The 47,391-nt window shown below is 40.4% G+C and carries 45 protein-coding genes (1 of these 45 cut by a window edge); 36 read left to right on the forward strand and 9 right to left on the reverse strand.

The window, feature by feature from the left end; translation table 11 throughout:
* Both GJS40_RS13155 and secA2 read right to left on the reverse strand, forming a co-directional pair.
* Nucleotides 1-298, reverse strand: the beginning of a protein-coding gene (locus GJS40_RS13155; RefSeq protein ID WP_270898311.1) for an accessory Sec system S-layer assembly protein. It extends 611 nt beyond the left edge of the window; only the first 298 of its 909 coding nucleotides appear in the window; it begins with the start codon at nucleotides 296-298; the stop codon falls past the left edge of the window.
* A complete protein-coding gene (secA2, locus tag GJS40_RS13160; protein ID WP_270898312.1) occupies nucleotides 298-2,670 on the reverse strand; it encodes an accessory Sec system translocase SecA2 in 2,373 nt (790 codons plus the stop codon). The genes GJS40_RS13155 and secA2 overlap by 1 nt, the downstream gene beginning before the upstream one ends.
* Before the next feature lie 149 nt (nucleotides 2,671-2,819).
* Here secA2 and GJS40_RS13165 point away from each other — a divergent pair, with 149 nt between their 5' ends.
* Nucleotides 2,820-4,238 (forward strand): S-layer homology domain-containing protein, encoded by a 1,419-nt coding sequence (locus GJS40_RS13165; RefSeq protein ID WP_270898313.1) that lies wholly within the window; start codon nucleotides 2,820-2,822, stop codon nucleotides 4,236-4,238.
* A 901-nt stretch (nucleotides 4,239-5,139) separates the two neighbouring features.
* Here GJS40_RS13165 and GJS40_RS13170 read toward each other — a convergent pair.
* Nucleotides 5,140-5,967 carry a tetratricopeptide repeat protein gene (locus GJS40_RS13170; RefSeq protein ID WP_270898314.1) on the reverse strand — a complete coding sequence of 276 codons (828 nt, stop codon included), beginning with the start codon at nucleotides 5,965-5,967 and terminating at the stop codon, nucleotides 5,140-5,142.
* 379 nt (nucleotides 5,968-6,346) lie between these two features.
* On the opposite strand from GJS40_RS13170, the gene GJS40_RS13175 reads away from it, so the two are divergent.
* From GJS40_RS13175 to GJS40_RS13220, 10 genes are all read left to right on the forward strand, one after another.
* Complete coding sequence (locus GJS40_RS13175) at nucleotides 6,347-8,011, forward strand: N-acetylmuramoyl-L-alanine amidase (RefSeq protein ID WP_270898315.1); 1,665 nt, start codon at nucleotides 6,347-6,349, stop codon at nucleotides 8,009-8,011.
* Between the two features lie 171 nt (nucleotides 8,012-8,182).
* The gene (locus GJS40_RS13180) at nucleotides 8,183-9,676 is read left to right on the forward strand and encodes an S-layer homology domain-containing protein (RefSeq protein WP_270898316.1); all 1,494 of its coding nucleotides are present in this window, start codon (nucleotides 8,183-8,185) and stop codon (nucleotides 9,674-9,676) included.
* 189 nt (nucleotides 9,677-9,865) lie between these two features.
* Nucleotides 9,866-11,017 carry a polysaccharide pyruvyl transferase family protein gene (locus GJS40_RS13185; RefSeq protein WP_270898317.1) on the forward strand — a complete coding sequence of 384 codons (1,152 nt, stop codon included), beginning with the start codon at nucleotides 9,866-9,868 and terminating at the stop codon, nucleotides 11,015-11,017.
* Between the two features lie 20 nt (nucleotides 11,018-11,037).
* Nucleotides 11,038-12,378 carry an O-antigen ligase family protein gene (locus GJS40_RS13190; protein ID WP_270898318.1) on the forward strand — a complete coding sequence of 447 codons (1,341 nt, stop codon included), beginning with the start codon at nucleotides 11,038-11,040 and terminating at the stop codon, nucleotides 12,376-12,378.
* 3 nt (nucleotides 12,379-12,381) lie between these two features.
* Nucleotides 12,382-13,485: a glycosyltransferase gene (locus tag GJS40_RS13195; RefSeq protein WP_270898319.1), complete on the forward strand. Its 1,104-nt coding sequence runs from the start codon at nucleotides 12,382-12,384 to the stop codon at nucleotides 13,483-13,485.
* On the forward strand, nucleotides 13,478-13,960 hold the full coding sequence (gene pssD, locus GJS40_RS13200; protein WP_270898320.1) for a PssD/Cps14F family polysaccharide biosynthesis glycosyltransferase: 483 nt from the start codon (nucleotides 13,478-13,480) through the stop codon (nucleotides 13,958-13,960). The genes GJS40_RS13195 and pssD overlap by 8 nt, the downstream gene beginning before the upstream one ends.
* On the forward strand, nucleotides 13,957-14,436 hold the full coding sequence (pssE, locus tag GJS40_RS13205; protein WP_270898321.1) for a PssE/Cps14G family polysaccharide biosynthesis glycosyltransferase: 480 nt from the start codon (nucleotides 13,957-13,959) through the stop codon (nucleotides 14,434-14,436). Before pssD ends, pssE begins: the two co-directional genes overlap by 4 nt.
* 18 nt (nucleotides 14,437-14,454) lie before the next feature.
* Entirely contained in the window at nucleotides 14,455-15,990 is a 1,536-nt protein-coding gene (murJ, locus tag GJS40_RS13210) for a murein biosynthesis integral membrane protein MurJ (protein WP_270898322.1), read from the forward strand.
* Nucleotides 15,987-17,285, forward strand: coding sequence for a UDP-glucose dehydrogenase family protein (locus GJS40_RS13215; RefSeq protein WP_270898323.1), 1,299 nt, complete (start codon nucleotides 15,987-15,989; stop codon nucleotides 17,283-17,285). The genes murJ and GJS40_RS13215 overlap by 4 nt, the downstream gene beginning before the upstream one ends.
* A 16-nt stretch (nucleotides 17,286-17,301) precedes the next feature.
* Nucleotides 17,302-18,054 carry an S-layer homology domain-containing protein gene (locus GJS40_RS13220; protein WP_270898324.1) on the forward strand — a complete coding sequence of 251 codons (753 nt, stop codon included), beginning with the start codon at nucleotides 17,302-17,304 and terminating at the stop codon, nucleotides 18,052-18,054.
* Nucleotides 18,055-18,429: 375 nt separating this feature from the next.
* On the opposite strand, the gene GJS40_RS13225 is transcribed toward GJS40_RS13220, so the two are convergent.
* Together GJS40_RS13225 and GJS40_RS13230 are read right to left on the reverse strand one after the other, a co-directional pair.
* Nucleotides 18,430-19,800 (reverse strand): SpoIID/LytB domain-containing protein, encoded by a 1,371-nt coding sequence (locus GJS40_RS13225; RefSeq protein ID WP_270898325.1) that lies wholly within the window; start codon nucleotides 19,798-19,800, stop codon nucleotides 18,430-18,432.
* A gap of 29 nt (nucleotides 19,801-19,829) precedes the next feature.
* The gene (locus tag GJS40_RS13230; RefSeq protein ID WP_270898326.1) at nucleotides 19,830-20,042 is read right to left on the reverse strand and encodes a hypothetical protein; all 213 of its coding nucleotides are present in this window, start codon (nucleotides 20,040-20,042) and stop codon (nucleotides 19,830-19,832) included.
* 275 nt (nucleotides 20,043-20,317) lie between these two features.
* On the opposite strand from GJS40_RS13230, the gene GJS40_RS13235 reads away from it, so the two are divergent.
* A complete protein-coding gene (locus GJS40_RS13235) occupies nucleotides 20,318-21,376 on the forward strand; it encodes a glycosyltransferase family 4 protein (protein ID WP_270898327.1) in 1,059 nt (352 codons plus the stop codon).
* Between the two features lie 661 nt (nucleotides 21,377-22,037).
* On the opposite strand, the gene GJS40_RS13240 is transcribed toward GJS40_RS13235, so the two are convergent.
* Together GJS40_RS13240 and GJS40_RS13245 are read right to left on the reverse strand one after the other, a co-directional pair.
* Complete coding sequence (locus GJS40_RS13240) at nucleotides 22,038-23,084, reverse strand: LCP family protein (protein WP_270898328.1); 1,047 nt, start codon at nucleotides 23,082-23,084, stop codon at nucleotides 22,038-22,040.
* Nucleotides 23,085-23,401: 317 nt separating this feature from the next.
* Complete coding sequence (locus GJS40_RS13245; protein WP_270898329.1) at nucleotides 23,402-24,037, reverse strand: YigZ family protein; 636 nt, start codon at nucleotides 24,035-24,037, stop codon at nucleotides 23,402-23,404.
* Between the two features lie 227 nt (nucleotides 24,038-24,264).
* Here GJS40_RS13245 and GJS40_RS13250 point away from each other — a divergent pair, with 227 nt between their 5' ends.
* The 14 genes from GJS40_RS13250 (at nucleotide 24,265) to GJS40_RS13315 (ending at nucleotide 35,487) form a co-directional block, all read left to right on the forward strand.
* Nucleotides 24,265-25,434, forward strand: a complete 1,170-nt coding sequence (locus GJS40_RS13250) for a sensor histidine kinase (RefSeq protein ID WP_270898330.1) — start codon at nucleotides 24,265-24,267, stop codon at nucleotides 25,432-25,434.
* A 27-nt stretch (nucleotides 25,435-25,461) separates the two neighbouring features.
* Nucleotides 25,462-26,157, forward strand: coding sequence for a response regulator (locus GJS40_RS13255; protein ID WP_270898355.1), 696 nt, complete (start codon nucleotides 25,462-25,464; stop codon nucleotides 26,155-26,157).
* 64 nt (nucleotides 26,158-26,221) lie between these two features.
* Entirely contained in the window at nucleotides 26,222-27,070 is an 849-nt protein-coding gene (locus tag GJS40_RS13260) for a DegV family protein (RefSeq protein WP_270898331.1), read from the forward strand.
* A 30-nt stretch (nucleotides 27,071-27,100) separates the two neighbouring features.
* Nucleotides 27,101-28,636, forward strand: a complete 1,536-nt coding sequence (locus GJS40_RS13265; protein WP_270898332.1) for a DEAD/DEAH box helicase — start codon at nucleotides 27,101-27,103, stop codon at nucleotides 28,634-28,636.
* Between the two features lie 7 nt (nucleotides 28,637-28,643).
* On the forward strand, nucleotides 28,644-29,456 hold the full coding sequence (locus GJS40_RS13270; protein WP_270898333.1) for a ComF family protein: 813 nt from the start codon (nucleotides 28,644-28,646) through the stop codon (nucleotides 29,454-29,456).
* A 27-nt stretch (nucleotides 29,457-29,483) separates the two neighbouring features.
* Nucleotides 29,484-29,912, forward strand: coding sequence for a TIGR03826 family flagellar region protein (locus GJS40_RS13275; RefSeq protein WP_270898334.1), 429 nt, complete (start codon nucleotides 29,484-29,486; stop codon nucleotides 29,910-29,912).
* Nucleotides 29,913-29,922: 10 nt separating this feature from the next.
* Nucleotides 29,923-30,195, forward strand: coding sequence for a flagellar biosynthesis anti-sigma factor FlgM (gene flgM, locus GJS40_RS13280; RefSeq protein WP_270898335.1), 273 nt, complete (start codon nucleotides 29,923-29,925; stop codon nucleotides 30,193-30,195).
* A gap of 23 nt (nucleotides 30,196-30,218) precedes the next feature.
* Nucleotides 30,219-30,707 (forward strand): flagellar protein FlgN, encoded by a 489-nt coding sequence (locus GJS40_RS13285; RefSeq protein WP_270898336.1) that lies wholly within the window; start codon nucleotides 30,219-30,221, stop codon nucleotides 30,705-30,707.
* Between the two features lie 23 nt (nucleotides 30,708-30,730).
* A complete protein-coding gene (gene flgK, locus GJS40_RS13290; protein ID WP_270898337.1) occupies nucleotides 30,731-32,347 on the forward strand; it encodes a flagellar hook-associated protein FlgK in 1,617 nt (538 codons plus the stop codon).
* Nucleotides 32,348-32,368: 21 nt separating this feature from the next.
* Nucleotides 32,369-33,253, forward strand: coding sequence for a flagellar hook-associated protein FlgL (gene flgL, locus GJS40_RS13295; RefSeq protein WP_270898338.1), 885 nt, complete (start codon nucleotides 32,369-32,371; stop codon nucleotides 33,251-33,253).
* 25 nt (nucleotides 33,254-33,278) lie between these two features.
* On the forward strand, nucleotides 33,279-33,869 hold the full coding sequence (locus GJS40_RS13300) for a DUF6470 family protein (protein WP_270898339.1): 591 nt from the start codon (nucleotides 33,279-33,281) through the stop codon (nucleotides 33,867-33,869).
* Between the two features lie 19 nt (nucleotides 33,870-33,888).
* The gene (gene fliW, locus GJS40_RS13305; protein WP_270898340.1) at nucleotides 33,889-34,350 is read left to right on the forward strand and encodes a flagellar assembly protein FliW; all 462 of its coding nucleotides are present in this window, start codon (nucleotides 33,889-33,891) and stop codon (nucleotides 34,348-34,350) included.
* The gene (gene csrA, locus GJS40_RS13310; RefSeq protein ID WP_270898341.1) at nucleotides 34,351-34,590 is read left to right on the forward strand and encodes a carbon storage regulator CsrA; all 240 of its coding nucleotides are present in this window, start codon (nucleotides 34,351-34,353) and stop codon (nucleotides 34,588-34,590) included.
* A 174-nt stretch (nucleotides 34,591-34,764) separates the two neighbouring features.
* Complete coding sequence (locus GJS40_RS13315) at nucleotides 34,765-35,487, forward strand: response regulator transcription factor (RefSeq protein ID WP_270898342.1); 723 nt, start codon at nucleotides 34,765-34,767, stop codon at nucleotides 35,485-35,487.
* A gap of 289 nt (nucleotides 35,488-35,776) precedes the next feature.
* On the opposite strand, the gene GJS40_RS13320 is transcribed toward GJS40_RS13315, so the two are convergent.
* Nucleotides 35,777-36,274 (reverse strand): competence protein ComK, encoded by a 498-nt coding sequence (locus GJS40_RS13320; RefSeq protein WP_270898343.1) that lies wholly within the window; start codon nucleotides 36,272-36,274, stop codon nucleotides 35,777-35,779.
* Between the two features lie 198 nt (nucleotides 36,275-36,472).
* Between GJS40_RS13320 and flaG the strand changes: the two genes are divergently transcribed.
* The 4 genes from flaG to GJS40_RS13340 all read left to right on the forward strand — a co-directional run bounded on the left by flaG (nucleotide 36,473) and on the right by GJS40_RS13340 (nucleotide 39,976).
* A complete protein-coding gene (flaG, locus tag GJS40_RS13325) occupies nucleotides 36,473-36,817 on the forward strand; it encodes a flagellar protein FlaG (RefSeq protein WP_270898344.1) in 345 nt (114 codons plus the stop codon).
* Nucleotides 36,818-36,993: 176 nt separating this feature from the next.
* Nucleotides 36,994-39,021 (forward strand): flagellar filament capping protein FliD, encoded by a 2,028-nt coding sequence (gene fliD / locus GJS40_RS13330; protein ID WP_270898345.1) that lies wholly within the window; start codon nucleotides 36,994-36,996, stop codon nucleotides 39,019-39,021.
* Between the two features lie 33 nt (nucleotides 39,022-39,054).
* Entirely contained in the window at nucleotides 39,055-39,612 is a 558-nt protein-coding gene (fliS, locus tag GJS40_RS13335; RefSeq protein WP_333723943.1) for a flagellar export chaperone FliS, read from the forward strand.
* Nucleotide 39,613: 1 nt separating this feature from the next.
* Complete coding sequence (locus GJS40_RS13340) at nucleotides 39,614-39,976, forward strand: flagellar protein (protein WP_270898346.1); 363 nt, start codon at nucleotides 39,614-39,616, stop codon at nucleotides 39,974-39,976.
* Between the two features lie 64 nt (nucleotides 39,977-40,040).
* On the opposite strand, the gene GJS40_RS13345 is transcribed toward GJS40_RS13340, so the two are convergent.
* Nucleotides 40,041-41,054, reverse strand: a complete 1,014-nt coding sequence (locus GJS40_RS13345; RefSeq protein ID WP_333723944.1) for a DUF6612 family protein — start codon at nucleotides 41,052-41,054, stop codon at nucleotides 40,041-40,043.
* A 184-nt stretch (nucleotides 41,055-41,238) separates the two neighbouring features.
* On the opposite strand from GJS40_RS13345, the gene GJS40_RS13350 reads away from it, so the two are divergent.
* From GJS40_RS13350 to GJS40_RS13375, 6 genes are all read left to right on the forward strand, one after another.
* Nucleotides 41,239-41,502 carry a hypothetical protein gene (locus GJS40_RS13350; protein ID WP_270898348.1) on the forward strand — a complete coding sequence of 88 codons (264 nt, stop codon included), beginning with the start codon at nucleotides 41,239-41,241 and terminating at the stop codon, nucleotides 41,500-41,502.
* 81 nt (nucleotides 41,503-41,583) lie between these two features.
* Complete coding sequence (gene hpf / locus GJS40_RS13355) at nucleotides 41,584-42,168, forward strand: ribosome hibernation-promoting factor, HPF/YfiA family (protein WP_270898349.1); 585 nt, start codon at nucleotides 41,584-41,586, stop codon at nucleotides 42,166-42,168.
* A gap of 358 nt (nucleotides 42,169-42,526) precedes the next feature.
* Nucleotides 42,527-45,049, forward strand: coding sequence for a preprotein translocase subunit SecA (gene secA, locus GJS40_RS13360; RefSeq protein ID WP_270898356.1), 2,523 nt, complete (start codon nucleotides 42,527-42,529; stop codon nucleotides 45,047-45,049).
* A gap of 17 nt (nucleotides 45,050-45,066) precedes the next feature.
* Nucleotides 45,067-46,168, forward strand: a protein-coding gene (gene prfB / locus GJS40_RS13365) for a peptide chain release factor 2 (RefSeq protein WP_270898350.1) whose coding sequence is annotated in 2 segments (ribosomal slippage) — nucleotides 45,067-45,138 and nucleotides 45,140-46,168 — 1,101 coding nt in all. Because the reading frame shifts where the segments join, the coding sequence is not laid out codon by codon here.
* A gap of 260 nt (nucleotides 46,169-46,428) precedes the next feature.
* On the forward strand, nucleotides 46,429-46,773 hold the full coding sequence (locus GJS40_RS13370; protein WP_270898351.1) for a c-type cytochrome: 345 nt from the start codon (nucleotides 46,429-46,431) through the stop codon (nucleotides 46,771-46,773).
* Nucleotides 46,774-46,970: 197 nt separating this feature from the next.
* Nucleotides 46,971-47,159, forward strand: coding sequence for a hypothetical protein (locus tag GJS40_RS13375; protein ID WP_270898352.1), 189 nt, complete (start codon nucleotides 46,971-46,973; stop codon nucleotides 47,157-47,159).
* Nucleotides 47,160-47,391: the final 232 nt, after the last annotated feature.

Genomic DNA, 47,391 nt, shown 5'->3' on the forward strand with positions numbered 1-47,391 from the left:
AGCTACTGCGAATGAAAGCAGTGATCTGGGCATTGTTTTTTTCGTCCATTTGTAAGCTGATGCCAGAGAGAGATATTTGATTTGGTTTTAGTGGGGCACACTCCATATTTAAAAATTGAAAGGAATATTGGTCTTCTTTTGATACATTCCATTCTGGATGGAAAGAGAGGGAAGTCATGACTTCTTCGTCTCCCTCTTCTTCATTTTGTTCATCAAGCAATTCATTGGAAGAAACAGTATCTTCTTGTCCTTCCATTTTTAATTGGTCTTTCTCTCTTTTGCGGAAAAACGGAAGCATTATTTTGTCACCTCTTCTTTTTTCTTTAGTAATGGTTGGATCAGTTTTGACAAGTGAACGGATGCATCGTGTTCAATCATTTCGTACATGCGCGTAAATAATTCAAAACTTTCCCGTGTAAACACCCGCATCGGATCTTCTTGACCATAACTACGTAAACCGATTCCTTCTTTCAGTCGAGTCATTTCTTCTAAATGTTTAAGCCAGTATCGGTCAATGGTCGCAAGCAATGTTCTCCGGGCGTATTGTTGTACGGTTGCATTGTCTTTGAACTGGTCAATTTTGTTAAGAAATTCTTCTCTTTTTTCTTCCATGATATCTAAGATTTCTTTCTTCGTTTCTAGCTCTTTTGGCAATGTCACATTCGTTTCTACAAAAATCAAGTTTAACCGTGTTTGTAATTCTCTTAAGTTCCACTCTTCTGGAAGGTACTCATCTCCGCAATAGTTGTCAATGAGTTTTGTCGTGCTTGATTTCATCATGTCGATCCACGTATCGAGAGGACTGTCTTCTTCTAACACTTTATCTCGCAATTTATAAATGACGTTTCGTTGTTCGTTCGCAATATCGTCCAGTTTTAATGTGTATTCACGGAGAGAAGAGTTTGCTTGTTCGCACATTTTCTGCGCTTTATCAACAATCTCAGGAGCTTCTTCGTTTAAGACGACACCATTTTCGTCTGTTTTTAAATGTTTTTGTAATTCTTCTACATCTTCTCTTCCGAAACGCAAAATCATTTCATCTTCTAATGAAATGTAAAATTGGGATTCACCTGGATCACCTTGTCTTCCGGCGCGCCCTTTGAGCTGGTTGTCAATTCGACGACTTTCGTGCCTTTCTGTTCCTAGTACAAATAGTCCACCTGCTTCTTTTGCACCTTCTCCAAGCATAATGTCAGTTCCCCGACCTGCCATATTTGTCGCAATTGTAACTTGCCCCTTTTGACCAGCAAGAGAAATAAGCTTTACTTCATTTTCAACACTTTTTGCATTTAATAGCTCATAGGGCACTTGCTCTTCGTCTAAATACTGGGCCATCGTTTCTGATTGAATAATAGATGTCGTACCGATGAGAACAGGCTGTCCTTTTTGATGTCGTTTTTTCACTTCTTTTGCTACTGCTCGGTATTTGTCATCCACCGTCGCAAAAATGATGTCTTCCCGATCTTTTCGGATTCTCGGTTTATTTGTCGGAATTTGGATGACATCCATGCCGTAAAGATTACGAAACTCTTGTTCCTCTGTCTTTGCGGTACCTGTCATGCCTGAAAGAGTCGGGTACATTCGAAAATAGTTTTGAATCGTTATTTGTGCTTGGGTTTTATTTTCTTCGGTAATTTCAACGCCTTCTTTTGCTTCTAGCGCTTGATGTAGTCCATCACTGAAAGAACGACCTTCCATGACGCGACCAGTGAACATATCGACAAGTTTTATTTCACCATCCTGAACGATATAGTCCACGTCTTTCGTAAACATCACGCGAGCCCGTAACGCTTGCAAGACGAAGTGATAAAGCGTGTGGTGTTCGAGCTCGTATAAGTTATCGATTCCAAAAGCCCGTTCTACTTTTGTAATCCCGTCATCTGTTAAACTAACTGTTTTCGTAATAGGGTCATAAATATAGTCTGTTTCTTTCTTAAAGCTGCGAGCCATTCGTGCACAAATTTTATATAGGTTTGGATTCACTTCTGTTTTCCCGGCAATAATGAGCGGGGTCTTTGCCTCATCAATTAAGACGCTATCGATTTCGTCAATAATGGCGAAATGAAACGGTCGTTGTACCCGGTCAGATATTTTATATGTCATATTGTCTTTTAAATAATCAAAACCAAATTCACTGCCAACGCCGTAAGTAATATCCGCTTCATACGCAATTTTTTTCTCATCAGAAGCTAGTAGCGGAACATTTAATCCGACTGTCAATCCAAGAAATTCATGTACTTGTCCAATCAGTTCTCGGTCTCTTCTCGCAAGATACTCATTGACTGTAATAACGTGGACGCCTTTTCCCGTTAAACCTTGTAAATAGCTAGGTAAAGAGGCAACGAGAGTTTTTCCTTCTCCAGTTGCCATTTCGGCAATATCTCCATCATTTAAGGTAAGGCCTCCAAGTAATTGCACATCATAATGGCGCAAACCGAGCACGCGTTTAGATGCTTCTCGCACAACTGCAAAAGCTTCTTCCCGTATGTCAGTGAGAGTGGCACCATTTTCAAGCCGATCTCGAAACTCCGTTGTCTTTTGTTTTAATTCTTCATCCGACAGTTGTTCCATTTTTTCTTCTAATTGATTGATGCGTTGGACAATTTTTTTGTATTTTTTCAATCGCCGCTCTTGTTCGCTGCCGATTAATTTTTTCAAAGAAGCTATCATACTGTTCTCTCCTTATGTTCATTCCCTATCTGAGAAACTACTTAATTAGTATATCATTCTCCCTATGTCTTTTCATTAACAGAAAGTGATTTAAAAGAAAAAGGAAGTGTTTTATAATGCAAATAGATTGCTAGAAAGAGGTGTCTGTATTGAAAAAGTGGTTGGTTGTATTGATTTGTAGTCTGTTCATTGGATTACATGGTGGCAATGTATTAGCTGAAGAGGGTGTGGGTGTTGAGCTCTCTTACCAAGAGAAAAAGGATATCATCACAGAAATCGGGTTGAAATACGAAATTCCACCTGAAATTTTAAAGGCCATTGCTTATGTAGAAACGGGCATGCGACAATTTGATGAAAATGGAAATCCCATCATGAATGCAAACGATGATGGTGGAATTGGTATCATGCAAGTGACGCTTCATGAAGATGATTTAAAACATCGCGAAATCAATCGAGAATGGTTAAAATGGGACACAGCTTACAATATTGAGGTAGCAGCCCAATTATTGGATGAAAAATGGAATTGGACCGGCACCATTTTACCGCAAGTGAACGATGGAGAACGCGATGTGCTTGAAAATTGGTATTTTGCCGTGCTTGCTTACAACGGCTTAGAGGCACGTAATGACCCAAACAGAAATGAGACAACCTATCAAGAACGAGTGTATCAAACATTATCGACAAGAACACTCCTTCCTGAAATGGATTTTCCTTCGTTTCAAGTGAAATATGAGGATGGAGGAAATATTATGAAGTTTGTCGATGATCATGCGGAAACAGATACACAAACGAAGTCGACCCAAATGTTTACAGAGGGCGATCACGTCTATAGCTATGCTTTAGAACCCGGATCTACCATTAATTTTAGAGAACAGCCAACGGTGTCTTCACGGAAGCTAGGGGATGTTCCTTTGTACATGCCTTTAACGGTGAATGGGAAACTGGAACATGATAATCATCGCGATAACTTATTTGGTTATTATCCATTTCATTACGCAGACGCCCACGGGTTTATGGCAAGCAGTTATGTTAGAGAAGGGAAAATCACAGAATTTTATGATATTAGAGATCAAGAAGTGACAGAAGCAGTTGGTTTTTTAGAAGCAAGAGGGATCATTAGCGGATATTCTGATGGAAGTTTTCGACCATATGAACCGATTTATCGAAGACATGTCGCTGCGATTTTACAGCGTGCCCTTGATCTTGAAGTACCGTCTGATTATGAATTACAAGCGACGGATATGAGAGAAGGTGATTTAGGGTACGATGAGATGAAAGCGATGGAATACCACGGAATCATGAAAGGGAGCAATGGGAACATCCGTCCGAATGAATATATGACGCGAGCCCAGATGGCAACAATATTAACCGTTGTGTTTGATGATCAATTAGCTACACCTACAGTGAAACATACTTTTGAAGACGTTCCGATGGATTTTTGGAGTTATGAGGCAATTAATCGTTTGTATGATAATGGGCTCACGACAGTCAACACGTTTCGACCGAACGAAAATGTGACTCGTTCTCAGTTTGCTTTGTTCTTAAAAAGAGTAATGGATGAAATGTGATACAAAAACTGTCTCTTTCGGTGAATGTAATATCCCGAGAGAGGCCGTTTTTTTTTTATGATGGTTTGAACTCTCGTACTAATGTATGAACTTGCGAGTCAAAGTGCCATGGGACCAATTTTCATTTGGAAATTGAAAAAAGTGTTGGATGAACGATTTATGGGACATTTAATAGTTAAAAAATTTCATGAAGTGTCGTATGGAAGGAGAAAATGGGAAAAATAAGGCGATTTTACATGGAAACTCGATTTATACGACCTATTTTCAATCAAAAAGATAAATTAGTTGTCGTATGACCCTTTCATGCGACGAATCATCTTGCATGAATTCTGAAAAAGTGTCACATGAAAGATAAAATGGGAATAATTAGGTGATATAAAGACAAAATATCACTTCATACGACTTATTATTAGCAAAAAAGAAAAATAGACGTCGTATGAACGCTTCATGGGACGTCTAATTACATAAAAAACCTAAAAAAGTGTCGCATGGCCCATTTGAAAAGGTAATAAATGGGGGTAGAGGCGCATTTTATGTTTTATACGACTTGTTTTCACTAAAAAAGGAAAAATAAGTGTCGTATGACCGCTTCATGTAACCACTTGCTTTATGCAATAACTCAAAAATGGTCGCATAGGACCTCTTTTCATTGCCTCCGCTTTTCTATGTCTAGCTCCGGCAACCAGGCGCTTGAGCGCTTCAGAACGTGGCAAAAGTCAAAAAGCGGACTTCTTGCCCCGTTCTTCCAACGCCTTCGCGCCTAAGCGGTCGCCTCCGCTTTTCTGTGTCTAGCTCCGGCTCCTACTCGTTCGAGCACTTCGGGCCATCTCGGAAGCCGTTGACCGGCTTCTTTCGATGTCCCTCCAGTGCTTTTCACTCGTAAGCAGTCGCCTTCGCTTTTCTATTCATAAATAGATTTGTTTAAGTAGTCTTTGTAAAGGTGGTAGGTGCTGTCTCCGTATTGCGTGAGGAATTCGGAGGTTGGTTCGAGTGCTTGGGTGAGGGCAGCTCTTTCTTGTTCTTTGTCGCCCATTTCTTTAAATACTTTGCTCATTTTATAAAAATATGTTGGGTCTTCCGTGTCTAATGTGGTTAATCGTTCAAATCGTTCAATGCTTTCTTCATATTTTCCCACTGCAAAATAGGCTTCCGCGAGAGCTAAAGTGAGATCTAAACCTGGTTGTTCGCCTGCTTGTATCATTTTTTCTTCTAAGTCAAACAACAATGTAGCCCCTCGTTCGACATCATATTCTGAATGAATCAGCATATTTGCTAAATCGATAATGTATCTTTCATTTTCTGGATCTAATTGGTACTGGTACTCCAATCTTGTAATGGCATCTTCCACTAAAGTAGGAGAAGGCTCTGCTGAACGCATGACGTGTGCTTGCAATGCTTCATTGTAACGGGTTGAAAAGGCCGCTGCTTCTTCTGGTTCTTCTTCTTGCAGCTCGCGTAAATATATAATGATTTCGTTATAACGTCCTGCTTTAATTTCATCTTTAAGAATGCTATTGATATTTCTTGTCGTTAATTCCTCTAAGCGAACTCGATCTGCCAAATCTTGTAACACTTCCATGTCATACGTAAAATTCTCATCAGGATAAGCAAATCTTTCTACATCGACTCTTTCTTCTTTTTCAATGTAGCGGTTCATGCTTATTGTAGAACAACCTGCAACGATGAGAAGGAGAAGCAATACACTCCCGGAGGTTATTATTTTCTTCATTTATCATCACCCGTTTATATATTAAAGGAAAAAGACAACAAATGAAAGAAAGCATTTCAGACGGTTCTTCATTGCAAAGTTGTAACAAGACATTTGTGTCTGTAACATATATGTAAAGATAACTAATAACTTCTTCCTATTTTTCCTCGTTTGGAATAAAAAGTCTAGAGACTTTAAAGTTGACGTGCTATCCTGTCTATGTGAGGAAAAGGTTGACGAAAATGGTTGTACTTTCTCATAAAGCAAGACATTATGTTTGATATGAAGTATATGCAGGAATAAAGACTCATACAACGTTTTTCTAATGAATTGCATCACGATGAAAAGAGTCTCTTAACATAGGGTAAAGAGGGACAAAATTTTGAGGGGAGGAGTTATGTTGTCGAGAAAAATCTTATACGGATTGCTTGCGCTGGCCGTGATTTTTTCTGTCTTTCCGATGCTCGGGTTAGTTTCTGGAAATGCAGAAGCAAGCAGCCGTTATTCAGACGTCAGCAGTAGTTATTGGGCAGCCAAAGAAATTGAATATCTAGGGCAACAAGGGGTATCGAACGGTTACCCAAAAGAGGGGTTATACAAACCAGAGGATCCTCTAAAACGTTCACAAGCAGCAGTCATGATCACGCGAGCGCTTGGGGAAAGTGGATTGAAGCGAGCACCGTCTTTTCCGGATCTTCGGGAAGATATGAATGCACTTCCACGAATTGAGCGTTCAATTGAACTAGGAATCTTTGAAGGTCAAAATGGAAGATTTAATCCGAACGGAGAAATTTCGAAAGCACAAACAGCGGCCATTATTGCACGAGCTTTTTTTGGGGATGGAACAAAAAATTATAATGGAGACATTTCATTCAGTGATGTTCCGGAAGATCATTGGGCAAAAGGCTACATAGCTAAACTTGTAGATGAAAACATAATTGAACGCACGAGTGGCAAGTTTGAATCTTATAAGCCGGCTACTCGAGCAGAGTTTTCCGCGTATTTAGCGCGAGCGATGAATGAAGATCTTCGCCTGGATGAAAATAGTAACAGTACCCCAACGCCACCGGATGAAGATGTGTCATCGGAAAAATTATTGTATGAAGGTGTTGTTGTTAATAACTCCACGCCGCTAAACGTTCGTAAAGGACCAGGGACTTCTTATCAAGTGATTACCACGTTAGAGCGTGGCGAAAAAGTTGATGTCTATAGCGAAGAAGGCAACTGGTTGAAGGTGAAAGTGAACGGGAAAGAAGGTTACGTGTCTGCTTATTATATAGAACGAGCAGATAGCGGGAATGTGGATGAAGATGTACGACCGGCAGAACCAATTGCGACAAAAACAGTGACCACCTCTTCACTAGTCGTTCGTTCCGGTCCGGGAGCAAATCACGAAGCAATTGGCAGACTCCAACGAGGCGACAAGGTGGATATTTATGAACAAACGAGTGGTCCATGGGTATTAATTAAGTTTAATGGAAAGTGGGCTTATACCCATAACGATTATTTAGGACAGACCGGCTTACAAGGGAAAACAATCGTTGTTGATGCCGGACACGGTGATCACGACCCAGGAACAAGCGGACACGGCTTGGTGGAAAAAAATGTCAATTTAAATGTGGCGCTTCGATTAGAAAAGTTGTTAAAAGACGCGGGTGTGGATGTCGTCATGACACGTCGCGATGATACATTCGTTACGTTAAGTGGACGCGTAGCGATTGCGGAAAAAGCGAATGCAGATGCCTTTATTAGTATTCATGCGAACGCCGCTTCCGCTGCTGCACAAGGAGCAGAGACATTCTACAATAGTAGATATCAAGCGAGAGAGAGTCGCAAGCTTGCTGAAGCAATTCAAAAGCGTCTCGTAGCAGAAACAGGAATGAGACACCGTCGTGTGGCCGATGCAAACTTCTATGTCATTCGAAATACGACCATGCCAAGTACGCTTGTTGAACTCGGTTTTTTAACGAATAGAGAAGATGCGAACCGGATGAAACAACCGGGATATGATGACAAAGCAGCAAAAGCGATTTTTAATGGGATTAACGACTACTATAGCAATTAAAACAAACACTCTTCTATCATAGAATTCCCTGTGATAGAAGAGTTTTTTTATGAGAAAGGATACAAAAGACTAAAAATAAGGTAAAATAAGTCTAGTAGTTTAATAAGTGGCATATAAAGGAATACATAGGAATGAAGAACGTAGATGGTGGTTTGGACGGAGGCGAAACAAATGAAAAAAATAATTGGTAGTGTTCTTCTATTGATCATGTTATTCGCCTTTCCTCTCACTGGAGAAACGAAGGAGACATTTTCCGATGTCAAGGAAGGATACTGGGCATTTGAAGAAATTGAATTTCTAGTAGAGAAAGGCATCATCAATGGTTATCAAGATGGCACTTTTCAACCGCAACGTGAAGTGAATCGCGGCCAAACAGCGAAAATGATCGCGTTAGCTTTGGATTTAGAAAGATCTGTTGATTCTCCAATTTCTTTTACTGATGTGAACGAAACAGATAGCTATTATCCTTACATTCAAGCAGTAGCAAATAATGAAATTATGAAAGGAAGAAGCAACACTTTTGATACGTATGCCCCTCTATCACGGGCTCAAATGGCTGTGACGTTAAATCGGGCTTTTCCTTTCACAAAAGAAAGAGATGTTACTTTTTCGGATGTGCCAAAAGAATATTGGGCCTTTGAGGACATTCAAATATTAGCTTCCAATGGAATCACTACTGGCTTTAAAGATGGCACTTTTGGTCCTACCGATACAATTACTCGCGCTCAGTTTGCCGTTTTTTTAGCACGGGCCTTAGAGGAAGACTTTCGAGTACAAGATGTAAACTCACCTCCCTCTCACGTAGGCAGTGAAAAAGAAGCATGGAAATTTTTAGGGATTGGCGTCGGTGATTCTCTTGAAACCTTACAGACAGAACTAGGGGAACCAGAAGCGATGGAAGAAAGTCGTTACAATTTCCAATGGCATGTTTATCACAATTATTATCAAGACTACGTTCAATATGGGATTCAAGATGGTAAAGTAGTTGCTGTTTATTCCAATCAAGACACTTGGAGAAGTGAAGACGGCTTAGTGCTGGATAAGTTGAAAAGAGATGTAATAGCGACATACGGAGATCCCTTGACTTCTATTGAAAAAGGAAATTATTCTTTCTCCTTAAACACGGAAACTAGCGGTACGTATATCATAGGGGATCAATATGTGACGTTTTTTTATGATGCTCATCGCGATCATCGCATTACCGCGGTACTTATCATTGATCAAGCGGTGGAAGAAGAGTTTCAACAGTATTATAAGAAACCTACCAAACAATTAAAAGATAGTTACGAACGAATGGTATTCTATCTAGCGAATGCACAACGGGAACGCTTTAGCCGTGGTACGTTAGCTTGGGATGATGCGGCAGCAAATACTGCACGAGATCATAGTATTGATATGGCGCAAAACGGATTTTTTGATCACACCAATTTAAACGGAGAAGATCCATTTGATCGAATGATGAAAAATCATATTCGTTTTTATAATGCGGCGGAAAATATTGCTTATGGACAAGTAAGCCCCATCTATGTTCACCATAGTTGGATGAACTCAAAAAGTCATCGTAGTGCTTTGCTTGGTGACTATACTAGGCTCGGTGTTGGTGTTGCCTTTCATGATCAGTATCATCAACCTTACTATACGCAAAATTTTTACACGCCACGTTAATGTGGAAAAAGGGTACTTTTATTCCCTAGTCGCTAAAAAAGAATCCGTGTATAATATAAAAAGCTGACAATCGAAAGATGCTGCGTGTCTTTTTCGGCACGCAGTATTATTATGGTCAGAAAAGAAACATCTTCTCAGTGAAATGAAGGTTTCTAATGAAAATAAGATAAAGGCAGGCATGAGTGGTCTATGAGAATAGGAATTATTGGAAACTATGGCCATAACAACAATGGCGATGAAGCTATTTTGTCCGGATTGATTCATCAACTGACGACAGATGGAAACATGAAAAAAGATAAGATTGTCGTTTTCAGCAACAATCCAAAAAATACGCAGTCACGACATGGAGTACAGGCTGTACCACTTCTTCATAAACGAGGAGGCATTCTCTCTTCGGGATTAACAACCGTAAGAGAAAGTCGCCGCATCATGAAAGGTTTGGATCTGATTATCATTGGAGGCGGCGGGCTTTTAATGGACATGTATAAACGGGATGCCCCATTATATAGTGTGTTAGGACTTACAGGCAAAGCAAGCGGGTGTCGGATTGCAATCCACGGGGTTGGTGCGGGTCCGATCGATACGAGAGTTGGCAAATTCTTCATTAAACGGTTGCTTCAAGCTGCTTCGACTGTTGCCGTAAGGGATGAAAAGTCGAAGCAACTTTTAGAGCGAATCGGCGTCAAAAAAGATGTACGTGTGATTTATGATCCGGCTTTTTCAGTACCAAGATCGTCACCGCGCACGCACACTGACCGCATTCAAAAAGTAGGTGTGACTGCCGTTCCTTATTTCAGTAGTCAATATTGGCCGGAAACTGATTTGGCACGGTATGAGGCGTACATTTCAGGCGTTGCCCATGCCTTGGATCAATTAATTGCAGAAAAGAAGGTACAAGTTACTTTTTTTTCCACAAAATTTCCGGAAGATGTTCAAGTCACAAAAGATATTGCCAGTCATATGACTGCTCGTGATTGCGTGCAAATAAATGAGAATAATTTATTGCCGGAAGAGATTGTAGCGTTAGCGTCGGAACAAGATGTCATTATCGGAACGAGACTCCATTCCTTAATTTTAGCTGTAAATGCCGGGACACCGGTGATTGGAATTGAATATCACCCAAAAGTAAAAGATTTTATGGCAACGATTGATAACGAACAATTTTCTGTACCAATTCAAGATGTGGATAGCGAAGCAAACGGCATTTATTCTGCTTTTTTACAAATGGAGCAAGATTGGCATCGCCATCAGAAGAGCATCACAAAATGGTCGAATAAGTTAAAGGAAGAAGCTGCGGCAGGAATAAAGCTATTGCAACTTCCGACAAAGTCACGAAACTAGAATGAATGGTGTGAACATGTATGAGGATGCGAGAGATTTCTAGAGAAAAAATGAATCGATTACTATGGATAGCAACGGTTTTTATCGTCGTTTGGACATCAATAGAGCTACTCTTCACTCGAATTTGGAACGATTGGCTTCCGATTGTTCCGAGCTTGCTCGGTTATTTAAGTGAAGGGGTCCTATTGCTAATGGTTTTGGCTGTGATCATCCACCCTGATTTTGGTCGAAAACGGTTAATGAAATGGATCAATCATCCAATACATAATAGTTTGTTCGTTTTTTTTGTATTTGCGATTTTTAGTATGTTTATCAATAATGTTCCTTTTGCGCAAGGGGTCTTCGGAGTCCGGGCGTTATTCCAATTTTTCATCCTTTATTTTGTATTACTTACGATGGATCTTCCGGAAAATTGGATCAAACAATTGTTTCACATTATTCTTGGACTTGGCATCGTCCAATCGGTGATTGGAATTATTCAAATCATTTTAGAAATACCTCTTCCCCTTCGCAACATTCAAGAACGTAGAAGTATTTCCATTGGTGAAGAGATCCGTGCTTTTGGATTGATGGACTCTAGTAACACATTAGGGGGATATTTAGTAGCTGTTCTTTTATTACTGGTGACGTATGTATTTGTTTACAGACAACATCTCACGAAAAAACAATTTCTATTGTATAGCGTCATCGGGATTCTTTTCTTAGTGGCGATCGGTTTGACGTTCTCTCGCCAAGCGTTTTTAGCGTTAATTGCTTGCCTTGGATTAATCGGATTGATTTTTCGTAAAAACAAGGCATTTCGTATCATGCTTGTGGCAGCGGTCTCTCTTTTTATTTTATTCGTCGTGGGCTACGGTCTTTCTCTGTTGTTGTTTGAAGGATTTGCGCAGCGGAACTTATATACGTTAGATTTATCTAAAAACTATCGTTATTTAATTTTATTAAGCGGCTTGCTCGTCTTTACTTTCAATCCGATTTTTGGAGTAGGACCGGGGATGTTCGGGAGTAACGCGGCATTCGTATTTGATTCGCCTTTCCATCAATTTATGCACGAAGACTTACCAACGACGATGACGACGGTGGATAATAATGCTTTATATGTGTTGGTGGAATATGGTGTCATCGGTATCCTCCTACTAGGATGGTTCGTCTGGGGGATTTTAAAATTAAGCATGCGATTAGCGGAACAAGCGAATGACAAACTAAAATGGCTTGGTCTTTTTATCCTCGCTTTTTCAACCGCTCTCTTTTTTATGGGACTGTTGTCGACAGCGTGGGAAAATCATCAGATTGTGTTGTTTTTCTGGTTGTTTTTCGCTGTCATGATGAATTGGTATCAAAAAGAGCAATCGGAGGAATAAATCATGCGCATTCTTATGTTAAGCAACATGTATCCAACTGAAAAAGCACCATCTTTTGGTATTTTTGTGAAAAATCAAGTGGAAGCATTAATGAACGAAAACCAGGTTGTTGATGTATTAGCCATCACCAATCCGGAAGCAGGAAAGAAAAATGTCATGAAAAAGTATAGTACGTGGTTTCTTCAAGGGTTAAAACTATTGATAGCAAAAGGAAAAAGATATGATATCGTCCATGCGCACTATGCTTTTCCATCCGGACTACCAGCGCGACTACTGAAGCGACGTTTTAAAACGCCTTATATCGTGACGTGTCACGGCGGAGATTTGAATAAAATGGCAAAAATAGGACCGTTTTTTTATCAACAAACGCAACGGATTTTGGTAGAGGCAGATCATGTCATAGCAGTAGGACAAGATTTAGCAGCGCAAATTATTGATAATTACCGGATACCAAAAGAAAAAGTAACAATCCTTAGCATGGGAGTGGATCGCTCGATATTTTTTGAGCGACCAAAAGAGGAAGCGAGAAAACATTTAAGATTGCCTACCGATTGCAATCATTTTCTTTATGTCGGTAATTTAATTGAGGAAAAAGGGTTGCTAGATCTCGTTGAAGCGTATGCCTTGTATCGAGAAAAAGACCCGACCGCACAGTTACATATTGTTGGACCAAAAAATCAAGCTGTTTTTTTCCAGCGTTTACAACAAAAAATTGCTTCGTTACGGGTAGAAGATGGGATTTTCTTTCACGGAGCGAAACCGCAAACAGAAGTGGCTCAGTGGATGAATGCTGCGGACGTGTTCGTTCTTCCATCCCATACGGAAGGTTTTGGTCTGGTGGCAGTGGAAGCGATGGCTTGTGGAACGCCGGTCATTGGAACGAATGTTGGTGGACTCCGTTACTTATTAGCGGATCAAGCAGGGGAGATTGTCCCTGTCAGTCAACCGGAACCGTTAAGTCAAGCGTTGGAAAAAGTAATCACCGATCAAGACTACCGGAAATCATTGATAGAAGTTGGAAGAAAACGAGCGGAAACACACGATAAAGCAGTCATCACGAAAAAAGTGATCGATATTTATCAGGAGGCATTACGACAAAATGAATAAACAAAAGAAACGAAAAAAAGTGCTGTTCATTTCCTCCGTTGGTGGCCATCTCACCCAACTGATGCAACTAAAACCTTTATTTCAAAAATACGATTATTATCTCGTGACCGAAAAAACGGCCGTGACGATTCCGATGAAAAAAGAACATCCCATGTCTTTTCTCGTGTATGGCGCTCGTAATTATCCGGTAAGCTATCTTTTTAAGTTTTCCTTTAACTGTTTAAAATCACTGTTTATTTTTATAAAAGAACGGCCGGATGTCGTCGTAACAACGGGAGTACATACCGCCGTTCCGATGTGTTACATTGCGAAGTTGTTTCGCAAAAAAGTCGTCTTTATTGAAAGTTTTGCCAAAACGTCTTCTCCTACTCTTTCAGGACGTCTTGTGTATCCGATCGCAGACTTATTTATCGTCCAATGGAAATCCATGTTGGATGTTTATCCGAAAGCTGTATATGGGGGGTCGATTTATTGATATTTGTAGTGCTTGGAACACATGAATTACCGTTTACTCGTTTACTAAAGGAAGTAGATCGCTTGAAAACGGAAGGAGTCATTCACGAACGAATCGTTGTACAAAGTGGTCACACGAAGTATGAATCCGAACAGATGGAGCTTATTCCATTTATGAGCTTTGAAGAAATGGATCGGTTATACGATGAAGCTCGTATCATTATCGCGCACGCAGGCACTGGTTCGATCATTCAAGGAGTAAAGAAAGGAAAACGGGTCATTGCGGTACCGAGACTCGAAAAATTTGGGGAACATAATGATGACCATCAATTAGAAATTGTTGCTCAGTTCGGGCAAGCAGGACACATTATCGGAACAGAAGGGCCGGATGACTTAGAAGAAGCGTTAAAAAAAGCAGAGAGCTTTGAACCTGTCCCTTTTGTCAGTGGGCGCGAAAATATTTTGAAACTATTGGAAGATTTTATTGATCGCATTTAAAGGAGATTCCGTATATTTATGAAACCTAAAAGGTTGTTACAAATTATCGGTGCGGTAGCAATCATCAACATGCTGTCCCGGCTCATCGGTTTTTTTCGCGAGGCGGTCATCGGCTATCAATTTGGAACGAGCATGGAAGCGGACAGTATTGCCCTTGCTTATACGTTACCGAACTTTTTTTACATCGTTGTAGGAGGGGCGATTACGACCGCTTTTATCTCGGTATATAGTAAAGTAAATGACCCTCTCGAGCAAAAGAGATATTTAGAGCGTATATTTGGCTGGCTTACGATTGTTTTAGTCGTTTTTACTACCGCGCTCGTATTTTTCTCTGACCAAGTGATTCTATTGTTGTTTCCAGGTTTGGGGGAGGCAGAATTTCAGCTGACGACTGACTTATTTCGCGTGATGGCACCTTCTGTATTTTTTCTCATTTTGTCTATGTGGCTCACCGGTTTGTTAAATGTGAACGATCGTTTTACGTGGACTGCGACGTCAACACTTGTATTAAATGGTTCGTTCTTATTGATTGCAGTCCTATTTTACCCATTGCTCGGTGCGTATGCTCATGCGTGGGGTGCGCTTGTCAGTGCCTTTTTTATGGCGGCTTTTCTAGTGGTGCTCATTCGACGTCACCAATTGTTTCACTTTCGCATCCGGTTAGAAAAAAGTCCGGAAATGTGGCGGACTGTAAAAATGGCTGTCCCGATTATGCTTGGTGGTGCCACATTACAATTATACTTTTTGATTCATCGCGTATTTGCCTCGTGGTTGGAAAGCGGATATGTAGCGGCTTTAAACTACATGTCCAAACTTGTTCAAATGCCCCAAAGCATTTTAATGATGGCCGTGACAATGGTGATTTATCCGCTTTTGGCACGAAAAGTAGCAGCGAAAGAAGAAACGGGAATTCGTGTTTTATATGCGAAAGGAATACAAATGATGGGAATGATGATTGTCCCAGTCAGCGTATTTATCATGTTTTATGCAGAAGAAGTCATTCGCGTTATTTTTCAATACGGAAACTTCAGCGCCCAGTCAACAGAACTAGCAACGCCATTATTACAAATTTTAGTGATCGGAATGTTTTTTCACGCAGCAAATATGTATGTCACTCGTTTTTATTATGCCTATGAACATTCTGTTTTTCCGGTGGCTATGAGTCTTCTTTCCGTACTTGGAATCAATGTAGGTATCAACTTGTTGCTCATTCAACCATTCGGAGCAGCAGGTCTTGCGTGGGGCACATCGCTAAGTGCGATTTGTAACTTTCTCCTCCTCCTCATCGGACTGAAATCTGTGTTAAAATGGAAGAAAGATGAAACAAGCCAAAGCAGTCATTTCGTGCTCAAGTTAATCGTTTTAGTCATTTTATTTAGCGGGATGTTGTATAGTTGGAAATCTGTTATCGTCATTCCAAATGCGTACATATCACTGATTGTTGGTGGGGCCGTCTCCACTGTAGGATTATTCCTTCTTATGAAACTGCTTCGTTTTGAAGAAGTCGATGCATTTGTAACAAAAATTAAGAAGAAAGTTGGGAAGAGAGAATGAAGTTAGCAGTCATTGGAACAGGGTACGTTGGTCTCGTTTCAGGTACCGGCTTTTCTGAGTTAGGAAACGATGTGATCTGTGTCGATAAAATAAAAGAAAAAATTGAGCAATTAAACAACAATCAAATTCCTATTTATGAACCAGGCTTAGAAGAACTCGTTCGTAAAAATCGAGAAGCTGGACGATTGTCTTTCACGACCGATTTAAAAGCTGCGGTGAAAGCATCGGATCTCGTTTTCATTGCAGTAGGTACACCAGAATCTCCTAGCGGTGCTGCTGATTTATCTTACGTTTACGGAGTGGCAGAGGAAATTGGAGAAGCGCTTGATCACAAATATAAAGTCATCGTTGTGAAATCAACGGTGCCGGTAGGAACGTCCGAAGAAGTGGAACGACGGATCCTCATGAAAAATCCCGATGCGAACATTGACGTCTGTTCAGTACCGGAGTTTTTACGGGAAGGATCAGCGGTGCATGATACATTTCACCCAGATCGAATCGTTATTGGTGCTCGAACAGAGAAAGCTGCGAACTTGTTAGTAGAGCTTCACTCGCCGTTAACAGATAAAATCATTACAACGGACCCAAGAAGTTCCGAAATGATAAAATATGCTTCCAATGCCTTTTTGGCAACAAAAATTTCTTTTATTAATGAAATGGCAAATATTTGTGATGCATATGAAGCGGATATTCAAGCGGTAGCGAAAGGAATGGGTCTTGACCACCGTATCGGACCGAAATTTTTAAATGCCGGCATTGGATATGGTGGCTCTTGTTTCCCGAAAGACGTCAAAGCACTCAAGCATTTAGCAGAAGAGAAAAACTATCATTCGAAAATTTTACAAGCAGTCATCAATGTGAATGACAAACAAAGCGATCGCATGATTGAACATTTTGATGACATTTTTGGAGACAAAGTAGAAGGGTTAACGGTAGGAATGTTAGGACTCGCTTTTAAGCCGAACACAGATGACATGCGGGAAGCACCATCGTTGAAAATTATCCCAAAACTGCTTGAACGTGGAGTGCACGTGAAAGCGTATGATCCGATTGCAAGGGACAACGCGCAATCACTACTACCCCAAGAAGTGAAAATTGTAGGTAGTCTCACAGAAGCAATACAAGATGTAGACGCACTTTTTTTAGTAACTGAGTGGGAAGAGTTTCTCTCCTTGTCTCCAGCAGAATTAAAAGCGCTCATGAAACAACAAGTCGTCATTGACGGTCGCAACGCTTTTGACCGAGATGCGTTAAAGCAAGAAGGTTTTATTTATCGTGGAATCGGACGGAAATAAAGGGGGGAGACGAAACATGGAGAAACGTCTACTATTTGTAGGGCTGATAAGCGTGTTCGTTTTCATTGGCTGTAGTGAAGCTTCTGCGGATCGTACCGAAGAAGTGGCAGGCGCTGATTGGACGGAAAAACAGATTTCCGATAGAGAAAACGATTTGGAAGCATTAGAAGATCGGATCACTCAATTGCATCAAGATATTCGAGCGACTGGGGGTAGTCCTTCATTTTCTTCGACGCCATTGTTTGACGATGTAGGAAAAGATTATTTTGCTTTTGAAGCTATTCAATATTTAGCGGAAGAACGTGTGATTGGAGGCTACTCTGATGGGACTTTTCGACCGAATCTAACGATTACTCGTCATCAAACCGCCAATATGATTGCCAATGCTCTTGGGCTGGAAGCTCCGGAAGATTACACGTTTCAAGCGAAAGATATTGATGAGATGAAAGAGGAGTATCGTGGATTAGCTGCATTAGAGTATCACGGTATTATGAAAGGTAACAATGACGGAGAAATGCGTCCGGGAGACGGATTACGCCGCTCTCAAATGGCCACCATTCTCGTGCGGGCTTTTGATTTACCTGAAGCGTCCATGAACCATTCCTTTACCGATATCGATGAAGAATTTTCTGGGTATGACGCCATTAATCGAATTGCTGATGCGCGAATTACAACGGAATCAGGGAAAGCTTTTCGTCCGAATGAATTAACAACACGAGCCCAATTTTCTCTTTTTATGGCGCGGGCAATGAATGATTATTTTAAGTAAGCAAGAAAAGTGATTTTCCGCCGGTCGGGTGGAAGGTCACTTTTTCTTCACTCTCATCAGTTTATCATCATGGAACCTTTCGGTCGTATCATCGATTCATGCAACTGTTTTTTCTGATTGTGTTCTTGAAGGTTTATTAAGAGTTTTTTCGTTGAAGACACATTTTTAATGAAATTCATAAAATATTGGTCGTACAAACGGTTCATGGAACGCATTTTTTATCCACTACCACGATTTTTTTCCACCTTTTCTCTTTTATGGGACGTGTTTTTCGTTATTTCAACGATCAACCGTTGATGCGATCGGTTTTTCTTTTCGGTTCCATGAAAGGTCAGGAAATAAGATAGACAGCCTTTGTCGCTGCAGGCTGTCTTTTTATGATCGCGGTTCAATCTCGATTCCCGTGTAATAATGTTTTAAAATTTCCCGGAATGTTTTCCCGTCGTTGGCCATTTTGTAAGCACCCCATTGGCTCATGCCAAGACCGTGCCCCCAACCTTTTCCGGTAAAAATGTACTCAGATGCGCCGGTTCGAGCATATTCCACCCCCGATAACGTTCTTACTGCCATCGTTTCATAAGCAATGACAGAATCATTTCCATCCGCATGACGAATTTTCATTCCCGTCGTTTCTGAGAAGTCTTTCTCTTTCCCGTCTTTCATTTTCACTTTCACGCTGATCGATTCTTCTTTCATGTCAAAAAGGGTACTTTTTAACGTTGTCCCTAACGCCCAACGTAATGAGTCTGGTGACCCTTCTGGAAGGCGCTTTGTTTTTTGCTCTCCCGTGTTGATATTTACTCCAATTGCTTCCATAGCTTGGACTCGTCCGGTGGAACTTTTTTCAGTGATGCGAAGACTGACTAGCTCCCAATCTTTCTCCGGAAAGATAGCGTCACTCACTTTCTTTTTGCTTACCGTTTCTGTCCAGCTTGTATTCGGATTGACATTGTGGGTATCATACGGATCTTCCACTGCTCGTATATATGGAAGAGTGCTTGACCAAACATTTTCACTGTTTTCTGTATGTCCGCCGGAACTGGAGTGATAATAAGCATAAATGAGGGAACCGTTGTATGTTGCATAAATCCCTTTCGTTTCTTCCACTGCTCTGTTACTATTTGGACTTTCTACCGACTTTCCGTGATACACTTGGTGCTGTACTGTATCATACAAAAATTTATTGGAATCCATGTTTATCTTTGCATAGTTTCTTGCTGCGACGGCTTGAGCTTTCAACGCTTCTATTGGCCAAGACGCGCTCATTTCCCGCGGCACGACACCTTTTAAATAATCTTCCATATCGAGAACGTTGTAGAGTGTTAACCGATCACTTTCGGAATTTCCCGGTTCAATCATGAAGGATCCCCGATACTCTGTTGGTTGGAAGCCGCTACCACCACGGTCGACAGATGTGATGGTGACATAGTGACGATTGGAGCGTTGCTTTTCTCGCAAGACAAACCCATTTTTTGAAGTGATGATATCACCATTTTTCCGGCGAATATCCACTCGGTTTTTTCCGTAACGAAAATCAATTTCCTCTCGAAAAGCGACAGGTTCTCCATCATCCAGGTTTATTAATTCGTAATCACCATGTGGAACGACGCTAAAATTAATCGAAGGGATAAGTTTTACGGTAATCGGTTCAGGATAAAGATTGTGTGGCTCTTTCGCTTCCCCTATCAGTGGTACACTAAATAGAAAGGCAACCACCAGTAACATTGCCATTCGTTTCTTTAACATGATTTACCATTTCCTTTTTATGTAAAGTTTTATTGGCTATTTTTCAACTTTTCTACTTCTTCTTCCAGGACTTCTACTCGTTCTTCGAGTAAATCTATACGTTGATCTAGTGGCTCTATTTGAGAAATGACCCATTCGACACTGGCAAGAACTGGTTGAGTGTTTGCTAGCGCTGGTGTTTTAATGATAAATCCTAAAATGAGCAATGCACTAAGCATGCCTGTAAAAAACCACTTCTTCATGAAAAAACCTCCTTTTTTATATTTTCATAGATACTCATCATTATAGCACCAGTTGAAACCCGTTGAAAGATTTATCGGACGCATGTATTTCCATAACAAATTTTATAAAGTTATGTGAAAAAGCTTTCCCTGCCTATAATTTGTGCTATAATTCGATAGGTAGAGTGGCAATTTAGTAGTTTAACAGATATTCAATTAATCGATGTAAAAAAATAATGACACAATACATTCATAAAACATCGAAGAATGGGTAACGGTAATGAAGGAGGGTCAAAATGACGACCGCATTCGCATTAGTTACTTGTTTTTTCATTTCATTATTTTTAACGCCGTTCGTAAAAAAGTTTGCTCATTGGATCGGTGCAACAGATCAACCAAACCATCGAAAAGTTCATAAAAAAGCGATGGCACGATTAGGCGGGCTTTCGATATATATCGCATTTATTGTCGGATTACTCATCTTACAACCAGAAAATGAATACTTACCATACATTTTAATTGGTGGTTTCATTATTATTGTCACTGGCTTTTTGGATGATTTATATGAGTTGTCTGCGAAATGGAAGTTGTTTGGCCAAATATTGGCGGCGGTCGCTGTCGTTATTGGTGGTGTTCATTTAGAATTTATCAACCTTCCTTTTGATGGAAGATTAGAATTAGGCTGGTTCAGTATTCCAATTACTTTGCTTTGGATTATTGGTATCACGAACGCAATTAACTTAATTGACGGATTAGACGGATTGGCAGCGGGTGTGTCTTCAATCGTTTTGACAACGATTTCGGTGTTAGCCATTGTGCAAGGAGACATCTTTATCGTTGCACTGGGAATTGCATTATTGGGAGGAACGTTAGGTTTCCTCGTGCATAACTTTCACCCTGCAAAGATATTTATGGGGGATACTGGTGCTCTCTTTCTCGGATTTATGATCGGTGTGATTTCGTTACTCGGATTTAAAAACGTAACGATATTTTCACTCGTTGTCCCAGTAATTATACTTGCTGTGCCAATATCTGATACGCTATTTGCGATTATCCGCCGGTTTGTCAATAAGCAACCGCTCTCCGCTCCGGATAAATCCCATTTGCATCATTGCTTGTTGCGATTTGGTTATTCTCACCGTCAAACGGTACTGATTATTTACGCGTTAAGTGCTTTCTTTGGTTTAGCAGCAGTTTTATTTACGATTTCAACGCTATGGGTATCACTGGTTATATTGCTAGTCCTTCTCATTGGTATCGAATTACTTGCAGAACGAATTGGTCTTGCGGGAAATGAATACCGCCCGATGTTACGGTTAGTGAGTCGTTTTGGAAATCCAACTAAAAGATCGTAAAAAAGAGTGGTTCCAAGCATTAAAATTTGCTTGGGACCAATTTTGTAGGGTTTTTTCCTTCTTCTATGATTAAGTTATTGTTTAAGTTTACCGCCAGAAGCGCATTTCTCTGTGCCTCTTACGGAAATACGCGATGAGTACAAATAAGCTTCCAAAAGCCCGAACACTATCCGCGGGTGGTAAGCAGGATGCACTGGAGCAACCCCGATGCAGACCATTCGGCAGGAATTTTGTGTAATATTTCGTCGTATGGATCTTTTATACGACACTTCAGTGCATCGTTCTCGAAATAAAAGGTCGTATGAAACACGATACAACTTGTGTTTATCCTCATTTCTTCCATTTTCAGCGTTCATGCGACCCTATGACCGATGTTTTACAAAATGAAGCGTCGCATGAAACGTTCATGGAACGATTTATCTTCTTTTTTAAGCGTCACTCGTCGCATGAAGCAAAAAATGCTCCGAATCACCTATTTATTTCCAATTTCAATCCTCTTGCGACCATTCCCGATCAAATGGTACGAAAAATTGGTCTCATCACGTTTGCAAAAAAAGAGTGAGTATCTCTCTTTTAATTATTGGAGTTTTGTCTCTGTCTCTTTTTATAAAGAAAAAGAAATAGCAGGAAACGAAGAAACGGTTTCCTGCTATTTCACTTGTTAATACGTATTTTCGCTTTCAAACGTTTCTGCTTCAGTTTGGACAGAAGCTCCAGGGGTAGAGTATGGATCGCTATCTTCAATTTCTAAGTGAGCCTTTAATTGTTGAGAGATCTCATAGGTGTGTTGCTCATCCAACTGGTAGTAGTACACGTTATTCATATAGAGATTTTCCCCTTTTAGTTGGAGCTTTTCAATGTGATTAATCGCTCCTGCGTATTGGTGGAGAGCAATCAAGTTTCCAAAAGATAAATTCATTGTCATATGTTCCTCGACACTTTGTAATACGTCATCATAATGACGGATGGAGGAAATGGAGGCACTTTTCCTAATCAAAGACTCGATGATTTCTTGCTGACGTTGTCCGCGTCCGATATCTCCTTGTGGGTCATTTTTCCGCATCCGGGCATAGGCCAATGCCTCTTCTCCACTTAATACTTGCTTTCCTTCTTCAATAAAAATCGCATTGTGGTTGCCGTAGCTATCTTGTTCATAAAATGACTTTGCAACATCTACTTCGACACCATTGAGTGCGTCCACAATTTCAATAAATGCTTCAAAATTTAACTTTACGTAATAATCCACTGGTATATCCAATAACTCTTCCACCGTTTGTACCGTTAAATCTACACCGCCAAAGGCATGGGCATGGGTAATTTTGTCTTGCCCGTGGTGCGGTATGTTTACTAGAGAATCACGAGGGATGCTCGTTAATTTTATAGATGGATCGTTTTTGTTGAAGGTAGCAAGCAAAAGGGCATCAGACAAACCATCCAAGTCTCCGTCTCGGTTATCCACGCCAATGAATAAAACTGAAATGTTATCTTGTTTTGGATTAACAGCTTCTTCTCTTCGTTCCGATTTTTCCCCTCGCTTTAAAAGTTCTTGCGTATCTGCTGCTACATCGCTTAATTTCCAAGCAAAATAACCAATGGTTCCTCCTAAAACAAGGAAGGACATAAAACCAATAAATAGGATTGTTTTAATGAAAAAGCGCGCACGTCTTTTTCTTCGCGCCATTCTCGTTCTAGGCACCTGTTTAGCCATCGTTCGGTAACTCCTTACATCTAAAATTTTGTCGTAATGTTTTGCTATGATTTTCTAGAAAGCATTGTGTGTCTTGTGACTGGTTTTCATAGAATTGGTCTTTTCTGGCGTGAAACGTTTTTTCTCTATTCGTTGGTAAATAACTTCTCTCTTTCTATGACGTTAAACGACATACTCCGTTACAAATATAGTGAATGTTTTACCATCCATCATAAATTTCCTGGGAAATTTTTAGCGAATCTATGGAAAACTTGCAAATAGGAGACAGGAAGTGTCAAGGATATAGCGAATCCTTATAGATAGATACTTAGCAACTGTTATTTTACATCATTTTCAATATATATCTTTTCTTTCTTATCCATTTGTAATTGTCCATTCGTTATATTCGTAATCCATTGTACAAAAGAATCGGTGTTTTTAATAGGGATTCCGACAGAAAAAGTTACATTTTCTTCATAGAAGATATCGTGTAATAAATAGGGTGAGTTTCTTAATTCATTTTCTACTTTTCCTAGCCAATGGTAGGCGACGGTGACGTGCACGTTTTGGATAAGTGATCGTTCTACTACTCCAATTGTATCGATCGTTTCGGAGACGGCACTTCCGTAAGCGCGAATTAATCCGCCGGCTCCGAGTTTAATGCCACCAAAATATCGAGTAACAACGGCGCATGTGTCTTTTAACTTACGTTTTTTTAACACTTCCAACATCGGAATACCTGCTGTACCACTCGGTTCGCCATCATCATTTGCTTTTTGAATATCATCGTGTTCTCCAATAAGATAGGCGGAACAATTGTGCGTGGCGTTCCAATGTTCTTTTTTAATTTTTTCAATAAACGATTGCGCTTCTTCTTCGGTTGTGACTCGGGTCATATGGGTGATGAAACGAGATTTATTAATCACAATTTCATGGGACCCGCTCGCTTTAATGGTGTAATAAGAAGTAAGCATGACGTATGAACCCCTCCATTTGTTGTAATCACTCTATAATAAAATTGTAAAACACCGCATAACAAATACATGATAAAATAGAAACGAACGTGCAAGCAGTTATTGAATAAACGATGGGATCACTTGTTCTTTGGAGCGCATCGAACGATGTTCATATGCTAAAATAATCATAACGGAACATATCGTTCTGTCAAACAGGGGGAATCTAAAGAAGTGTGGTGACACCCATGTCAAAATTGACGTTAGACAATATTATTCAAAAAATGTTGATTACTGTTGAACAAAGTAAAGAACAAGTATTCGAAATTAACCAACAATCGCGCCAGGAATACGAGTCTTTAAAAAAAGAATTAATGGACATACAAAAACAAGTGGCAATGATTATCGACGAATCAGAAAAAACAGAATTACATGCACGTTTTGCGCGAAATAGACTCGTAGAAGTGAGTCGTTACTTTAAAGAATATTCTAACGAAGATGTGAAAGAGGCTTATGAAAAAGCCAATGAACTTCAAATGAAATTAGTTTTATTGGAACAAGAAGAAAAACGGTTGCGAGAACGACGAGATCACATCGAGCGTCGTTTGTTGCAACTAGAAGGAACGATAGAGAGGGCAGAACTACTTGTTAGTCAAATGTCAGTTGTTTACAATTATTTAACGGGGGATTTAAAAGATGTTGGCGAATTAATTGAAGATGCAAAGGAAAAACAGCAATTTGGCTTAAAAATTATCGAAGCACAAGAAGAAGAACGAAAAAGAGTAGCAAGAGAGATTCACGATGGACCAGCGCAAATGCTTGCAAACGTCTTATTGCGCTCTGAAATCGTAGAAAAAGTAAGCGTAGATAAAGGAATGGAGGCTGCTTTATCAGAAATAAAAGATCTTCGCAAAATGATTCGTACTAGCTTAGCAGAAGTTCGTCGCATCATTTATGACTTACGACCGATGGCGCTGGATGATTTAGGGCTCATTCCAACATTGGCGAAATATTTAAAACATGTCGAAGAACTAACCGACATAGATATTCGCTTTACCCATATCGGTCGTGACGCACGGCTCCCTACTCACATGGAAGTAGCACTTTTTCGACTCGTACAAGAAGCTGTACAAAATGCTCACAAACACGGAAATCCTACAGAAATTCATGTCAAAGTGGAAATGAAACCGTCCAACATTGTGATTGTTGTCAAAGATGACGGGAAAGGTTTCGACGTTTCTGAAACGAAAAAAGAAGAGTCATTTGGTCTCATGGGGATGAAAGAAAGGATCGCTGCGTTAAAAGGTGAATTAACCATTGACTCTTCTCCAAGAAAAGGAACAGTCGTTTTAATTCAAGCACCAATAGAGAACGCATTTCATAGAAACACAAGCAGTTTATCCAAACAGAAAGGGTGATGGGTTGTGCAAGAAAAGATCGATGCTATGCCGATTAGACTTCTTCTTATTGATGATCATCAATTGTTTCGAGAAGGAGTCAAACGAATTTTAGAAATGGAACCAAATTTTGAAGTGGTGGCGGAAGGTGAAGATGGAAGAGATGCCGTTGCCCTTGTGGAAAAATATCAACCGGATGTCGTTTTAATGGATATCAATATGCCGGATGTGAACGGTGTGGAAGCAACCAAAGACTTAATAGAGCGCTTTCCTGACGTGAAAATTCTTATTTTATCTATCCACGATGATGAATCGTACGTGACTCATGTACTTAAAACAGGAGCGTCCGGTTATTTGTTAAAAGAAATGGATGCAGATGCCTTGATTGATGCGGTGAAAGTAGTAGGAAGCGGCGGGGCATACATTCACCCGAAAGTCACTCATAACCTCATTAAAGAATATCGTCGTTTAGCTGTCGATAAAAATAATGAAGAAAACAATGCAGAAATTGGTTATAAGGAAGTAGAGTACCGCAAGCCGCTTCATATTTTAACTCGCCGAGAATGTGAAGTGTTGCAATTGATGACTGACGGCTACAGCAACCGCATGATTGGAGAAGCATTATACATTAGTGAAAAAACAGTGAAAAACCATGTCAGCAATATTTTACAAAAAATGAACGTCAATGATCGTACGCAAGCGGTAGTGGAATCAATTAAAAAAGGATGGGTGAAAGTAAGATAAATTGCATATCTCCTTTCTCTACATCCTTCATCATTTATACTTAACATGAGAGGAAGAAAGGAATATGTCAAAGATTGCGATTGTAACGGACAGCACCGCTTATATACCGGATGAAGTGAGAAAACAGCATCATATTCACATTATTCCACTGCAAGTCATCATCCAAGAAAAAGCTTATCAAGAGGAAGTTGATTTAACGACTGCTGACTTTTATCGTTACATGCAGTCTTCGGAAGTCTTACCGACTACGTCTCAACCATCCGTCGGAGCATTTATGGAATTATTTGAACAGCTCTCGAAAAATTATGAAGAAATTATTTCGATTCATCTATCCAGTGCGATAAGCGGAACGTATCAAACAGCAGTCACTGCTAGTCAATCCGTCGATGACGTGGTTGTTCATGCCGTGGACTCCGAAATTAGCTGTGCGCCACAAGGATATTATTCCATCGAAGCAGCAAAAATGGCCGCCAGTGGTAACAGTGCCTCGGAGATTCTTCAACGGATCGAACAATTGAAACAAGAAACCCGTGCTTACTTTGTTGTCGATAATTTGCGCCATTTGGAACGGGGGGGACGTTTAAGTGGCGCGCAAGCCCTTGTAGGAAGTCTTCTGCAAATCAAACCAATTCTTCATTTTGAAGATAAGAAGATTGTTCCGTTTGAAAAAGTAAGAACAGCAAAAAAAGCATTGCAACGAGTATTATCAATGTTTGAAGAAGATGCCAAGACAAAAGAAAATATACGAGCGACTGTCATCCATGCCAATCGACGAGAAAAAGCAGAAGCAATTAAAAATGAATTACAGGCGAAATATCCTCATATTGATTTAGACATGAGCTATTTCGGTCCTGTGATTGGTACCCATTTAGGCGAAGGAAGTTTAGGCCTTTCTTGGTGTGTCTTGGACTAAAAACTACATAGCCGATAGGAGGAATATTTGATGTTTTCCTATTTTCACTTCTTATCGGGAAAAAGGAAGAAAACAGACCTACCTCCGCATGCGCAACGGGCACAAGTCGCGCGAGAGGTAGGGCCTCTTTCTTTCGATGCATTCCCTTCCTATTTCCCTTCACAACTTATTCACTCCTCTTCTTATTCTTCCGAGCTTTATTCCCAACTGAAAGAAAAATTGTATGGTAAAGAGCTATTATTAGAAGAACTCCAAGTAACAAAAGAAGAAATGGCCCCTTTTTTAAAAGCAGGACTGATCACTGCCCGAATTGGCATACAGCCACGTAAAAAAGGGTATATTTGTCTACGCTGCGGCACAGATGACTTGTCTCTTTTTGGCAGCTATCCATGTGCTCGCTGTCAACAAACGTGTATCTATTGTCGGAACTGCATCCAAATGGGAAAAATCTCCACTTGTACATTGTTGTTTCGGTCTCATTTTCCGGAAGAAACGTCATTTGAGACATATCCTCAAAGTGAAAACGACATTCTTCAGTGGGATGGGCAGTTGTCTCTTGGACAGCAAAAAGCTTCCGATAAAATTGTGGAAGCAATTGAAAAGAGACGTGAGTTGTTAGTTTGGGCTGTTTGTGGTGCTGGCAAAACGGAAGTGTTGTTTCACGGCATGGCTCACGCTTTAAAAAAACAATTCAGAGTGCTGCTCGCCACACCTCGCACGGACGTCGTATTGGAATTGTTACCTCGGCTTCGAAAGGTCTTTCCTCTTACAGTTATTAGTGGTTTATACAGCGCTAGCACCGAAAAACACCTTCCCGCTTCTATTGTCGTTGCAACCACTCATCAAGTGATGCGATTTGTGGACGCATTTGACGTCGTTATCATTGATGAAGTGGACGCGTTTCCCTACTCTCTCGATTCTTCTCTCAAATACGCAGTAGCAAAAGCGGGAAAACGTGAGAGCGCAACGATTTATTTAACTGCCACCCCGGATCCAACTCTCACTTCCCGAGTGCAACAGAAAACCCTTCCAGCAGTGAAAATTCCCCGTAGATTTCACGGCCATCCTCTTCCTGTTCCAAAGCTTTCATGGTGTGGAAATTGGGAAAGAAAATTGAAACAGAAAGAAGTGCCAAAGCAAGTGTGGGAATGGTGCCGAGTCCGAATAGAAAGCGGGACGCCTGTGTTTTTGTTTGTTCCTTCTGTGACGTCGTTACAACAAGTCACCGATATTCTAAAAAAACTGCATCCGAACATAGAAGGAGTACATAGTGCGGATGAAGAGCGATTAACAAAAGTGAGTGCCTTTCGGGAAGGAACGATCCCCATTCTTGTCACAACAACCATTTTAGAACGGGGAGTAACGGTTCCGCGGGTAGATGTGGCTGTGATCGGGGCTGAACAAGACATTTTTACAGAAAGTGCCCTTGTGCAAATCGCAGGTCGCGCTGGTCGTAGCCACAATCATCCAACCGGTGATGTTGTTTACTTTCATTACGGTGTTACAGCGGAAATGAATAAAGCCATTACCCATATTAAAAAGATGAACAACACCCCAATAAGGTAGAAAAGAGGTGGATCATTTGTTACGCGGAAGTTTACGCAATGAAATGAAACATTGCCTCTACTGTTTAGCGCCGTTACCTGAACATTTTCAATGGAAAAATGTATTTTTATCCGAGACTACGCTTCTTTGTGAAACTTGTCGCAACATGTTTACGCCCTTGCCAAAAAATGTTTGTCCCAAGTGTAGTAAGCCATTACAAAAAGGAGAAGAAACCCAGTGTCATGACTGCATCCGTTGGGAAAAAAGCACGCATTGGAAAGGGATTCTTGAACACAATACATCTTTTTACGTGTACAATGATGATATAAAAGACTTTGTTGCACGTTGGAAATACCGTGGAGATGCCGCTTTAGCCCTTGTGTTTAAAGAAAAACTCCGTCGATTGTATCTGCAAAATTATGTGGATTACTATCCGGTTCCGATTCCATTAAGTAAAGAACGGTTCACGGAAAGAGGTTTCAATCAATCAGCCTTACTAGCATCATTTCTAGCCACACCATATACTATCTTTGAAAAACTCCAATGGATGAGAACGCACCGAACGTATCGAAAGCTCAAGGAGATTGCTCCCCAACCGGTTCTCCATGCCCTAAGACGAAACATAGATGAGAAAAAACAGAGTAAAAAATCCCGATACGAACGACTAACTTTCACGAAAAATCCATTTGTCTCGGTCTCAAGTCACGAAGTTTCCGTGAAGGGTAAAAAAATTCTTCTCATTGACGATATTTATACTACAGGGATGACATTGAGAAAAGCAGCATATCGATTAAAAGAAGAAGAGGCAGCGTCGGTGCGGTCTATCACGCTGTTTCGATAGAGGATAAAAAGGAAGAGGAGGAGGAAAATGGGGAATTTAGCAAACTGTCCGCGCTGCGGTAATTTGTTTGTCAAATCATTACGCCCAATTTGTCAAGATTGCCATAACGAAGTAGAAGAAATGTTCCAGAAAGTGTATACATTCATTAGAGAACGTAAAAACCGGCAAGCGACGATGGCACAAGTGGTAGAAGCTACCGGAGTACCCGCTGAGGAAATTACTCGTTTCATTAAAGAAGGTCGCTTACACCTCCGCCATCTTCCGAATATGGAATATCCGTGTGAATCGTGCGGGAAAGGAATTCGCGAAGGTCGCCTGTGCACGTCTTGTCAAAAAAGGATTGAAAAAGAACTAGCAGCATATGAAAAAGAGAAAGAAACACAAAAAAAAGATCAGAATCGTTATCAAACGTATCATTCCTTAGACAACCGGTTGAAAAAAGAGGAAAATCAATGAAGGAAAGTAGGTGAATTACGTGAAAATTAATCCGCTTGGTCCAACGAATCCGTATCATAGAAATCAATCTATTCAACGTCCGGAGAAAGAGAACCACTCGCGTAACGAAAGAGACAAAGTGGAAATTTCAAAAGAAGCGCAACACATGCAACAAGGACCGGATATTCGCGCATGGCGAGAGGAAAAAGTGGAAGCAGTGAAACGGAAAGTAGAGTCAGGGTCGTATGAAGTGAATCCAAAAGAAGTTGCCCGACGCTTTTATGAATTTTGGACGGGTAAATAACAAATTAGAAAGCGGGGTACACAATGAAAGCCATTTTAGAATTAATGGCATTATTAATTAAACAACATCAAGAATTACTTCAACTCTCATCGCAAAAAACAGAATGGATAAAGACGAACAACATGGAAGAGTTAACGCGTCTTTTAAAAGAAGAAAGTAAAAAAATTCGTGAAATCGAGCAAACGGAGACGAAACGCCAACAAGCAGTGGCGAATTACTTAAAGGAACAAGGTGAGAATAAAGAAGAAGCGACGATTACGGAGTTGCTGGAGTACGTACCTGAAAAATATCATGAACCGTTCCGTACATTACAACAAAGATTATTGGAAGAGATGACGGCATTACGGAAAAAAGAATCGCTGAACCGTGCACTTATTGAGGAATCACTTCAGTTTGTGCATTTTACTTTAGATATGATTCAACCGGACCCAGAAGCAATCAGATATCAACATCCGTCCAAGGAAACGACGGAAACGAACGACAATTTCTCTATATTTGATTCAAAAGCCTAAAAGAACACACAGGGGGATTAATGATGTATTCAACATTTCACGGGTTAGAAACGGCACGCCGGGCGCTAGTTGCCCAACAAACAGCACTTCATACAACCGGTCACAACATTGCCAATGCGAACCGGGAAGGTTACACGAGACAGCGAGTGAATTTTACAAATACAGAACCATTTCCAAACGTCGCAAGAAACGCACCGCGCGTACCTGGACAAATCGGAACCGGTGTGAAAGCCGACTTTATCCAACGCATGCGCGATCGTTATTTAGACATTCAATATCGCGGAGAAAACGCGCAATCAAGTTACTGGGATGCGCGTTACGGGGTGTTGGAGCGTATTGAGGACTTACTCAATGAACCATCGGAAACAAATCTCTCCAGCACAATGGACCAGTTTTGGCAGTCTCTCCAAGACTTAGCTGTCCATCCGGAAGATGCGGGGGCTCGCTCGGTTGTGCGCCAACGAGGAATGGCACTGGCGGAGACATTTAATTATATTTCTGATTCCTTACAGGCACAAAAACGAGATTTACAAGCAGAAATAGAAGTAACGGTAAATCAAATCAATTCACTTCTTCACCAAATTAATGATATTAACAAACAAGTGGCACGGATTGAACCTCACGGATATATGCCCAATGACTTATACGACGAGCGGGACCGCCTTATTGATCAATTATCCAGCTTAATGAATATTGAAGTGGAATATGAAGAAAGTGGTGGACAAGCATTAGACGCCGCAGTAGGAAAAGCGAATATTTATTTGCTTGATGAAGAAGGTAATCGGATTACTGTTAATGGTGATTTGCTTGATGAAGAAGGTAATCGGATTACTGTTGATGGTGAGGAGTTAAAAATCATTGATGCAAATACACTTGAATACAAGGAGATGAAAATAAATTTCTATAATGACGAAGAGAATCATGATGCGTATCATGACTATGTCGCCGGAATTACATTTGGTGGAGAAAACTTTGAGGTTAGTAAACTACTCTCCTCCCCAGGAAAAATGAAAGCACTGATTGAAGCGTATGGATATGATGACGATGGAACAACGGTAGGTACGTACCCGGAATTGCTTAAGGATTTAGATGAAATGGTTTATGAGTTTGTTAAAGCATTTAACAAGCAACACTACCAAGGTTCTGGGTTAGCCAAAGAAGGTGAGGATAATCCACCAACCAATCGTTTATTTTTTGATTGGTCGGGGACGGTAAATCCAGATAATAAACAAAGAGCAGCGGAAAATATTACAATCCATCCACACATTGATGACTTAGACAATATCGCTGCAGCTCCTAAGGATGGGGATGCTGGAGATGGTTCAAACGCTTTAGCACTTGCAAATATTAAAGATAAACTGATTTTTGACGGCACTGCGAGTGTACAAAGTTTCTACCAAGGCATTATCGGGGAGTTGGCGGTGGATACGTCGGAAGCGCAGCAACAAATGTTTAATACCGATGCCCTTCGTGACAACGTTGATTTTCGTCGCAAACAAGTGACGAGTGTTTCTTTAGACGAAGAGTTTACGAATTTAATTCAATATCAACATGCGTATAATGCGGCTGCGCGAAATATTACCGCCGTGGATGAAATGTTAGACCGAATTATTAACAATATGGGAATCGTCGGTAGATAATAAATAGGGAAGGTGTTTGAGATGCGTGTGACGCAAACGATGCTTGCACACAATTCACTTCGTCATTTAAACCAAAGTTACACCCGGTTAGGGGAATTGCAAGATCAATTGTCCACCGGGAAGAAAATTACTCGAGCGTCTCAAGATCCGGTTGTCGCAATGAACGGGATGCGCTACCGGACACAAGTGATGGAAGTGGAACAATTTAAGCGTAATTTAAGCGAAGTATACAACTGGATGGAAGCGACGGATTCCGCTTTAGATAAAGCGGCGCAAGTGCTTCATCGAGTGCGAGAACTCGTACAACAAGCAGCAAACGATACGTATGAAGAAAATCAACGTGACAGCATTGCGAAAGAAGTCGGTCAACTCATTGAAGAAATGGCTACCATCGCAAACACGAAGTCAAATAATAAATATATTTTTAACGGAACCAATACGACGGAAAAGCCGGTCTCTATTGATGGAAACGGTATTACTGTCTCTGAAAACGATACGAACGTAGAAATTGAATTATTAAAAGGAGTATATATTCCGGTCAACTCTAACCCGACGAATGTGTTTACGGATAAATTATTTAATGATTTAAGAACGATTCAAAGTGCGCTTGAAAACGATGAGACAACAGGTGAGAATTTAACCGGGTATTTAGAAATTATTGACGGTCACATGAATAACGTCGTAAATGAACGTGCGGAAGTGGGTGCTCGTTACAACCGAGTGGAAATGATTCAAGCTCGGTTAGATGAACAAGAAGTTATCGCAACACGCATCATGTCTGACAATGAAGATGCGGACATGGAAGAAGTGATTATTCACTTAATGACACAAGAAAACGTTCATCGTGCCGCTCTCGGCGCAGGAGCGCGCATTATTCAGCCGACATTGCTTGACTTCTTGCGTTAATTTTCGTAAGGGGGATGATGTGCGTATGAATGTACCAACGATACAAATAGAAACGACCCGAGCGCTTCTTGCCTGGATGGAAGAGAAACCCCCTGTTTCGATTCGGCAACCTCCAGCAGATCTACAAATACGACAATACCATATGGACACGATTGAAATTTCCCAAGAAGCAGCGAAAGTGTATATTGACCAATCGGAAGCCTTTGAAGACGCAGGACTTAATCCGCCGTTAAAGTCCAGTCACGAATGGCTCAATGAGATGAAACAGACCGTGTTTTCATACATACAAAAGAAAATGGAAGAAGGAAAACAATTACGCGCCATTGAACTTAACGGAGGCGGTGGTAAAGTCATCGCCTCGCTGGCAAAAGAAAATGGCAAAATATTTGAGTTTGATGTCACGTTAGCTTGGATTCCGGAAAACATGTTTAAAGTGACATTTGATGTGGATACCGGACATCTTTCTTTTCATGCTCCACGAAAAGAACCGGATATTTCCGTGCAAAAGAACGACCCTGAAATTGTTGCTCCTCGCTGGCGTATCAATTATTATTTAGCCCAGCGAGGTAGCATCGAGTTTTCTGTCCAAGGAAACTACGTTGATCAAACGCTTTAACAAAAAAGGTGGTTTATTCGTGAAGTTACGAACGAAGCATTTAGGAGAAATAGAAATTCAAAAGGATGATATTTACACTTTTTTAAATGGCTTACCTGCCTTTGAACAAGAGACGGAATTTGCGTTATTGCCTTTTAGTCAAGATGAGCTCTTTTATATTTTGCAGTCGACGAAAACAGAAGAAGTTGCTTTCGTATTAACGAATCCGTTTCATTTTTTCCATGATTATGAAGTGAGGTTAACGGATGCGTTAAAAAGCCAATTGGACATTATGAAAAAAGAGGAAGTGGCGATTTTTTCTGTCTTAACATTGCAAGAACCGTTTCGCAAAACGACGGCCAATTTGCAAGCCCCCATTATTTTGAATGTCACAAAGAAACAAGGGAAGCAATTTGTCATGAGTGATTCGGGGTATGAAACGAAGCACTACCTTTTCCCTCAAGAACCGGCCACCATCCCGGAAAAGAAAGGGGAAGGTTAAATGTTAGTGCTTACCCGAAAAACGTCAGAGTCCATTCAAATCGGTGAAGATATTGAAGTGAAAATTTTAGCGATTGATGGCGAACAAGTGAAAATCGGAATTGACGCACCGAAGCATATCGACATTCATCGAAAAGAAGTGTATTTAAATATAAAAGAAGAGAACTATCAAGCACAAGAAACCGGCAATATGGATGTGCTGACAGAGATTCATAAACATTGGAAAAATCAACCTAAGTAGGCAGAAAGTTGTTGATAGAAAAAATATCAACAGCTTTTTTCTTTGTTCCTATTTTTGACCGGGGTATTTTGTCGGGTGACGTGGAAGCTACAAGGACTCTTGTTCCTTGCGATTTGCTTTGAGGAAGAATAAAATGAATAAGGTAATATTATTTTTAGAGCAGGAAGGGATAGTATGCAGACAAAGGTACATAAAAAAAGTAAGCTACATCAACGCATGTTACTTTTTGATGTAGGAGAAATGGGTGCTCCCATAAAAGAAACGACAGATGATGCCGCTCGCCCGGTCATTGCTAATATTACTCGTGATCACTTACCTGCACTGAAAAGCGAAGAAAACGAAGAGGGTGCGAATATTATTTATTATTTATCCTGTAAGAAGGAAGCGTTGTTAGACAGCCTTGGATGCATAAAAGGAGTCAAACACTGTAAGATTGTGGTGAACTTACCTTGTCGATACGTCTCTATTTTACCGAAAGTCCTTCAACAGCAAGTGTCGTTTATTATTGCAGCAGACCGAAAGAAGGATAGTTGGCTCCATCACTGGAATCAGGCAATGGCTTATTCAATGTATCTTGATCCGTGCTTCCATTCATGTATCCTTTATCACTACCGTCATTTACATGAAAACCAAGAGACGCGACGAAAAATCAGGAGGACGCTGCAGTTAAAGGAAAAAGAGGCGAAGAACATATTATCAGAAGCGGAATTGAGAATTTTCAAACTTATTTTAGAAGGAAAAAGTAACCGTAAAATTGCTGAAGAGTGCTATTTGGCAATACCGACCGTAAATAATCATGTCAGTCAAATTACGAAAAAAATGCAGGCAAATGATCGCACCCATACAATTAAACGAGCCTTTGAATTAGGATGGTTGCATATTGCAAAAGAATGTTAAATTCAAACGACATTTGAAAGTAGGAATCCTGTGAACATTCATGTAACCGATAGTTACTAAGCAGACCTCTGTGGTGAAAGCTTCGCCCGCTTGTCTGTTGAACTCGTCCCATATCCTTTTTTCGCTTCGTTTTCACAACTTCGGTCCGTATGGAGGCGATTGAATGTTGAAGATTTTCCCGGCAGACATTTTTCTAGCAATCTCGTAACTATAGTAAAAAATGGAGTCTTCTGTCGAAAAAATTTTCCATGCAACCAAGGGAAGCAAATGCTCCCCTATCGTTCGATGGTTACATCAAGCCATAGCGCATCAATTCTAACTCATGTTCTTTAAAAAGTAATTTACATTTGCTTGCTTTTGCGATTTGTTGGTCAATAATATATTTTGTTGTGTTGACAACGAGTAGTTGTCCATCAGGAAAGAGAATGGAAGCTTGTCTTCCTGCAACAACAATTTCTGCTTTTTCAACATGATTAAGAAATAACCACACATTCTCAACATTTCGGGGAGATAAGAGCGGGATACCATAAATATCAGCGAATAAATCAATAGGAACAGGAACCTTTTGTTTCACACCAAGTCGATAGCGAATGGATTCAAATCGACCTTCTAAAGAAGCGCCTCTCTCTAAACAAGAGAGACGCATAATTTGGATGGGGGAATATTCTGAAAATTTCACCTCATTGCCTTTTTCGTATATTTTCGTCTTCATATCTCCTTGAAGTACAGGAACTAAAGCCATCGTCCTACTATTCACCACATAATTACCTACGACTTTTTTCCTCAAAGCGTTGTACCTCCTAGAGATTAATATAAATATAATTATAATTACATAGGAAAAAATAACCATACATAGAAGCGAAGTTGTTTAACAGAAATGAACAGTGTATGTTGACAATTCACAAAAGAATGCGAAAAATAATTGTAATTTTTTGTGAACATGACGATATATACAATAAACAGGGTTGTAAGGGAGGCGGAAAAAGTGGTGACTTTCAATGGTGTAAGTACATCAACGAGGGAACTTATCTATGTTAAAGGAGGAGAAAAAGACCAGACCATCACGAAAGAGCATCTAGCCAAGAAAGATTCCCCTTCTCGCGTAAAACTTGCGGAATTAGAAGACAAAGTAGATGGATTAAATCGCATGATGGAGCCTAATTACACGAACTTAAAATTTAATGTGCACGAGACCTTGGATAGAATCTATGTACAAGTATTGGATAAAAATACAGAAGAAATCATTCGAGAGATTCCGCCGGAAAAGTTTTTAGATATGGTTGCTTCCATGTTAGAGTTTGTTGGTCTATTAGTAGATGAAAGAATTTAGTGGATGATGCTCCATTTTTTCCAGGGAAAAAATCGCCTCGTTCTTGTGGAAATCGTCACGATAAAAAACGAGGCGATTTTTTATTTATGTCTTTAAATCTTTTTTTCCCAACCGATATAAGTAATAGCGATTATTTATATGAAAATGAGTGGTCATGGAGAAAGGAGCAGAAGTGCATGAGAATAGCAGGACTTGCTTCTGGGATGGATATTGAGCAAATGGTAAATGATTTAATGCGAGCAGAGCGCATGCCGATGGATAAACTCATCCAACAGCGTCAAACACTGAATTGGAAAATGGATGAGTACCGTGCGATTAATATAAAATTTAACGATTTTCGCAATAATATTTTTGATACGGTCATGCGACAAGCGAATATGTTGGCAAGAACCGCAACATCCACCGATGATAGCCGGGTGACTGCTCAAGCGAGCTCCACTGCCGGAAATGCGACGTATCGGATTACGGAAGTGCAACAACTTGCGCAAGCAGAGTCTCAAGTGGGTGGAAAGATTGGAGAGGATTTTGATCCTTCTAAGTCGCTTCGTTCTCAAAATATCGAGGGATCTAATCTAACATGGGAAACAGGAGTTCTTCAAAGAGAAAATATCCGTGTCAGTGAAAATACGAAAGAATTAACGATTGATATACCAGATAGGGCAGGAAACGTCACAAATGAAACAGATATCATCGTCAAAGTGAACGGACAAGCAATTCCTTCAGACGGATTTACTACGACGATGGAAGACGGAAAAATGACATTGCAGTTCGATGAAGAATTATCGGCACGGGATAACGTCACGATTCAATATTTCACAGAAAATGAAACCCGAACGTTTCCTGCAATAGAAGGAACGGAAGAAGAACCGGAGCCAGTCGATACGTTTCACATTGGGAAAGGCTCGATTTATTATAATCCTGAGGATGAGCAAAGCATCCGTGTCACAGTGAACGGTGTTGCTTTAAAGATTGTCACGGATCCTGAGGCGGAACTTGCGGAAGACGAGGCATTCGTCAATTTGGATACCGGTTTGGTTCGCCTTGGACAAGCGACAACCGAAGAAGTGAAAATTACGTATTCCCAAGAATATACGACGAGCGGTATGACGACGTATAATGAAAACGGAGAAGCGATTCACGACCGTTTTGTGATTCAAAGTAGTCAAACGTTAAATCAAGTCATCAATGAGATAAACCGCTCTTCTGTTGGAGTGCAAGCATTTTTTGATGAATTTGAAAACAAAATGTCTTTTACGCGCACTGAAACTGGTGTATTTAATAAAGACGGCGCTGAAATCAAATTTGATGGAGAGTTTTTTAATCATGTCCTTCAAATGGCCGATGCTGAAGTGCAAGCAGCGCAAAATGCCAAGTTTACAATGAATGGACTTACAACGGAGCGCCACTCTAACACGTTTACGATTGGCGGCATGACGATTACATTACAAGATACCTTTGATGAAAGTGATAATCCAGTCGTCCTCGGTTCTACCGTTGATACCGATGGAATTTTTGATACAATCAAAGAGTTTGTCGATGAATACAATGAATTGTTAGAGACAGTGCACGAAAAATTGAAAGAAGAGCGTTATCGCGATTATCCACCACTTACGGATGAACAAAGAAGAGAATTAAGCGAACGGGAAGCTGAGTTATGGGATGAAAAAGCGCAAAGTGGTCTTCTTCGTAATGACCGAACACTGTCGAGCATTATGGACACGTTACGCCTTGATTTGTATGGAACGGTGGACCACGGGTTAGAGAGTGAATTTAATCATTTGTCGAATATTGGGATTACGACATCAGATGACTATTTAGAGCGCGGAAAATTAGAAATTGATGAAACAAAACTACGAGAAGCAATAGAAGCGGATCCAGAAGCTGTTTTTCAACTATTCGCGGCAGACGGGGAGACGCAAGCGGAACAAGGAGTGGCTCGTCGTTTAAGGAACTCTCTCGATCACGCCATCGATACGTTAGCGGAACGCGCCGGTGGATTTCGAGGGAAAATTCAAAACCATCAGTTTACAATTGGTCGCAATTTAAACGACCTGGAGGACCGTATTACGAATTTCGAAAGAAGGCTTGCCCAAATTGAAGATCGATATTGGAGACAGTTTACAGCAATGGAAAAAGCGATCGCCAGGGCAAATGAGCAATCGAATTTCTTGTATCAACAATTTATGGGTCAAGGTGGTTTTTAAAACATTGATTTCTACAAGAGGAGATGAGAAAACTTGTCATTTCATCATGCGCAAGCAGTATATAAGAAAAATATGCAACAAACGGAACAATTTAAAAAGTATCAAGGAGAAAAGCAGAAATCCGGCTTTTCCCCGGTTTCTGCTACTACAACTGTTTCTTCCACTCCACAACAAACTACTTCGCAACAAGAAGGGAAATCCAATGGAGTCAATGCCTACCGGGAAAAAGCGTTACAAACCGCTTCTCGGGGAGATTTAACATTACTTTTGTACAATGGATGTATTAAGTTTGTCGATAAGGCAAAACAAGCAATGGAATCCGATGATATGGAAGCAAAAAATAAATATATCATCCGTGCGCAAGATATTATTCGTGAATTAATGGTAACGCTAAAAACAGATACAGAAATCGGACAAAATATGTTTCGTCTTTACGACTTTATCCATCATCGTCTCGTGGAATCGAACATTAACAATGACGTAAAAGCTTTGGAGGAAGCCCGATCATTTATCGTTGAATTCCGTGATACGTGGAAAGAAATGATGAAAATAGAGCGAAAAGAACGGTTCGGTGATGGGGGAAAGGCGTAAGATGTCGCTCGTAAAGGAATTATATTTTTTAACGAAAGGGCTATATGACCATGTCTCCCAACCGTTACCGGAGGACATAGAAGAACGGGAACAATACATCGAGAAAGTGGACGAGTATTTAAAGAAACGGATGGCTATATTAGAAAAAGTATCCACGGAACATCAATGGAGCGATGCAGAAATAAAACTTGGTCGTGAATTAGTGAAAATGAACGAAGTAATTAAAGAGCAATTGGAGAAATCGAAAGGACAAATCCTTCTTGATTTAGATGAGTTGAAAAAAAAGAAAGCATATAATCACCAATATGAAAAGAATTACGGTGGTCCAACGGTAGATGGTGTCTTTTTTGATAAAAAAAATTAACGATCGTCCCACGTTTCATCTGAGATGATTCGTGGGAAATTTTTTTGTATAAGGCCGGTTAGAATTATTCTCCATCTTTTTCTTCCGTTTCATCCTCAGTCGTTTCAGCTTCTTCTTCATAAGGATCTTGTAATTCTTCGATATCGAAACGTTCCATGATTTCCAGCTCTTTCATTTCCTCAAAGCCGCTAAATTCTTCAATTTCCATTTCCTCCGCTTCTTTAAGCACATTCTCCGGAATGGTCACTTCCTCTGTATGGTTAAAGTTATCATAATGAACCACCACTATATAATCGGAATAGTGTGGTGTCGTCTCCTCTCCATGGACTTCAAAGCGAAGTTTCATTTTTACTTCTTTTGCATAGAAAGATTCCTTGTCTATTTTCATCTCAAAGTCTAACTTCTCCATGTCGCTTACATATAACATATCCGCCATGGATGTGGCTAAATCGGCATCTATTAGTTGAAACATATAGGAAGCGATTTGATCCGCTTCTTGCGTTAACCCGTCAAACGTGAGGCGGTAATGTTCGTTTCCTTCTGAAAGCTCAAGAGATGACACATCCCGCTCCACTAGTTCTAACACGTAGGAAGGAGATTCATAGGTAGTATCATATGTGCGGAAATCTTCGAAGAATTCTTCAGGGAATTCAGTCCAACGATCTTTCATAGAATCATACATAAAAAAACCATCTTCCGTCAGATAACGTTGTAAATGGATTCTTTCTATGTCCTCACCTGGTTCGGATTTAATCATATGACTGGATTCATAATAACGCATGGGATCAAGATTTACTAATGTTTGTGAACGATATTTGTTTTCTAATAACCTTTCTTTTTCACTGTTTGATGTGTAATAATTCATGTTTGTTGCGATTGAATAGTTTTCTACATTACTCATCACATCTATGGATTCAGAAAGGATAGCTTCTCCATCTAGTTCCAATTTTTCATCCTCTTCCGGTTCTTCAGGAAGTGGAGGGGTATTTCCTTTTTCATCTAAGTCTGTGTCGGAATGACAACCACCTACAAAAAAAATAAAAAGTAATGACAACAGACTCATCCGGAGTTTATCCATCACCTGCGCCCTCCTTTTTCACAGCAACAATAAATAAATGAACCCACTTTTTTAAATAGTATCATAACTAGGAAAGATTGGATAGGGAGGAAAGGAGGGAGAGAAAAAGCAACCCAAGGAGGGGGAATAAGCTGCTTTTTCTTCTTCGGACGAGAGGCGTCCAAGATGTTGGTGAAAAGGAGTCGTGACTGAACTGAAAGGAAAAATGGGAGGTAGAAAGCGCTTTCTTTCGATTACACTTTTTATTTTACATGCCAACCCTAAAGAAGCAATAGATATAAGAAAAAAGCCCAAATTTGAAATTCTGCGTGCAGAATTTCAAATTTGGTTAGCAGAATTTCAAATTCTGCATGCAGAATTTGAAAAAAACGAAAATTTAGTTCTTTTTTTCGCCTTATTTTTTCTGAAAAATTCACAAAATGTTCACAAAAAATCACGTATAATATAATTCGACATTTTTTCTGTTTCAGAAGGAATTTTTAAGGTTATTAGAGAATAATAGGAGTAATTGAAAGGAGGAGTTTACTCAATGGACTACAATATTCGTGGTGAAAACCTAGAAGTGACTCCGGCATTAAGAAATTATGTGGAAAAGAAAGTCGGTAAGCTGGAACGTTATTTCGAAACAACCCCTGTGGCAGATGTACACGTGAAGATGCAAGTACAAAATACGGAACATATTATAGAGGTAACGATTCCTATGCCCCAACTTCTACTACGGGCCGAAGAATCGCATGCAGATATGTATGCAGCCATTGATCTCGTTGTGGAAAAGTTGGAAAGACAAATCCGAAAATATAAAACAAAAGTGAATCGCAAGTTCCGTCAACAAGGAGACAGTGTTCGCTTCATGTTTCGAGATGACATTGAAGAGTTAAACCAAGAATTAAACGGTGAACCATCTAACGAAGATTTCCCTGAAAGTGAAATCGATGAGATAGAGATTGTCCGTAAGAAACGGTTTAATTTAAAACCGATGGATGCGGAAGAAGCGATTTTACAAATGGATTTGTTAGGGCATAATTTCTTCGTTTTCTCCAACGCAGTTAGCGGGGATACGAACGTCGTCTATCGTAGAAAAGACGGGCGTTACGGTTTAATTGAACCGGAATAAACATAAGATAAAAAAGGGCAATGACCCTCAATGAAAAGCGAGCGGATCGTGGGAAAATCACGATTCGCTCGCTTTTTTATACTAGTGCCCATGAAGCTATGGAATGACGAAATATGTCACATCAACTTGTCATACGACAAATTTTTTACTGTTTCTCACAAAGCGATGGAATGGTCGCATGAATCGTTTATTTTTTGACGGCAACTGAAAATTGGTTCCATGAGCGCAATTGACATGAGGAATCGTCACATACTTGTTTTTGTCGCGAGTTGGTTCGTTGTATAACCTGCATGAAACTGATAAAATAAGGAGAAGATGAGACATGACAGTATATGTCAGAGAGGACGATGATAGCGTCATGATTGGTTTATTGAAGAAAATGATAGGTGACACGAATCAACGCCAAATAAAAAAGTTAAATAAATTGGTAGATGAAATTGAAGCGTTAGAAGAGACAACCCAACCGTTATCGGATGAAGAATTGCGAAATAAAACAGCGGAATTTAAAGAGCGTTATCAGAACGGGGAATCGTTAGATGATCTGCTACCAGAAGCTTATGCGGTCGTGCGGGAAGCGGCAAAAAGAGTTCTTGGCTTACATCCTTTCCGCGTCCAATTAATGGGGGCCATTGTTCTTCACCAGGGAGACATTGCGGAAATGAAGACAGGGGAAGGGAAAACGTTAGTGGCCACCATGCCTGTCTATTTAAATGCATTAACAGGAAAGGGCGTTCACGTTGTAACGGTGAACGATTATTTAGCGAGACGGGATAGCGAAGAAATGGGAAAAGTGTATCGCTTTCTCGGTCTTACCGTTGGCTTAAATGAAAAAGGAATGTCGAGAGAAGAGAAAAAGGCAGCTTATGAAGCAGATGTGACGTATGGAACAAACAACGAATTCGGATTTGATTATTTACGGGACAACATGGTGCTGTACAAAGAACAAATGGTGCAGCGCCCGCTTCATTTTGCCGTGATTGACGAAGTGGATTCCATTCTCATTGACGAAGCTCGAACCCCTCTTATTATTTCAGGATCGGTGGAACAGTCGACAAAATTATACTTAGCGGCAGACCAATTTGTACGTCGTTTAAATAAAGAAAGAGATTTCACTTATGATGAGAAAACAAAGAATGTGCAGCTCACAGAAGAAGGCGTGACGAAAGCAGAAAAAGCTTTTAAAATAGACAATTTATTCGACCAACAACACGTGCAACTGATCCATCACATTAATCAAGCGTTAAAAGCCCACGTGGCAATGCATCGGGATGATGATTACGTCATTGAAGACGGAGAAGTAGTGATTGTAGACCAATTTACGGGTCGGATGATGAAAGGTCGGCGCTATAGCGATGGCCTTCACCAAGCCATTGAGGCAAAAGAAGGGCTAGAGATTCAAAAGGAAAGCATGACCCTTGCTTCAATTACGTTTCAAAACTATTTTCGTATGTATCAAAAACTAGCAGGAATGACCGGAACGGCAAAGACGGAAGAAGAAGAATTTCAAAACATATATGGAATGAATGTTACTGCGATTCCGACGAACAAGCCTATACTCCGAATTGATAAACCTGATTTAATTTATAAAACAAAAGAAGCGAAGTTCCGAGCGGTCGTTAATAAAATTGAAGAGTTATACAAGAAAGGTCAGCCGGTGTTAGTCGGTACAGCGAGCGTAGATACGTCAGAATTGGTTTCAAAAATGTTGAAAAAACGGAAAGTGCCTCACAACGTGTTAAATGCAAAAAATCATGAAAATGAAGCGAAAATTATTGAAGATGCAGGACAAAAAGGCGCTGTCACCATTGCGACGAACATGGCAGGTCGCGGAACGGACATTAAACTAGGAAAAGGTGTCAAAGAACTCGGTGGTTTGTTCGTCCTTGGAACAGAGCGGCATGAAAGTCGTCGTATTGATAACCAACTGCGTGGACGCTCAGGTCGTCAAGGAGATCCAGGAGAGTCTCAATTTTATTTATCGATGGAAGACGAGTTAATGCGTCGTTTCGGATCTGATAATATGAAAGGTCTCATGGATCGATTAGGGATGGATGAAAATGAACCCATTGAAAGCAAGCTCGTTACCCGCGCTGTCGAACAAGCACAAAAACGAGTAGAAGGGCATAACTTTGACGCACGGAAGCAAATTTTGCAATATGACGATGTGATGCGCGAACAGCGGGACATCATTTACGCACAGCGTATGGAAGTATTGGAGTCGGATGATTTAAGTGACGTCGTGCAGTCGATGATGAAATCGGTTGTAGAGCGTGCTGTCTCTCTTCATACGTCGGAAAGTGACATACCAGAAGATTGGGACCTTGAAGCACTAGTCAATTATTTAAAAGGCACAGTGCTCTTTGAAAATGACGTGACGGTGAAAGATCTGGAAGGTAAGGATCCGGAAGAAATGATCGAGCTGATTTTTGAGAAGGTGAAGAACCACTACGAGAAGAAGGAAGAAGAACTTACACCTGAGACAATGCGTGAGTTTGAAAAAGTCATTATGCTCCGAGTGGTTGACCGCAAATGGATGCACCATATAGACGAAATGGATCAGCTACGTCAAGGAATTCATTTGCGTGCTTATGGACAAAACGATCCGCTTCGAGAATATCGGATGGAAGGCTTTAATATGTTTGAAGAAATGGTAGCATCCATCGAAGAAGAAGTAGCGATGTACATTATAAAAGCAAGAGTACAAAGCAATTTAGAGCGTAAAGAAGTAGCAGAAGGAAAAGCGGTACACGGTAATCAAGACCGAAAACAAAAGCGCCGTCCATATCGTAAAACGAATCACGTTGGTCGAAACCAACCGTGTCCATGCGGTAGTGGCAAGAAATATAAACATTGTCACGGAAGACAGGAACAAGCGCAATAACAAAAGGGGGAAATAGGATGGAATTAGTAGATATAAAAAATGAATTAGAACAAATGGAACGAAAACTAGCGAACTTTAGGGGGTCTCTTTGACCTTTCCGAAAAAGAAAAACGCATTGCTGAATTAGAAGCAAAAATGAGTGAGCCTGGGTTTTGGGACGATCAAAAGGCATCCAAGAAAGTCATTGACGAGTCAAATCGTTTAAAAGAAACCGTGAACGGTTTTAAAGAACTACAAGCTGCATACGATGATTTGGAAGTCTCTTATGAATTAGTGAAAGAAGAAGAGGACGAGGAGTTAAGAAAAGAACTAGAAGAAGGAATGGATGCGCTCACTCACAAGTTGAATGATTATGAATTACAATTGTTGTTAAGTGAACCGTATGATAAAAACAATGCGATTTTAGAACTTCATCCCGGAGCAGGAGGAACAGAGTCTCAAGATTGGGCGTCGATGTTGTTGCGGATGTATAAACGATGGGCGGATAAAAAAGGCTTTACGGTCGAGACGTTAGATTATTTACCGGGTGATGAAGCAGGAGTAAAGAGTGTTACTTTGCTTATAAAAGGGCATAATGCCTACGGTTATTTAAAAGCGGAAAAAGGCGTTCATCGACTTGTTCGCATTTCTCCTTTTGACTCCTCCGGTAGACGGCACACGTCCTTCGTATCTTGTAATGTCATGCCGGAAATAGATGATGATGTCGATGTACAAGTGAATCCAGAGGATTTAAAGATTGACACGTATCGTTCAAGCGGCGCCGGTGGACAGCACGTCAACACGACGGATTCGGCGGTAAGAATTACCCACATTCCAACGAATACGATTGTGACATGTCAAAGTGAACGTTCCCAAATTAAAAATCGCGAGACAGCAATGAAAATGTTATATGCGAAATTGTATCAATTAAAAATAGAAGAACAACAAAAAGAAATCGATGAATTGCGCGGAGAACAAAAAGAAATTGGTTGGGGGAGTCAAATACGCTCATATGTGTTCCATCCATACAACATGGTAAAAGATCATCGAACGAGTATAGAGACAGGCAATACATCAGCAGTCATGGATGGAGAAATTGATATGTTTATTGATGCTTATTTACGTACGATGGTGTCTTAAAAAACAAGGGAAAGAGGCCTTCACACTTTCAATGTTAGTGAAGGTCTCTCTTTTTTATTTTGCCCTTTTACTGGTGTCATGTCGTTCAAACAAAATAAGTCATAAAAATGCAACAAATTTTGGAAAGTCGTTCTATACCTATATTTTTCGCGCTTTCGCCGCGTCATCTGGAGGAGGAAGTGAGTTTTAATACACACGGAATAGGGTATAATAAGGAAGTGTCGTAGCACTATATTTCATACGTAGGAGGTTAATACAGGATGAAGAAATTTCTTATGGCACTAGCAGGTAGCGCAGTGCTCGTATTAGGCGCTTGTGGCGGTGGTGGTGATGACGGCGGTGACACTGGCGGTGACGCTACTGGTAACGGTGGCGGAGATGGTGCTGGTGAAACATATGATGCTGCACAAGCGGAAGAACTTTATCAAGGAAACTGTGCCTCTTGCCACGGTGAAAACTTAGAAGGAGCAAATGGTCCTGCCATTGCTGGACTAGATGCTGGACATGTCGTTGACACCATTGAAAACGGGGCTGCAGGGATGCCAGCTGGTCTCTTAGAAGGTGAAGAAGCAGAAATGGTTGCCCAATGGGTTTCTGAACAATAACAGTATCTCGGAGCTGTCCAAAAAGTCATGATTGGTGACTTTTTGGACATTTTTTTGTTACCCCTTCATCAAAAATTGCTTCTGGAAACGCCTCTTGGCCGAATCATGGCATGTTTCCAACACCAAATTGTTGATGAAAGTAAGTCATGGATAGTCATGCCATCGTTTCATATAAAAATAGCTAACGGAAGCAGGCCATGAAATGGCTCATAACACTGTTTCATTCAAAAATGTCTGATGAAAGCAAGCCATGGATCACTCATGCCACCGTTTCATTCAAAAATAGTTTGTGGAAACGAGCTATGAATGGCTCATGGCACCGTTTCAATCCAAACACCATTGTGAAAGCAATCCATGCACGATGTACGGCACCGTTTCAGCGCTAAATGATTGTTGAAAGGAACGCTCGATTTATTTGACAGCCTCATTTTCTTTTTTTCGCCCCTTTTTTACAATCTTTTCAACCAAAACCCTTTCTATAATCACTTTTCTGTGACTGATAAACTAAATTATACAGTTTCCGATAAATAAGATCATACACTTTTAGTCAGTTGCCGAAGTTAGTAGTTTTTATGAAACTGCCCGAGGGCAGTTTCATAAAAACTACTCTCGCAACTT

Origin of the sequence: Aliibacillus thermotolerans, assembly GCF_027853235.1 — a bacterium.
Classification (GTDB): Bacteria; Bacillota; Bacilli; order Bacillales; family Marinococcaceae; genus Aliibacillus; species Aliibacillus thermotolerans.

What these genes read in the sequence shown, in the direction of transcription:
- secA2 (WP_270898312.1), bottom strand. Translation starts at nt 2,670, where the DNA reads ATGATAGCTTCTTTGAAAAAATTAATCGGCAGCGAACAAGAGCGGCGA.
- GJS40_RS13170 (WP_270898314.1), bottom strand. Translation starts at nt 5,967, where the DNA reads ATGAAGAAAATAATAACCTCCGGGAGTGTATTGCTTCTCCTTCTCATC.
- GJS40_RS13180 (WP_270898316.1), top strand. Translation starts at nt 8,183, where the DNA reads ATGAAAAAAATAATTGGTAGTGTTCTTCTATTGATCATGTTATTCGCC.
- GJS40_RS13185 (WP_270898317.1), top strand. Translation starts at nt 9,866, where the DNA reads ATGAGAATAGGAATTATTGGAAACTATGGCCATAACAACAATGGCGAT.
- GJS40_RS13190 (WP_270898318.1), top strand. Translation starts at nt 11,038, where the DNA reads ATGAGGATGCGAGAGATTTCTAGAGAAAAAATGAATCGATTACTATGG.
- GJS40_RS13195 (WP_270898319.1), top strand. Translation starts at nt 12,382, where the DNA reads ATGCGCATTCTTATGTTAAGCAACATGTATCCAACTGAAAAAGCACCA.
- pssD (WP_270898320.1), top strand. Translation starts at nt 13,478, where the DNA reads ATGAATAAACAAAAGAAACGAAAAAAAGTGCTGTTCATTTCCTCCGTT.
- murJ (WP_270898322.1), top strand. Translation starts at nt 14,455, where the DNA reads ATGAAACCTAAAAGGTTGTTACAAATTATCGGTGCGGTAGCAATCATC.
- GJS40_RS13215 (WP_270898323.1), top strand. Translation starts at nt 15,987, where the DNA reads ATGAAGTTAGCAGTCATTGGAACAGGGTACGTTGGTCTCGTTTCAGGT.
- GJS40_RS13220 (WP_270898324.1), top strand. Translation starts at nt 17,302, where the DNA reads ATGGAGAAACGTCTACTATTTGTAGGGCTGATAAGCGTGTTCGTTTTC.
- GJS40_RS13225 (WP_270898325.1), bottom strand. Translation starts at nt 19,800, where the DNA reads ATGTTAAAGAAACGAATGGCAATGTTACTGGTGGTTGCCTTTCTATTT.
- GJS40_RS13230 (WP_270898326.1), bottom strand. Translation starts at nt 20,042, where the DNA reads ATGAAGAAGTGGTTTTTTACAGGCATGCTTAGTGCATTGCTCATTTTA.
- GJS40_RS13235 (WP_270898327.1), top strand. Translation starts at nt 20,318, where the DNA reads ATGACGACCGCATTCGCATTAGTTACTTGTTTTTTCATTTCATTATTT.
- GJS40_RS13240 (WP_270898328.1), bottom strand. Translation starts at nt 23,084, where the DNA reads ATGGCTAAACAGGTGCCTAGAACGAGAATGGCGCGAAGAAAAAGACGT.
- GJS40_RS13245 (WP_270898329.1), bottom strand. Translation starts at nt 24,037, where the DNA reads ATGCTTACTTCTTATTACACCATTAAAGCGAGCGGGTCCCATGAAATT.
- GJS40_RS13250 (WP_270898330.1), top strand. Translation starts at nt 24,265, where the DNA reads ATGTCAAAATTGACGTTAGACAATATTATTCAAAAAATGTTGATTACT.
- GJS40_RS13255 (WP_270898355.1), top strand. Translation starts at nt 25,462, where the DNA reads ATGCCGATTAGACTTCTTCTTATTGATGATCATCAATTGTTTCGAGAA.
- GJS40_RS13260 (WP_270898331.1), top strand. Translation starts at nt 26,222, where the DNA reads ATGTCAAAGATTGCGATTGTAACGGACAGCACCGCTTATATACCGGAT.
- GJS40_RS13265 (WP_270898332.1), top strand. Translation starts at nt 27,101, where the DNA reads ATGTTTTCCTATTTTCACTTCTTATCGGGAAAAAGGAAGAAAACAGAC.
- GJS40_RS13275 (WP_270898334.1), top strand. Translation starts at nt 29,484, where the DNA reads ATGGGGAATTTAGCAAACTGTCCGCGCTGCGGTAATTTGTTTGTCAAA.
- GJS40_RS13285 (WP_270898336.1), top strand. Translation starts at nt 30,219, where the DNA reads ATGAAAGCCATTTTAGAATTAATGGCATTATTAATTAAACAACATCAA.
- flgK (WP_270898337.1), top strand. Translation starts at nt 30,731, where the DNA reads ATGTATTCAACATTTCACGGGTTAGAAACGGCACGCCGGGCGCTAGTT.
- flgL (WP_270898338.1), top strand. Translation starts at nt 32,369, where the DNA reads ATGCGTGTGACGCAAACGATGCTTGCACACAATTCACTTCGTCATTTA.
- GJS40_RS13300 (WP_270898339.1), top strand. Translation starts at nt 33,279, where the DNA reads ATGAATGTACCAACGATACAAATAGAAACGACCCGAGCGCTTCTTGCC.
- csrA (WP_270898341.1), top strand. Translation starts at nt 34,351, where the DNA reads ATGTTAGTGCTTACCCGAAAAACGTCAGAGTCCATTCAAATCGGTGAA.
- GJS40_RS13315 (WP_270898342.1), top strand. Translation starts at nt 34,765, where the DNA reads ATGCAGACAAAGGTACATAAAAAAAGTAAGCTACATCAACGCATGTTA.
- fliD (WP_270898345.1), top strand. Translation starts at nt 36,994, where the DNA reads ATGAGAATAGCAGGACTTGCTTCTGGGATGGATATTGAGCAAATGGTA.
- GJS40_RS13340 (WP_270898346.1), top strand. Translation starts at nt 39,614, where the DNA reads ATGTCGCTCGTAAAGGAATTATATTTTTTAACGAAAGGGCTATATGAC.
- GJS40_RS13345 (WP_333723944.1), bottom strand. Translation starts at nt 41,054, where the DNA reads ATGGATAAACTCCGGATGAGTCTGTTGTCATTACTTTTTATTTTTTTT.
- hpf (WP_270898349.1), top strand. Translation starts at nt 41,584, where the DNA reads ATGGACTACAATATTCGTGGTGAAAACCTAGAAGTGACTCCGGCATTA.
- secA (WP_270898356.1), top strand. Translation starts at nt 42,527, where the DNA reads ATGATTGGTTTATTGAAGAAAATGATAGGTGACACGAATCAACGCCAA.
- GJS40_RS13370 (WP_270898351.1), top strand. Translation starts at nt 46,429, where the DNA reads ATGAAGAAATTTCTTATGGCACTAGCAGGTAGCGCAGTGCTCGTATTA.
- GJS40_RS13375 (WP_270898352.1), top strand. Translation starts at nt 46,971, where the DNA reads ATGAAATGGCTCATAACACTGTTTCATTCAAAAATGTCTGATGAAAGC.